Genomic DNA, 57,671 nt, shown 5'->3' with positions numbered 1-57,671 from the left:
TGGCATTTGGTAATTTATTTGGTGTAGGAGGCGGGACTTACATATCACGTTTACTTGGTGCGAAAGACTACACTAAAAGTCATTATGTAAGTAGCTTCTCAATATATAGTAGTTTTGTTTTGGGACTTGTTATTGCTATCATAACGCTACCATTTACGGACCAAATTGCGAGTATACTTGGTGCCAGTGGTGAAACGTTGAACTATACGAGTGACTATTTAAAAATTGAATTTTTAAGTACACCGTTTGTTATTTTATTTTTTGTTTTAGAGCAATTTGCTAGAGCAATCGGTAAACCAATTATTTCGATGATTGGTATGCTTTCAAGTGTTGGCATCAATATCATCTTAGATCCGATTTTGATTTTTGGATTACATTTAGATGTCGTCGGTGCAGCATTAGGTACTGCTATTTCAAACGTGGTCGCAGCAATCTTTTTCATTGTTTACTTTTCTAGAAAAAATGAAACATTATCACTCAATATTAAACATGCCAAACCGACTAAAGCGATGATGCAAGAAATATTTAAAATTGGTATACCTGCATTCTTAATGGTTGTCTTGATGGGCGTAACAGGTTTGGTCGTGAATTTATTCTTGGCAACGTATGGTAACTATGCCATCGCAAGTTACGGTATCTCATTTAGACTCGTTCAATTTCCTGAATTAATTATTATGGGGCTTTCCGAAGGTGTTGTCCCTCTTATCGCGTACAATTTCGTAGCGAATAAAACAAGAATGAAAGATACAATTAAAGTAGTCATCATGTCTATTGCAGTTATATTTGTAGTTTGTATGACTGTCGTTCTTTTAGCTGGTCATACCATCGTTCAATTGTTCAGTACAGACCCACAAATTGTCGTCTTAGCTACATTTATCTTAAAAGTTACTATGACATCATTACTTCTAAATGGTATTGGTTTCTTATTTACAGGTATGTTGCAAGCTACAGGACAGGGTCGCGGTGCTACGATTATGGCTATCGCACAAGGGACAGTTATTATTCCAGTTCTATTTGTTTTAAATAGTATATTTGGATTAGCTGGTGTCATTTGGTCATTATTAATCGCGGAAACAGTTTGTGCTTTGTTAGCAATGTTTATTGTATATGCCTTAAGAAATCGATTAACAGTAGATACAGCATCTTTAATTGAAACTTAATAAAATGACTAAAAGATTAACAATATAAATTCAAGCGCATAAAACGATTTATAATGAAGATTGAGTTTGAAATTTGAGTTAATAGAAGTCTAGTAATAAGGAGGGAGTGGGACAGAATGCTATTAAAATTCGTCGTCCGCTCCCATCTTGCTTTTCTTGTCGAATTTCTTAGTGACATTCTCTTTGCTGGGGCCCACTCGGAAGGATGACTAGAAGTGAGAAAAGCTTGCTTAAAGCGCCTTTTCAGTTCAGTCAGCTACTGCGAATTTCTAAAATAGCATCATCATATTATTTATGTCCGGCCCATTTCCTGTCTTTATTTTGGATAAAAAGTGACAAATTAGAATAATTATTGTTAAATAGCACACATTATTTTATTATAAGTGAATGAGCAAAATTTTATGGGAGGATGGCAATGGTGAATTTACAACGAAGTTCTAAAGTAGCTTTGGCATTGGTAATGATGTTCTTATTATTGTTAATTCCAACACTTCAAAATGTCGCATCTGCGCATGCAACTTTGGAAAAAACAACACTACCACAAAATGGGGTGATATCAAAGCAACCTGATGCTATAGAGTTAACATTTAATGAGCCAGTGAATGCTGAATATTCGGGAATCACATTATACAATGATAAAGGGGATAAAGTAGGCGATATAGATCCTACTACAACGGGACATTCTAAAACGCTCTCATTTCCAACTGATAAAGTACAACATGGTACACAGCAAATAGAATGGCATACCGTATCTGCTGATGGGCATGAGATTAGCGATCGATTTGAATTTTCAGTAGGTGAAAAGACAGCAAGTGGTGTCGATACATCTCCAGCCTTTTATGAAACACCTGATTTCTGGTTTGGTCTATTTAGATACATAGCGGAAGGTGCAACAATTATACTTGTAGGGCTATATTGGTTGAATGGTATTGCACGTCGTAATAATTTATCAACATTTGATGTTTTTCCTAGACATATTGCAGTATCTTTAATCATGATGATGGCCTATTTAATGTCGCTTATACTCTATTTAATGACATTATCTTCAGATGTGCTAGATGACATATTATCACTTCAACCTAGCGTGATAACGCAATTTCCATATATATTAAGTGCCATAGCGTTAATCGTATTAAGTGGCTTATTCGTCTTAAGAAATATGGAGAAATCATGGTATTGGATGATTTCTATTGCTATGATTTTAGCAATGAGTATGTCAGGTCATGCATGGTCACAAAGTGTGCCATTATGGTCAATTATACTTAGAACACTTCATTTAACAGGTATCAGTTTATGGTTAGGCGCACTATGTTATTTATTAATTTCAGTATTTACACGTAAGAAAGACGCTGTAGATTTATTACGTGAAATATTGTTTAAAGTTAATGCTGCAGCAGTAGGGATTATCATTATTTCAGGCGTGTTAATGTCTATTGATCAAACAAAGATTTTATCAATTTGGACAAATATGCAAACGTGGACGGTATTCTTATTAGTTAAAGTCATTGGTACGTTAATTATGATGATACTAGGATTATTGCAAACGACACGTGCACTTAACAAACGTCATAGAGTCAATAAATCTTCACTTATTATAGAAGTTGTCATTGGTATTGTGCTTATTTTGATTGGCGTAATTATGAGCCAAATTAGTATTCCATAAAAAGGAGAAAAAAGATGATTAAAAAATTATTAGCGACAAGTTTCATACTCTTTTTTGCATTAGGTTTCTTTAAAGTAGCAGACGCACACGTCACTTTGAATCCTAAAGCAGTGGATCCTGAATCCTATGAAAAAGTAGATGTAAGAGTGCCAGTAGAACAAAAAGATCATACTGAAAAAGTGGAATTAGAAGTTCCGAAAGAAGTACAAGTTGTTAATATTCAACCAGTGGATGGTTATAAACATAAAATAGATAAAGATAAAAAAGGTAATATCACTAAAATTACTTGGACAGCTAAAGGTAAAGGGATTGGGCCTGATGAATTTATGGATTTCCCAATTGTTGTAGCTAGTCCTAAAGATGAAGGCAAGTATGAATTCAAAGCCATTCAAACCTATGATAATGATGATAAAGTCAAATGGACTGGTAAAGAAGATAGTGAACACCCAGCACCAACGTTAGAAGTTAAAAAGAATGCTAATGCAGTAGAAACGAAAGATGAAAAATCACAAGATACTGCTAGTGCGCAACAATCTTCAGGTGGTTCAATTGCTTTATGGATCGTTTCAATTATTGCCATTATATTATCATTAGTAGCATTATTTAAACATTCAAGAAATAAATAATGTTAAGTGAGTCAAGGACTAAAGGATACTTAGTCAATTTAAAGTAACAAACTAAACACTTAAGCGCGTTACTTTAAAATTTGTCTGTTCTAGTCCCGCTCCCTAAACGCTACTGCACTGACAATGATGTAACGCAATATTGCATATATTGTCACTTTAAAGTTGATGATAATAAATTATAATATTAGTGTGAGGGAGGCATTATTTATGCGACGATTATTATATGCGTTTTTAGTCTACATGATTTTAGGACTCATTAGTGGGTTCTACTATAGAGAGTTGACAAAAGCACATGAATTTACGGGCGATACACAATTATCTATTGTACATACGCATACACTTATTTTAGGTATGTTTATGTTTTTAATTCTTATACCACTAGAGAAGGTATTCAAATTAAGTAGTTATTACTTATTTAACTGGTTCTATTATGTTTATAACATCAGTGTCATTGTAACGATTGGTATGATGGTAACGAAAGGCACTTTCCAAGTATTAGGAAAAAGCTATTCCCCGGAAGCATTTGCTGGGTTTGCCGGTATCGGTCATACAGGTATGCTAGCCGGATTATTATTATTATTTTTCTTAATTCGACAAGCAGCCTTAAAAGAACCAAGAGATTAATTGATAATAGGGAGACTTTTCATATAAATAGCACGTGAGTGTTATGTATGGAAAGTCTTTTTTATAAATAAAGTATAGTTACGATGATTTGAAAATATGATTTTCTTCAATAATATATGCACATATTGTATAATATAGGCAAAATAATGATAATTATTATCATTTGAAAAGGGACACAATCTTGGGAGGATAAATGATGCAAGATGTAACAATTATTGGAGGCGGACCTGCTGGGTTATTTGCAAGTTTCTATGCGGGACTACGAGGTATGTCAGTGCGAATCATTGACGTGCAAGATAAACTAGGTGGTAAAATGCAAATCTATCCAGAAAAGATTATTTGGGATATTGGTGGCGTCGCTCCGAAACCATGCTTTGAGATTATTAAAGATTTGATCGACCAAGGATTACATTTTAACCCTAAAGTGAATTTAAATGAACGTGTTACAGATATACGTAAAATAGCCGAAAGACATTTTGAAGTTGAAACAGATCGTGGACACATCTATGAATCAAAATCTGTCATATTTGCAGTTGGTGGTGGCATAATTAATCCGAAACCCCTTCAAATTAAAGATGCAGAACGGTACCGTTTAACGAATTTACATTATGTTGTTCAATCATTTTCTAAATTTAAAGGTAAAGATATATTGATTTCTGGTGGTGGTAACACGGCTTTAGACTGGGCAAGAGATTTAGCTAATATCGCCAATTCAATTACATTAGTTTATAGAAAGTCGGATATTAAAGGTTATGAAGCGATGATTCAAGTCCTTGAATCATTAAATGTGACATTAATGCCTAAAACACAAATTAAAGCGTTAATTGGTGACAATCAATGTGAATGTATCAAAGAAGTGACACTTGAGAATAGTGAGACTGGTGAAGTAATCACTCGAGCGTTTGACGACGTTATTATTAGTCATGGCTTTGATCATGAGAATCCACTATTAACAGATTGTACATCTAAACTTGATTTATATGATGACTATCGTGTTAAAGGGTTTGGTAATACAACAACGAGTATTCCTGGCATCTTTGCTTGTGGCGATATCGTACACCATGATGCTAAAGTGCATCTTATCGCAAGTGCTTTTAGTGATGCTGGAAATGCAGCGAATCTAGCTAAAACGTATATTGACCCTGATGCATACAAAGAAGGATATGTTTCAAGTCATAATGACGTATTTAAAGAATCCAATAAGGCTGTTATTAAACAATATTTATAAAATTAACCAAGGGGGAAGACGATGATTAGATATTCTCATGAAGCTCCAGAAGCTGAGGCGTATTGTCATTTAAGAGTTAAGGCAGGCATGAGCCCAAAGTCAATAGCTGCAGCGCAAAAAGGATTACCTAATAGTTGTTTTAACATTACCATTTATGATGACCAACAACTGATAGGCATGGGCAGAGTCATTGGTGATGGTGGAACGGCATTTCAAATTGTAGATATAGCCGTCGATCCAGACTATCAAGGCCAAGGCTGTGGCAGAATCATATTAGAGCAAATTATGTCATATTTACATTCCGTCGCTGAAAAGGGGACTTACGTTAGTTTGATTGCGGATTACCCAGCCGATCAACTCTATAAAAAATTTGGATTTACATCCACAGAGCCAAAATCAGGTGGTATGTATATCGTATTTTAATTATAAAAATCACTAGGACGAATCAAATCATACTTGATTGTCCTAGTGTTTGTTTTTTATGCATTAAAAGCGATGATAATACGACCAAAATTGTCATGATTTAATACGGTTTCAATCGCTTCTGGTAATTCTGAAAATGTGATGATTTGCTTAATATCATGTAGTTGATTAGATTTTAAGTCCGTCGCTAAACGTCTCCAAACACGCTCGCGGAGTTTCATAGGTGTAAATACAGAATCAATTCCGACAAGGCTGACACCTCTTAAAATAAATGGATAAACCGTTGCATCAAATGACACACCACCGGTTAACCCAATCAATGCGACACCACCATTATTATTGATACGTTTTGTGACAAAAGGTGTACCATTTCCGCCGATTGGATCAATGGCAGCTTGCCAAGTTCTAGAACCAAGTGGCTTATCATCGTTTTGTGTAATACGATCAATAATCTCATTTGCCCCCAAGGTTTCTAATTTATCTACAGCATGTTTATTACCAGTACTAGCAACAACGTGATATCCTAAATTAGATAACATCAGAACAGCTAATGCACCAACACCACCAGATGCCCCACGTACAAGGACTTTACCGCCTTCTAATGTCATAAAACCAGCTTTTTCTAATTTCTCTATTGCTAATCCTGCTGTATAACCTGCTGTACCATAAATCATAGCCTCTTCTAACGACAGATTGTCAGGTAATTGAACGACCCAATCGGATTTTACACGTGCATATTCACTGAAACCACCATAATGATTGACACCTAAATCATAGCTTGTAACAATCACTTCTTCGCCTTCATCAATCGTTGGATCCTCTGATTTTACTACAACGCCTGCTAAATCGATACCAGGTACCATCGGGTATGATTTTAGAATGTGATTATTATCTGTTGTAGCTAAGGCATCCTTATAATTAATTCCAGAATAATGAACTTTGATTAAGACGTCACCTTCTGGTAAATCATCCATAGTTATTTGAGTAAAGTTAGGTTTCACACTTCCATCTTCATTTTTATCAACTATAAAAGCTTTAAATTGTTCTTTCATATTATGTGACTCCTTTATATTAAACTTTATAAGTATATAATACCCGCATCTCAATTGATCTATACTTTCTCTTAGTCAAATGAGTAAAGATTAATAACTTAAAAAAATAAAAAAATTTTAAGTTAAAATTGTATTTGAATTGTTGTTGACACATCAAAGGGGTAAACCTATAATAAATTTGATAATGATTATCAATTGAAAATTATAAGTGTTTATATGAATATAAAAGACGTTATAACCATGATTGTGAGTTGGTGTTAAATATAGCGTAAGGTTACTAACACGAATCATCTTCAAATGATAATCGCCTAAACTATATTGAGGTGAATACATAATGAAAAAATTACCAACTATTTTACTCGCATCATCGTTACTTTTAGCTGCTTGTGGCAATAATGGTCACAGTGACGACAGTAGCAAAGACAAGCAGTCACAAAGCAGTAAAGGTGAGAACAAAGCTGCTTTACAAAAGGCTACCAAAGAATATGAAAAATATACGGATGGCCAACTTGATAAATTCTTAGAAGGCACAGAAAAATTTGTTGCGGCAATTAAAGCAGATGATATGGATAAAGCTAAAGCATTATATCCTAAAGTGCGTATGTATTATGAAAGATCAGAACCTGTCGCAGAAGCTTTTGGTGATTTAGATCCTAAGATTGATGCGCGTTTAGCAGATATGAAAGAAGAGAAAAAAGAAGATCAATGGACAGGCTATCATAAAATTGAAAAGTCACTTTATCAAGACAATAAAATAGATGAAACAACTAAAAAAGATGCTGATCAATTATTAAAAGATGCTAAAGAATTAGATGCGAAAGCAGATACTTTAGATATTACACCTAAATTAATGCTACAAGGTTCAGTTGATTTATTAAATGAAGTTTCAACTTCTAAAATAACTGGAGAAGAAGAAATTTATTCTCACACCGATTTATATGATTTCAAAGCAAATATTGAAGGTGCACAAAAGATCTATGAATTATTCAAACCAGAATTGGATAAAAAAGATAAAAAATTAAGTTCAGACATTCAAAAGAATTTCGATAAAGTTAATCAACTGCTAGATAAGTATAAAGATGGCGACGGTTATAAAGATTATAGTGCAGTAACCAAAGAAGATAGAAAAGCATTATCAGATGCTGTCAATTCACTTGGTGAACCACTAAGTAAAATGGCTGTGGTTACAGAATGAGTAATGTAGATGATAAACAAAATGACCAAGTTTCCCGCCGTTCATTCTTAAAAATGCTTGGTATAGGTGGCGCCGGTGTTGTGATCGGTGCTAGTGGCGCAGGTAGTATCCTTTCATTTAAATCGATGTTCGATACACCTGAGAATGAAGACAAAGATGCTTTCGAATTTTATGGTCGTGTACAAGCAGGTATCACAACGCCAACACAAAAAAATTGTAACTTTGTCGCATTAGATTTAAAAACAAAAGATAAAAATGCAATTAAAGATATGTTTAAAAAATGGACGCAAATGTCAGTAAACATGACAGATGGTGCGCCAGCTGCTAAAGATAGTCAGAATGAATTATTACCACCCGTAGATACTGGCGAATCAATAGGATTAGGGGCTAGTAAATTAACATTAACGTTTGGTATTAGTAAATCATTTCTAAAGAAAATCGGTATGTCATCTAAAATCCCAGCAGGATTTAAGGACTTACCACATTTTCCAAATAATCAGTTAGATGATGAGTACAGTGATGGCGATATCATGATTCAAGCATGTTCAAACGATCCACAAGTTACATTTCATGCAATTCACAACTTGATTCGACCATTTAGAGATGTAGTTAAAATGAAGTGGTCTCAGAATGGCTTTGTATCTGGAAAGCTTGAAGAAACACCAAGGAATTTAATGGCATTTAAAGATGGTACAGTGAATCCACGCAAAAATGATGAACTTAAAAAGTATGTGTTTATCGATGATGGATGGGCTAAAAATGGTACATATTGTATTATTCGTCGTATTCAAATTCATATTGAAACTTGGGACCGAACGTCATTAGAAGAACAAGAAGCGACATTTGGTCGTAAACGTGCATCAGGTGCACCATTAACTGGGAAAAAAGAATTCGACAATATTGATTTAGATGCGAAAGATAGCAGTGGCCAATATGTTATTGATCCTAATGCGCATGCGCGTCTAGCACGTGAAGTTAAAACATCAATTAAACGTCGTGCCTATAATTATAATGATGGAACTAATGCGAAAACTGGCGCGTTAGAAACAGGTTTAATGTTCATTTGTTTCCAAAAATCAACACAACAGTTTATAGATATTCAAAATAATTTAGGTCATAGTGATAAGCTTAATGAATATATTACACATCGAGGTTCTGCATCCTTCCTTGTATTGCCAGGTGTCAAAAAGGGAGGTTACATCGGTGAAACCTTATTTAATTAAATTAATCGCTGTGTTAATCCTTATTCTTACCGTTATTAGAACGGTTCCACCACATCAAGTTAGTGCTGCAGATGATAGTAAAATCAGTGATGTGTATGTGGCGATAACTGATGCAAAATCAACGATAGAAGATAAAGCTAAAAGCAATCAAGAAAAGCAAAATGCACTCGCTGATATTAAAGAAAAAGTGAAATCTTTAAATATTAAAGATAACAAAGAGGGTAAAGACGTAAAGTCAAAATTAGAAGCGGTAGATAAAGCGTCTTCAACTGAAGCGAAAGCTGACAAACTTTCTGATTTAACAAAATCATTAATCGCTTATGAAGAAGCAGTCTCTACGAAAGATATTAGCGGTGAAATTAAAACACTAAAGCAACAAGTTGATGCTAAAGATGAACCAATCAAGAAGGCCATTAAACATAAAAATGATGCCGAATTACAATCAATTAATAATAGTTTGAATCAAATTTGGACAACGCATGAAACTGCCATCAGAAATTATGACGAAGGTAAATACGGTCAAATTGAAGTTAATTTAATGCAGTTACGTGTTGCCATTCAAAAAGAACCATTAGATACTAAAAAAGTAGACAATGCTTGGACAACATTCAAAACAAGTATTGATACAGTGGATCAAAAACAATCTAGCGCAGATAATGGAAAATATAAAGTAACACAACTTAATGATGAGTTAGATAAAGCAATTAAAGGGATAGAAGATAATCACTTAGATCAAACTGATGCAGCATTATCTAAATTTGTTCAAATTTGGCCGTATGTAGAGGGTAAAATTCAAACTAAAAATGGCACATTATATACGACAATTGAAGATAAAATACCTTATTACCAAAGTATTTTAGATCAAAGCAATAAAGATCACGTTAAAGAAGGCTTACAAGATATTAATAAAGATATTAAAGACACTGTAGGTCAAGAAGGCTATACATTTGTAGATGTCATGATCATCTTCTTACGTGAAGGGTTAGAAGTATTGTTAGTCATTATGACATTAACGACAATGACACGCAATGTTAAGGACAATAAAGGTACGGCTAGTGTTATTGGTGGCGCAATATTGGGATTAATTCTAAGTATTACCTTAGCCGTAGTCTTCATTCAAACGCTTGGAAATAATGGCTTATTACGCGAAGGCATGGAAGCTACACTTGGCATTATCGCAGTTATTTTAATGTATGTGGTTGGTATTTGGATGCATAGACGTTCAAGTGCTAAACGTTGGAATGACATGATTCAAAATATGTACCAAAATGCGATAAGTAATGGCAACCTAGTACTGTTAGGTACAATTGGTTTGATTTCTGTTCTGCGTGAAGGTGTAGAAGTTATCATTTTCTATATGGGTATGATAGGTAGCATTACGACGATGGATTTCGTGATTGGTATTGCATTAGCGATTGTTATATTGATCGTCTTTGCATTACTATTTAGATTCATAGTCAAACTTATACCTATTTATTACATCTTTAGAGTGCTTTCGATTTTAATTTTTGTAATGGCATTCAAAATGCTTGGTGTAAGTATTCAGAAACTTCAATTGTTAGGAACATTACCACAACATGGCATTGAAGGCTTACCTACAATTGGTTTTATAGGATTTTATCCTAATGTTGAGTCAATTGTAGCGCAATTAATCTACATTATATTGATTGTGTTTTTCATTTTCAAAAATCGTCAGCACAAACAAAATATTTCTGAGCATCATTAAGGCATATTAATAATCAAATAAAAACCTCAAGACCTGTATGTAACAAGGGCTTGAGGTTTATTTGTGTTTAGGCACGATGTGATAGTCTGGCGATAAGCATACTAAACTCAAACAGGATGATTAGTGGTAGTGTTAAGAGTAAATTTAAAGTGATGTCTGGTGGTGCGATAATACTCGCTATTACAAAGCAACCAAAATAAATATACTTACGATAGTGCTTAAGTGCTTTAACATCTATTAAATCAAATTTAGCAAGTCCCATAAATAACGTAGGAAGTTGAAATAAAATGCCAAAAATAAGTAGCCATCGTATTAATTCATGTAAGTAAGCCTTAAATCCAATAACTGGTTCAATGCTTAAAATGGCAGATAATGTCAAAGAGAAATTAATAATCAATGGAAAGCCTATAAAAAACGCAAACGCAACGCCAATGATAAATAATAACGCACACCATAAACTGTATTTAATGATAAAGCCACGTTCATACGCATGAAGTCCTGGTGCAATAAACGCCCACAATTGGTAAAACACAATGGGTATGATTAAACATAACGCCACAAAAAAGATAATCATAATGTAAATTTGAATCATTTCTGTAAAAGAAAAGGCATGTAATGTTACGTGTGCGCGTTTAATATAATGTATAAATGGTTTCATCCACCAATGTGATGAAATATATACAATGATTGTTGCAACAATAAAGGCGATAAACACTTTGACGAGACGAGCGCGTAATTCATCAAAGTGTCCTAATAGCGTATTGCTATTTTGTATGTTCTCGTTGTTGTTTAGATTCTTTACTGGGCGTATCGTGACTTTCATCTGTATCTATATTTTCTGCAGCGGACTTAAATTCTTTCAAAGTACTACCAATTGCTCGGCCGAATTGTGGTAACTTTTTAGGGCCAAATATAATCAAAGCAATGATGCTAATCACAACTAAACTGGTTGGTCCTGTAATTCCTAATACAAACATGTTTATAACCTCACTCATCATATATAATAATATCATCTTTACTTTATACTCATTGATAAATATTATCAATAGGAATTTTCGCCGTTCACAAATTAAACGAATTTATTGAATAGCGAGACGATTATAGGGAATAATTTATACAATAAAAATACGTAATTCATGATGAATGAGGGGGATTGAATGATGACAGAACAAATAACGATGATTCAAGGTACAGATGTTAGTGATTTAAGACAAATTGCAGAAACTACGTTTTACGATACATTTGAGGGTGAATACACAGAGAATGATTTCGAACAATTTTTTAAGAAAAGTTATAACGAAACAGTATTATTAAATGAATTGAATAATCCTAATTCGTTTCATTATTTTTATAAAGTAGATAATCAAATTGCCGGATATTTGAAGCTTAATATTGGTGACGCGCAAACAGAAACAATGGGTGAGGACTATTTAGAAATTCAAAGGATTTACTTCTATAAAAACTATCAAGGTGGAGGAAGAGGGCACACATTTATCCAACTGGCACTCGATAAAGCTCGAGAACTAGGGAAAAGTAAAGTTTGGTTAGGTGTGTGGGAACACAATCAACAAGCATTGTCATTTTATAAGAAACATGGATTCAAAGTGACTGGGCAACATGAATTTATAACTGGTGATGTCGTTGATATAGATTTAATCATGGAAAGACAGGTTTAGCATAGAATATATTGAAACTAGATAAGGGAGTGGGACAGAATTCTTTTAAATTCGTCGTCCCACCCCCGCAAGGATGACTAGAACTGAGAAAAGTTTGATTTAAGCGCCTTCTCAGTTCAGTCAGCTACTGCGAATTTGCAAAATAGCTTCATTATATTATTTTTGTCCCGGACTCTTTTCATACTTATTTATGATTAATGATATCTCGCATCAATTGCGTTAATTTTTTTAACGACATATTATTATCGTTTACAAGTGGATGGTTAGAAATATCAGTTAATGAATGATGTATTAAATTATTGTGCAATAATTCCTCATCCGTATACCAAACTTTAGCTAAACTATTCATAACATCATCATATACACCACGTTCTTGTTGATAAGCCGCATGATTTGGTGTGTAAAGACATACCTTTTTGCCAATCGTTAAAGCATCAAAGATAATTGAAGAATAATCGGTAATTACAACATCCGATATTAATATTAAATCTTGAGTTTCAATATGACTTGGTGCTTCAATTGCACCTTCAGGAAGGGTCATATCATCTTCAATATGACCTTTGAAAATAACATGGTATGCTTCCAATATTTCTGGAGAGATGGTCATTAAATCTGTAGCATCTTTATCCGCATGCCACGTAGGTGCATATAATAAAATTGGCTTTGTTCGATCCACATTTAAGGCATCTTTAATTTTCTTCTGATGATTTTTATCATTTTGATAGTGGCATAAATAACTTATTCTTGGATAACCATATGAAATCAGTTCCGTATGTTGATTTGGAAATGCCGTTTCAAATAAGCCTGTAGCAGCCTCGGAATCTGTTAAAAGGTAGTCTTGTTTTAGCCATTTATTATATTTACGTGCCTTATAATTGTAGATATTTTTATTTTGGTCTGGTTCTTTGCTATCTAAGAAGAGCTTTTTGATTGGTGTTCCATGCCATAATTGAATCACAGTGCCATTTGGTTTAAATTCATCGGGCATATAACTTTCAATAACGACAATTTTGGCAGTTTCTATTAATTCTTTATTATTTTCTGCATCAGTAGGTAAAAAGTATGGTCCACGTCGATCATTTGTGATGAAATAAGCTTCAGTAGTAGGGTTTCTCTTCACAAAATAATTGAATAAATATTTAGAGTTACCTCTATAACCATAATCAAATCCTAAAAACACAACATGATTTTTAACTTTTGAAGGATCTTTATCATATACATAGCTTAGATTACGATGCTTTTTTAATGCATGATTTTGCATCTTTCTATAAAGCCATTTGGGTAATTTAAATTTAGTAGTGATAAGCCAACTATCTACAAAGCGCATTTCATCTTCTTTACCCGGATATTTAAATTTAGAATATGGAATAGGATGTCCATGAATATAAGCTAATTTATTTAAATCAAAGTGATTAATTTTTTTAATATCAAATGTATCTAAGGAGTTCCAAAATGCATTGCTTGTCGGACATTCATGAATAAAATTAAAAACGACATGATTATCAATATCGATTTCATCTTTCAAAACAGTAACGACGGCTAAATCCATAATAGAATGGATATCATATTTAGATAAATGGAATAAAGCACGTTCAATATTGAAAATGATATTAGGATAATGATTGATATTTTTCATCCATGATAAAAAAGTTAATGTATCATCGCCAAAATAGCGACAGTCATTTAAATATAAGTCATTTAACGTATAGTCTACTGCGATTGAATTATGTGTTGCAGCGACAGCTTCCAACATATCATGATTGATTTTAATATCATTTGAATAAGGAATGAAATGTGAATAACCAGCTGATTTCGCTTTGTTTAGTTGTAATGCAAGATGGCGCATATTTGAAATATTTATTTGTTTAATCATCATACATTGTCCTTTAACTCTTAAATTTCTTAAATATATTTTACCATGTGACTAAGAAAAATTCATATTTACAAAAATGGCATCATTGATTAATTAAAAAGTTTGGGAAATTTTGTTGAAAAAAGAGGATTTTTAATTTGTTAAAAATTTAACAAAAATTTTATAAAAAGTACTATATAGTATTGTCATTTAAGTGGAAAGATGGTATATTTTTATTGTGAAAAAGTTCACAAGACTTAAATTTGTGAAATCTAGCATGATTAACTTGTCGACAAACTAATTAACCTTATAACAGTTAGAAATATGCTCACATTTCAATTGTTAAATCGCTAGAATGTTCATTAATACAAACTAAAGGAAAGAAGAGTCAAAATTATGTTAGTTCAAACATTTGATCCATTTGATAATTTGGTATTATCTAGCTTAATCGCAGCAGTACCTATTATTCTATTCTTATTATGCTTAACTGTATTTAAAATGAAAGGTATTTACGCTGCAATCACAACTTTGGTTGTTACATTGCTTATTGCCATCCCGTTCTTTAAATTACCACTTGGTATTGCAACAGGTGGCGTTGTAGAAGGTTTCTATCAAGGTATTATACCTATTGGTTATATTGTCATGATGGCAGTATTACTTTACAAAATCACTCAAGAATCTGGACAATTTAATACGATTCAAGATAGTATTACAAGTATTTCACAAGACCAACGTATCCAATTATTATTAATCGGTTTTGCGTTCAATGCGTTTTTAGAAGGTGCAGCTGGATTTGGTGTACCAATCGCAATTTGTGCGTTATTACTTGCTCAACTAGGATTTAGACCATTACAAGCTGCAATGTTATGTTTAGTAGCGAATGCTGCTTCAGGTGCTTTTGGTGCCATCGGAATTCCAGTCGGTGTGGTAGATACACTTCACTTACCAGGTGGCGTTCATGCAATAGGTGTATCACAAACATCTACATTAACATTAGCAATTATTAACTTCTTTATACCATTCTTACTTATCTTTATCATTGATGGTTTAAAAGGTGTTAAAGAAACATTACCAGCTATCTTAGTTGTATCAGTAACTTATACATTATTGCAAGGATTATTAACAGTGTTCAACGGACCTGAATTAGCTGATATCATCCCACCATTAGTAACAATGGGTGCTTTAGCTTTATTCTCAAGAAAATTCCAACCAAAACATATTTTCAGAGTGCAAAAAGATGTGGAACCTGAGCCGGCGAAACACCATAATGCAAAAGAAATTATGTATGCATGGAGTCCATTCGTTATCTTAACAATTGTAGTTATGATTTGGAGTGCACCATTCTTTAAAAACTTATTCTTACCAAATGGTAAATTATCAGCATTAGTGCTTAACTTCACTTTACCAGGTACATTCAGTGAAGTGGCTAATAAATCAATCATGTTAAGTTTCAATTTCATTGGACAAACAGGTACAGCGATTTTAATCACAATCATTATCACAGTATTAATGGCTAAGAAAGTAAGTTTCGGAGATGCAGGACGTTTATTTGGTGTCACATTTAAAGAATTATGGTTGCCAGTATTAACAATTTGCTTCATTCTTGCTATCTCTAAAATCACTACATATGGTGGTTTAAGTGCAGCAATGGGTCAAGGTATTGCTAAAACTGGAAATGTCTTCCCAGTATTATCTCCTATCTTAGGATGGATTGGTGTATTTATGACTGGGTCAGTGGTTAATAACAACTCATTATTCGCACCAATTCAAGCATCAGTTGCACAACAAATTGGTACAAGCGGTTCATTACTCGTAGCTTCAAATACAGTGGGTGGTGTAGCAGCGAAATTAATTTCACCTCAATCAATAGCAATCGCGACTGCTGCTGTTAAAGAAGTAGGTAAAGAATCAGAATTACTTAAAATGACATTACGTTACAGTGTTGGATTATTAATCTTCATCTGTATTTGGACATTTATCTTATCTCTAATTCTGTAATCAATATAAATGAGTGCTTATAAATAGAGTTCTCATGAAGATGAGAGCGGCACATAATTCCTAGAAAAATAGCCAGTAAATGAGTTTTTTATAAATTCATTTACTGGCTTATTTATTGTATAAAAAACAGTCTGGGACAAAAATAATATAATAATGCTATTTAGCAAATTCGCAGTAGCTGACTGAACTGAGAAGGCGCTTAAATCAAGCTTTTCTCAGTTCTAGTCACCCTTGCGGGCGGGGCCCCAACAAAGAGAATTTCATCAAGAAATTCTACAAGCAAAGCAAGTTGGGGTTTGGGGTCCGAACACAAAAAATCACGAAAGTGATTTTACAGGCTAAGCAAGTTGGGGCCATTCATATAGTGCAGTTTCTAAAGTAGCACTTATTTGGCTTCTCATTTCACTTAAGTTGAGATGCTTACCAAGGCGAAGTAGCGCTTTAAGTTTAAATACTATTTATAGCGGACATAAATGTTTCATAAACAGTGGTAGGTGTATAGTGTTTCAACGTAACATGTCCTTCATGAACCATCTGGTCGGCATCATCAATATGATTCATAGCGATGTCGATGTATTTTGCTAATGAACCAGCATCACCATAATGTGCTAAATAACCATTAACCTGATGTGTGATGATACTTGCAGGCCCAAGTGTATCTTTAAAACTTATAACAATATTATCCTGCGCCATTGCTTCTAGTACAACCATACCAAACCCTTCATTTCTTGACGGTACGACGGTGATTTTACTTTTAGCTAATTTAGTATTAAGTTGTTGCGTTGCGGCATAAAGTGTAATTAAATCATTTAAATGATGTTGATCAATCAGTTGTTGCAAAGACTCGCGTTCTTGGCCATCTCCATATATTTCTACTTTAAAATTAAGGCGCTTAAGATCATCTTGAATTCGACGAATGCTCTCTATTAAAATATCAAACCCTTTTTCAAATTCTAATCTACCTGCACTCATGATGATATTCTCTTTGTGAGTATCATTTTTAATTGGTCTGATGATATTCGGAATAGTATAAACAGGTGTGTTGATATGTTGCGCATAATTTAACTGATCTTGTTTCGTTAACGTTGTAATAAGATCTAATTTACGACACGCATCAAGTATATCTTGTTGATAGTGTTCTGGATATGCTTGCAAATTCATATGTTCCATTCCAATCGTCATCACATTATTAGGGTGATACTTTGATATTAAAATATTAAAACTCGCTCTAGTACCTACAAGCACATCTGTATCTACTTTTTTAATCGCTTTAATCATTTTATTTTCTACGTATTTTGAAAATTGATTTAATCCAGGTTCATGATGGTTTATTTCGGTTGGTTTCAATAAGGAAGTATACTTATTAATACGATTCATAATGATTGCTTTAATGTTCTGAGGTTTTAAACGATAGTCGATTAGTGTTTTTATTTTTATATTGTTATTTATTTTAAAATAAGGTTCGTCTTGCGCACGAAAAACAGAAATAATTTCTACGTGATGCCCCTTGTCGGAAAGTGTATTAGCTAATTCAGAAACAGCTTTCACAGTTCCACCTAAAGCATAGACATTATGCATAAAAAATGTGAATGATTTCATAGTTACACCTCTAATGATTCATAATAGTGAATTATAGCATTTCTTATGTATCTCTAATAGTAATAGCATTATCATTCGAATCGACTATCGACCTTGCTTTATCTAATAAAAGATGAAAACTTTATGTAAACACTTTTTTCATGGGGGGATTATGTATATAATTAAACTAGTTCATAAAAAGTCGATTTTACGTATAGCGTAAAGTTAATATTAAAAATTTTAATAAATAAAGAAAGCGTTTTAATTTATTAAGCCAAGGTCAATATCCTATCGACTAAAGATGTGAAAAAAAGGGGGACTGTATTGTTATGAGTTCAGTACATAGCAAAACAGATGTCATCTTAATAGGTGGCGGTATAATGAGCGCAACACTCGGAACGTTATTAAAAGAATTATCTCCAGACAAAGAAATTAAAATATTTGAAAAATTAGAACAATCTGGTGAAGAAAGTTCAAATGTTTGGAACAATGCTGGGACAGGGCACTCTGCACTGTGTGAATTAAATTACACTAAAGAAGGTAAGGAAGGTTCCGTTGACATTACGAAAGCAATTAAAATCAACGAACAATTCCAAGTCTCTAAGCAGTTTTGGACACATTTAGTTAGAACAGGTCAATTAGAGAATCCTGCTAACTTTATTCAATCTGTGCCACATATGAGTTTTGTTAAAGGTATCTTTAATGTGAAATTTCTTAAAAACAGAGTCGCAGCATTAAAAGAAAATATTCTATTTGAAAAAATGGATATTACTGAAGATCGTGACAAAATTAAAGAATGGGTTCCGTTAATGGTTGAAGGAAGAACATCACATGTGCCTATAGCATTATCTCGTGATGAGAGTGGTACAGATGTAAACTTCGGAGCATTAACAAAGAAACTTATTTCTAATTTAAAGGATAGAAATGTAGAAGTATCTTATAAACAAGAAGTTGAAAATATTGAGAAACTTGATAATGGAAACTGGAAAGTGACAGTTAAAGATTTAAATTCTGGTCAAAGCAAGGCGTATGAATCAGAATTTGTATTTATTGGGGCTGGCGGTGCAAGTTTACCACTTCTACAAAAAACAGGTATTAAGCAATCAAAACATATCGGTGGTTTCCCAGTAAGTGGTTTATTCTTGCGTTGTACGAATAAAGACGTGATTGAGAAACATCATGCGAAAGTTTATGGTAAAGCAAGTGTCAGTGCACCACCAATGTCAGTGCCTCACTTAGATACGCGATTTGTAAATGGTGAACGTGCTTTATTATTTGGACCGTTTGCAGGATTTTCACCTAAATTCTTAAAAACAGGTTCAAATTTAGATTTAATACGTTCAGTAAAACCAAATAATGTATTAACTATGCTTTCAGCAGGTATCAAAGAAATGGATTTAACGAAGTACCTTATTTCACAACTTATGTTAAAGCATGAGGATCGTATGAATGATTTACGTGTATTTGTGCCTAATGCGAAAGATGAAGATTGGGAAGTTATTGTTGCAGGACAACGTGTACAAGTGATCAAAGATACCGAAGATAGCAAAGGAAACTTACAATTTGGTACAGAAGTCATCACATCGGATGATGGTTCACTTGCTGCCTTATTAGGCGCTTCTCCAGGTGCATCTACTGCAGTAGATATTATGCTTGATTTATTACAACGTTGTTATGGTAATGAGTTTAAAAACTGGATTCCTAAGATTAAAGAAATGGTACCTTCATTCGGTCTTAAATTAACTGAACATGAAGACGTTTATCGTGCAGTAAATAAAGAAATTCAAAAATATTTAAATGTTAAATAATCGCACTAGTTTGTATAGATAACGCATTATTGGCTAGCTACTCTAATTCAATTCCATGAGTAACTAGCCAATTTTTATTTCTCCCTTTTATTTAGTTGTCGATTAATTTCTGTAACGTACTTTTTGTTTGTAAAGTGAGATTTTATCCAAATCATCAAATATATAATGATGAAATAAAATGTGAATATCAATAAATTTGAAATTTTAATTGAAAACCATCCAGCTAAAATACCAATGGGCAGTAAACCAATATAGCTAAATATGAAATGTAATAGCGTAGCACGTGTGATACTCCAATCTGTATGCGTAAAAATAAAACTTGTCAGATAAAAAAGCAAGCCAATTAATAACCATAATATTATAGATATAAGCATGACTGTTGGTTCAGTAAAATGAGCGTAATAAAATTTTCCTAAAGTAGATATAGGAGATAAAGGATAATATTCACCTTCGGCATGAATATAACTAAAAATGATAGATAGCGTTAGTCCAATTAACAAAGGGATACTTAGAAATTTGTATAATTTTGTCATAACGATAATCGCTCCTTTATCGATTTTAAATATCTTCTGGAGGAGTAAGTGAAATCGGCATCTTTCAAATACATTCTAATGAGCCCATTTGGTTCCATATGAAGTTTTTCAATTTTATCACTATTAACTATTTCAGATTTAGAAATTCTAATAAAAGAAGTAGGCAATTTAGCTTCTAATTCATACAATCGTTCTTTTATTTTGGATTGTTTCATACCTTTAATCGCCACAACCTGATTATGATACGTTCGAAAACTGATAATCGATTTAATGTCTAGTACATAGATTGCATCCTCATATTTACCATATATTTGAGTGGCACGATCTAAATCTTCAATACAAGATATAATTTGTTGAACATCTTCATCTAACGATGGTGCATGGATGGCAACAAGTTTTTCTTTTTCATCAGGTGATATATGCAGTCTCAATTTCATATTTTAACCTCCTCCATAATTTAATTTAATCATGTTAGGGTGCTTTTTATAGTAAAAAATAAGTATCCGGTCGTTCTCACTGTGTAAGTGGTTTAAATGATTATATAAATGGCATATATCTATAAGTTTGATGTCAGTCTAATCGTAAAGGTAGTACCTCGTTGTACGTCACTAGACACACTAATTTCGCCCTGGTGTAATTTAATAATTGATTGCGTAATGGCTAGACCTAAGCCATTACTATTATCTTGCTCGTTCAGTTTATAAAATCGCTCAAAAATATGTGGTTGAGTTTCTGATGGAATCGTATTTCCTTCATTATTGACACTAAATAAAATTGAATCATTATGCTCATGAGAAAGCCTAACTTCAACTGTACCACCAATTGAAGCGTACTTAATCGCATTTTGAATAAGATTAGAGAATGCTTGGTGTAATAAACGACTATTTCCTTGGAAATAAACGTCACTTAAATCAGACAACAACATTAAATCTTTATTATCTAGTTCGAATTGCTCATGACGTATAATTTCTTTAATCATCGTAGTAATGTGTATATGATCATCAAAGCGTAAATGATTGGCATTATCTAATTCTGATAGGAGAAGTAATTCCTTTGTGAGATTACTTAATCGAGTTACTTCGTCGTGAATTTCATCAATGTATGTCTGCCTTTTTTCTTGCGTCGCTGTAAATTGTAATTCTGTAAGTAAACGTTGAATATGTGTTAATGGTGTTTTGATTTCATGTGAAACATTTTGAACGAAGTGTTGTCGCATATCATCGACTTGTTTTAATGCTTGACGCATAGCGTCGAATCGATATTGTAGTGTGCCGATTTCGTCATGACGACTTTGATAAATGGGTGTATCGAAATCCCCGTGTATTAAACGCTCTGTTGCTTGCTTTAGCGTTTTTATAGGTTTAATGATTGAATAAGTTGATGCAATAACTAGGGTGATTGAAATACTTAATAAACAAATTAATAATACTGAAAGGAAAGTACGAAACTCACTAAAGGTTTCGCCTATATCTGGGCGCATAAACACGGCAAGCGGTTGATGATTTTGGGTAAAGCGGACGCCTACAGTATTATCTGTTTCATTATCAAAAAATCCAGTTACAAATAATTCGAATGGCTTATTTTTGATACCGTGATAGTCCTCGCCTTGTAGAACTTGGTTGATCGCGGCGTTTGAAATCGTGTCTTGGCGAAATGGTTCACCATAAAATGTTTTATGATGTGCACGATCTACAATCATAATTTGATAGTTCATATCGCCTAGGTGTTTGAAATAGGCTTGACTATCAGATTGATTTGAAGAGGCATGAAATTGTCGTGCTTCTTTTAAAGTACGCATTATCTTAGTATCATTATGTGCTTTTAAATTGAAATGGTAATATATATTAGCGAATAGAAAGCTTACTAAAGCACTAAATAGAATAACGGTAATTGTATAGATTGCAATACGTGTATAAAGAGATTTAAACATGGGTAATCACCTTGTATCCTTGTCCACGAACCGTTTGTATCTCAATCGTGGCATTTAATTGATTTAGACGATGACGTAGTCGTTTGATATGTACGTCTATCGTTCTTTCATCTCCCTCATAATCAAACCCCCAAATGCGCTCTATTAATGTGTTGCGCGTAAAAATATGTTTTGGCTGACCACATAATAAAAATAATAATTGAAACTCTTTAGTAGGTAAATTTACATTTTTGGATCCAACAATGACTTCCATATATTCTTGAATTAACGTCACATTGCCTAATTTTATAATATCTTGAGAATTAATTTGATAACGTCTTAGCACAGCTTTAATTCTAAATAGTAATTCTTTCACTTCAAATGGTTTCGTAACGTAATCATCTGTTCCACTCACAAATGCACGTTCTTTATCGCTTAGCGCATCTCGTGCTGTTAGCATAATAACAGGTATGTCGTAGTCGTTTTTTAGCACTTGGCACAGTTCAAATCCATCCATACCAGTCATCATAATATCGACAACAGCAATATCAACTTGGTTATTTGTAAGGTATTGTAATGCGTTTTCTCCACTGGCATGTGTAACGGTTTGAATTTGAGCCGCTTCGAGATGCTGAGAAACGTAATGTAATATTTTATAGTCATCATCCACTATTAAACACTTCACCATCATTATTACTCCTTTAATATATTTAACATGATTATATGAATAACTATATCAAAAAACAAATTCCATTAAAGTTCATATTCAGTTCATATTGTGTCATTAAACTGTGTATTGAAATAGCAGTGGGAGGTAGTAAGTATGAATTTAGCATGGAAAGAAATAAAATTTTATAAATTTCGTTACACATTAATCATGTTAATCATCTTTTTATTAGGAAGTATGGTTCTATTTATTAGCGGATTAGCTCAAGGATTAGCACGAGAAAATATATCATATTTAAACAATATGCCGGCAGAACATTATATTGTTGAAGATAATAAAGAGCCTAAGTTAGAAAGTTCACAGATGAACCAGTCTCAGAAAGATAAAATAGAAGATATCATTCATCAAGATGCCACACAAATAGGCACACAAACACTTAAAATCAATCAAGATGAGCAAGATGTTATTACATTTAATACACCAAAACATCTTAAGCCAAAACTTATAACTGGTAGCTATCCAACTCAACAAGATGAAATCGCTATAAGTGAAAAATTAACTGGAAATGATTTGAAAGTTGGAGATTACGTTTCATTTAAAGGGCATGACACGCGTTATAAAATAAGCGGGATAATGAACGAAACCATGTATTCCCATAGTTCAATGATATTAATGAATAAAGAAGCGTTTGAATCAATAAATAAGCAAGTATCAACATTCTACCCTGTTGAAAATATAAATAAAGATGACAAAGCGTCACTTAATCAAATAGACGGCATAAAAGTAGTGGACGAAAAGACGTTAACAGATAACATTGCTAGTTACCAGGCAGAGCAAATGCCACTTAATTTAATGATTATTAGCTTATTTGTTATTACAGCTATCGTATTAAGTGCATTCTTTTATGTGATGACGATTCAAAAGATCCCTCAAATAGGTATTCTAAAAGCTATTGGTATTAAGACCAAACATTTATTAACTGCACTTTTACTACAAATTGTTTTAACAACAATGGTTGGTGTTATTTTAGCATTTATTGTCATACTTATTTTGAATACGGTTATGCCAGTGACAATGCCATTTTATTTAAATTATAGTCAGGTATTATTAATGATTGCCGTATTTCTAATCGTAGGATTAATAGGTGCATTACTATCCTTTATAAAAGTACTAAGAGTAGATCCGATAGAGGCAATTGGAGGTATGGAATAATGACATTACAACTTAATCAAATTACTAAAACATTTGGTAGTGGAGATGCTCAAACAGAAGTGTTAAAAGGGATTAACTTTGAGGTCAATCAAGGCGAGTTTATTATTCTCAGTGGCGCATCTGGTTCAGGTAAATCAACACTTCTAAATATTTTAGGGGGATTATTAAGTCCTTCAAGTGGAGATATTTTATATAATGATAAGCAATTATTCTCTAATGATGTAGATCAAACCAGTCTAAGACTAAATGATATTGGATTTATCTTTCAATCATCGCATCTCGTACCTTATTTAACTGTGGAGGAACAATTAACGATTGTAGCTAAAGAAGCGGGAAGTAAACGTAAAGAGGCTAAAGAGAAAGCGCAGAGACTACTCAATGAAATAGGCTTGAGTCATCGTCAAGCTGTTTATCCACATTTGTTATCTGGAGGAGAAAAACAACGTGTGGCGATTATGAGGGCCTTTATGAATGAACCTAAAATTATATTAGCGGATGAACCGACAGCAAGTTTAGATGCAGATAGAGCGACATCTGTTGTTCAAATGATTAAATCTCAAGTTCAAACCAAAGATATGATTGGTATTATGATTACGCATGATAAAAGATTATTTGAATATGCAGATAGAGTGATTAAAATAGAAGATGGTAAAATAGAGTTGTAAAAAGTACAAATATTGTAGAAGTTAATCGTTGTGTAAAGTAAATCGTATGATAATAGTTAGATAAGAAGCGAGCACGACTAACGTATGTCATCAAACGATGTTGCAAGCATAACCAATTGGGAGTTGGATGATGAATTCATATAGAATTCTATCCAACTCCCATCTTTATGTTTTAAAATAAGATATAAATTGATGCAAAAAATAAAATTGCAAAGTAAATGGTTAAGAGTAGTTTATATTGATACATAAGCGCTAAGAAATCTCTAATTAATGCGATATTAAAGAAATGATAGGGTGTATGACTTCCGATACCATCGACTTTCATTTGATTTATTTGTGCAAATCTCATGCCACGTAAAATATGAAATTGGCTTGTGACACAAAGTATACTAGGACGATGTTTATATAGATTACGTATGATTCTTTTAGAATAATAAAAGTTTTCAAAGGTATTGGTTGATTGATCCTCTAGGATAATATTAGACTCAGGAACCCCGTGGTCAATTAAATAATGTTTCATCGCCAATGCTTCAGATATTGGTTCATCAGGTCCTTGGCCACCGCTCACAAGCACGTTGCATGTCCCTTTTTGTTGATGATAAACACTTAGTGCACGATTTAATCTATCAGCTAACATCGGTGTAACGTTCTTTGTGAATATACCAGCACCCAATACCATAATTAACGCGTATTGATTTTGCGTGGTTATACGACCTAAAGCCGAAGACCAAGCCATATAGAGTAAGAATGCATAACATGTGCTTATAGCAATCATCGTAAGCCATAGGAAGATGCCATTGATGATTGGAATAGGCATCGTGCTAAGGTATGCAAGAATCGCCGTGAATAGTACACCTAATATGAAATGTTTCATCATTTTATTTAAAAATGTTTTTCCTTTTTTAAATGTAAAAAGATGATAATGTTTCAGTAGTAAACCAAGCGTAGTAATAATCATAAGTAGTATGAGTGTAGTAGGTAATGTCATTGTTAATACATTTATGACGGTAATCATCATGCACAATATGACAGTTATTATAAATGTTGTTAAATTTAAAAGTTGTTTAACATTGAATAATACACCTACTACAATACATAACACAATGAGAGCTAAAATAATTGCGAACATAGGAAGTACCTCGAATTTCTTTATATATATAAATGTAATCGAACCACTTACCATTTAGCAACTATTAACCACGGAATGAGGTTTTCAAGAGAATTGTTTATTGATATGATTTAACAGAGTATGTATAAACGTAATGGATGACTAATTAACAAGGAGTAAAGCAATGAGCAGAATTTCTAGAAACCACATCGAATTTATGAAACAATTCATCGATGATACCAATACTTTAACCGCCAAGCTATTAAAAAGATCAACAAAGTAAGTATGGCATTTCAATGGAACAATCCAATGTACTCAGATTACTAAGCCATCATCATGCATTATCAATTACAGAAATAACTGAGAAGCAAGGTGTTAATAAAGCAGCGGTGAGTAGACGTATCAAGAAACTCATTGACAGTGGCTTCGTAGCATTACAAAAATCTAATACCAATATTGATCAACGCCTGAAATATGTTGTTTTAACAGACAAAGGTCGTCAATATACTGAAGAAAATAATGAAATTGTTAGTGACATTGTCAGTGATATGGTGGCAGACTTATCAAGTAAAGATATTGAGAAAGCGTTAAGTGTATTATATATAATAGATGAAAGAGTAAAAAAATTTAATTCAAAAGTTTAAATTAGTATGAAGCTTTAGACCGATTATTATATAATAGATATCATATTCTTAACTTGAACGTACAATATCAATCGTTAAATTTAATATAGTAGTGGGGAAGTTGGTGACTAAATGAGTACATGTCCGAAATGTGGACAGAAAATTGACAATAATAGCCTGAACAAGTGTCCTAATTGTGGGAAGAAATATAAAAAATCAGACAGCAAAGACAAGCAAATCCATACCCCTCAAACCAACACATCAAATATTAAGATTAGAAAGTTTATTCCGTGGGCAATCGTTGCATTTATTGTTATATTGCTCGTCATTGTATTTTTATTGGTAAGGAATTATAACACGCCTGACGCGCAAACTAAAATTTTAGTTAATGCTATTGATAATAATGATTCACAAAAGGTCGCAACGTTATTAAGTTCTAAAAATTCTCATATCGATTCGGATGAAGCGAGCGTCTATATTGACTACATTAGAAGTGAAGTCGGTATGAAAAAATTTGCACATGATATTAGATCAACTGTTGAAACATTAAATAAAAGTGATTCCAAAGAGGCAATTAATTTAAAAACACGTGCGGGTAATAATTACTTACGTGTGAGTAAAAACGGAACTCGATTACTCATATTTGATAATATGAGTTACACCGCACCAACAAAACAAGCAATTGTTAAACCTAAGCTTGATACGAAATATGAGTTCAAAGATGGCGGTAAAAAGAAAACTGTTATTGCTGATGCCAATAAAACAACGTCACTTGGTAGATATATTCCAGGCATATATTCTATTGATGCTAAAAAGGAAACAGAGTATGGCACATTTAGCGGTCAGCTTAAATTTGATTTTAGATATGGTAAAGGAAACACAGTTGAAGTAAATGAAAATTTCAATGAGGCACTATTAACCGTAAAATTAAAAGGAAAAAGTGACTTAGATAAAAACTCACTAAAAGTTGAAATTAATGATAAACAAATGAAATACAGTCGATCTAGAGAGTATGGACCGTATCCTCAAACGAAAGATGTGACCGTATCTGCCTTAGGAAAGGCTAAAGGAAAAACATTCCGTACAGAGACTAAAACAATTAAAGCAAGAGACTTAGGTAATATTAATAGTGCAGTATTAGAGTTTGATGATGAAGAGATTAGTGATTATATTGAAGAAAAAGAAGCCGAAGAAAATAGCTTGAAAACAAAATTGAGTCATTTCTTTAACAATTATTCTTTAACACTAAATAGCGCTATTTCTCAAGGTAACTTTAATTTAGTAAGCACATTTTTAAAAGATAAATCCAGCATCTATAAAATGATAGAAAATAATTTAAATCATTCAGCTGCTTTCATAAATCCTCAAATTATTAGTGCCAGTCAACAAGGTAACACGATTAACACTAAAGTGCAGCATCTGAATAGTAATGGTCAATATGAAATTACGGATTATGAATTAACTGAGGATCATCATACCGGGAATCTTCAACTCGTTGATTCAAAATAAATTGAACGATACCAAGTGTTACTGACTAAACTGAGAAAATGCTTCAATCAAGCTTTTCTCAGTTTTAATCATAGTTGCATGCGGGGATTACTAAAAAGCATGTCATTAAGAAATGCTATAAGCAACGCAAGCTGGGGTGGGACAACGAATTGAATAAATCATTCCGTCCTACGCCCGCTCGTTCTTTTTTTAATACATAGAAAATATGAAACCTACAAAGGTGGGATACGTTAATGGATATAGAGCAAAACCAAAGAAAACATTCACCCTTATTTATTATTATATTAGGTGCTTTAACTGCCATAGGTGCCTTATCGATAGATATGTTTTTACCAGGACTACCTGAATTAAAGAATGATTTTAATACGACGACAGCTAATGCACAACTTACACTATCGTTATTTATGATAGGTTTAGGATTAGGTAACTTATTTGTAGGTCCTATATCTGATAGTATGGGACGTAAGAAACCATTAGTTATTTCTATGGTTGTATTCGCTTTAGCAAGTTTGGGTATAGTATTCGTTGAGAATATTTGGGTTATGGTATTTCTAAGATTTGTTCAAGGATTTACAGGTGGTGCTGGCGCGGTTATATCAAGAGCCGTTGCGAGTGACATGTATCGTGGGAACGAACTGACGAAGTTTTTAGCGTTACTCATGCTTGTTAATGGTGTCGCACCTGTAATAGCACCGGCTTTAGGAGGATTAATCTTAAGTTTTGCTGTTTGGCGAATGGTATTTGTCATTTTAACGATATTTGGTGTGTTAATGGTACTAGGCTCAGTATTTAAAGTCCCTGAATCTTTATCAGTAGCCCAGCGTGATAGTAGTGGAGTTAAAGTCATTTTTAGTAATTTTAAAAGTTTACTTACGACACCTCGATTTGTGTTACCAATGTTAATACAAGGTGTTACATTTATTATGTTATTTAGTTATATATCAGCGTCGCCATTTTTAGTTCAAAAAATATATGGTGTTTCACCATTACATTTCAGTTGGATGTTTGCTGGCATAGGCATTACACTCATCATTGCAAGTCAAATTGCAGGTAAACTGGTAGACTATTTTCATCCACAAGCATTGTTACGTGCATTTACAGCTGTTCAAATTTTAGGCGTCGTTATCGTGTCACTAACATTGTTGAATCACTGGCATTTTGCATTGTTAGTTATAGGGTTTATTGTATTAGTTGCCCCAGTAACCGGTGTAGCAACTTTAGGATTTTCAATTGCAATGGAAGAGCGTACGACTGGAAGCGGAAGTGCATCAAGTTTATTAGGATTATTGCAATCGTTATTAGGCGGACTTGTCACACCGCTTGTTAATTTAAAAGGTGAATATAATAGTATGCCGTACATTATTATAATTAGCCTCACAGCCATTTTACTTATCATTTTACAATTATTAAATGTTAAAGTGTTTAAACATGATAAAGCATAAACAAAGTAGCCAATAAATGAATGAACCTTTCATTTATTGGCTACTTTGTTTGATATTGACTTTTAAACTTCAATATGACTATCTTTGAACTTTTAACGTGTTAGCAAGTAACGCACTTGCGACTTCATCAGGACTTTCTTGACACCCTAATCGTAACCAATTTAATATTACACCGATTTGCCCACTCATTGTGTATGTAATAAAGAAGGGGACATTTTGAATGGTTGTATGATTTTCTCCTAAAATGTTTGTGTAATATTGTTTCGTAATCTCAATATATTCCATTACTAATGCTTTGTTTGGATGAGAAATAAAAATGGCATGGTAAAATGCTTTCTTTCTATAAATATATTTTAAAATAATATGAAAGAATTTATAAACTTTCTCAGGGTTCTTTTTAATGTTATCGAAGTTAAAAGAAAATGCGTTTAGTAGATGTTCATATTTATTTAAATGATAATTTTGAATTTTAGATAGCAAATCATATTTATCTTGAAAGTGATCATAGAAAGTTGAGCGATTGACATTACTATTTGCACAAATCATCTTGATGGATATATCTTCAATGGGATGAATTTCTAATAAATCGATTAAGCTTTTGATTATTTTATATTTAGCATTTTGTTTCATCGTGTCACCTAATTTATCTATAACTTCACATAGCCGACAATTTAGCGATAATTGTTGGTGTTATTTTTATGTATATGTCTTTATAATATTAAAAGTGATTTTGAAAAGCAAATAGGAGGAAATGTTCAATGAAAAAAATGGTGTTAATTAATATCATCACTATCGTTGTTCTTGTTGTAGTCGGTATCGTAGGTTTCTACTTATATCATAATGCTACAAGTTATGTAACAACTGATAATGCCAAAGTTGATGGAGATCAAATTCAAATCTCTAGTCCAACTTCAGGTCAAATTAAATCTCTTGATGCAAAACAAGGGGACAAACTTAAAAAAGGTGACAAAGTAGCAGAAGTGAGTGGTCAAAGCCAAAGTGGTGAGTCACAAACTATGGATATCAAAATGCCACAAAACGGTACAATCGTTAAAACAAGTGGTATGGAAGGTTCAGTTGCACAAGCAGGTTCACCAATTGCTTATGCTTACAATTTAGATGATTTATATATTACAGCAAATATTGACGAAAAAGATGTTAGCAGTGTAGAAAAAGGCGACAAAGTTGATGTAACTATTGACGGTCAAGATTCTGATATTGACGGTAAAGTTGAAGAAGTAGGCCAAGCGACTGCAGCTAGCTTCTCATTAATGCCATCATCTAACACTGACGGTAACTACACTAAAGTATCACAAGTAGTACCAGTTAAAATTTCTTTAGATTCTGCACCATCTAAAAATGTTGTTCCTGGAATGAACGCTGAAGTTAAAATTCATAAAAACTAAGGGGGTCATAGAATGACAACGACCTTCATTGTTGGATATATTGTTTTAGCGGTCATTTTAGTTGGTTTAGTTAACGTTCTTGTGTTGAAATCACGCAAGAAACGTAAGAACCAAACTAAGGGACAACACGTAAATGAAGAATCTAAAAGTCAAAGTAATCCATCTAAATTTAAAATCAGTGACTTAGACCGAGATCAAGCGTCAGAACGTACGCAAGATGCTCACCATGATGATCATCAACTCCGTCACTTAAACACAGAAGATCGACACATTGAAAATGATAAACGCAAAGATCATTTCGAGAATGAACAAGATCATGCCTCAGAGCAAATACATCCTGAGCAAAAGCAAGCATCACATTCCTTACATTATTCTGATGATGCTACTGAGGATGATAAACAAGATGATGATGTAAATAATCAACATCTACCAAAAGATTCAATTTATGAACCGATTAATCCCGCTTCTCAAGAAGGACGCGTCAACGAACGCATCAAAAAACAAAAAGAAGATTTTGTGTTTGGAAAAGGGATTACAAGAAATAAAATTTTAGCTGCAATGTTGTTTGGTATGTTTATTGCCATCTTAAACCAAACATTACTTAACGTTGCATTGCCTAAAATCAATACAGAATTTAATATTTCGGCATCAACTGGACAATGGTTGATGACAGGTTTCATGTTAGTTAATGGTATTTTAATCCCGATTAGTGCATTCTTATTTAATAAATATTCGTATCGTAAGTTATTTATTATTGCACTTTTATTATTCACGATTGGGTCTTTAGTCTGTGCACTTTCGAATAACTTCCCAATGATGATGGGTGGACGTGTACTTCAAGCCATTGGTGCTGGTGTATTAATGCCATTAGGTTCTAACGTCATCGTTACAATCTTCCCACCAGAAAAACGTGGGGTTGCAATGGGAACAATGGGTATAGCAATGATATTGGCACCAGCAATTGGACCTACGTTATCAGGTTATATCGTACAAAACTATCATTGGAATGTTATGTTCTATGGTATGTTCTTCCTAGGTATTGCAGCAATGATTTTTGGTTACTTCTGGTTCAGACTGTACCAAAAAACAACAAATCCAAGAGCCGACTATCAAGGTATTGTTTATAGTACGATTGGATTTGGTGCATTATTATATGGTTTCAGTGAAGCCGGAAATAAAGGCTGGGGTTCAACTGAAATTGTAATTATGTTTATTATTGGTGTAATATTTATTGTTGCATTCGTTATTCGTGAATTAACAATGAGAGCACCAATGTTAAACCTTGAAGTTTTGAAATCATCAACATTTACACTTACAACTATTATTAATATGGTTGTAATGATGAGTTTATTCGGTGGTATGATTTTATTACCAATTTACTTACAAAACTTACGTGGCTTCTCAGCACTAGATTCAGGATTATTATTACTTCCTGGTTCGTTAGTAATGGGTATCTTAGGCCCAATTACTGGTAAGCTACTTGATACAATCGGTTTAAAACCATTAGCATTATTCGGTATAGCAGTAATGACTTATGGAACATGGGAACTTACTAAATTAAATATGGATACACCATATCTTCATATTATGAGTATTTATGTTATTCGATCATTTGGTATGGCATTCGTTATGATGCCACTTATGACAGCAGCGATTAACGCACTGCCACCAAGACTAATCTCTCACGGTAACGCATTCCTTAATACAATGAGACAATTAGCAGGTTCAATTGGTACGGCGATTCTTGTTACTGTTATGACAACGCAAACAACAAATCATGTTGGTGCGTTTGCAGATGAATTAGATAAAACAAACCCTGTGATTCAAGATCATGTACGTCAAATGGCGGCACAATATGGCGGTCAATCTGAAGCATTACAAGCTATCTTGAAATATGTTAACCAGCTTGCATATATCGAAGGCATTAACGATGCATTCTGGATTGCGACTGGATTAGCTTTCTTAGCATTTGTTTTAAGTTTATTCTTAAAAGGCAAAAAAGGCGCTGATGCAGAACATGAAAGAATGATGCATGCGGAAAGTAAAAAATTTAAATAAAATGATGTTGGGGGACATTATTTTTAAAGTATCGGTACACTTTGATAAGTGTGATCGATACTTTTTTTATTACAACAATAAAAGCCATTGTGACTTGAGTTTAACGTCGACAATGGCATAAGAGAGATTATTTAATAGTGTAATGATTTGTTTTACGATTTCTAAAAAAGAAACTAATTATTAATAATGCTAAACTACATACTAATAAAATAAGCGCATTATGAATGGCGTCAGCTTCATTAATAATTTGGTTTGCTGAAACATTCAAAGAAAAACTTTGTAATTTATCTGCAATACGTTGACCAATTACTTGTATGGCATAACCAAAATAAATGGACATTATGAGCATAATAGAAATAATAATAAAATTAAAAATCTTTAGTAAAGTTCGATTAAAGATTATCGTTAAAGCAGTGATGATCAAACTTACAATTGCTAAAATAAAAAATACATTAAATACTAATACAAGGCGATTGGCTATGTCTTCTAAATTGGTTAATTGACTTAAATTAATGTTAAGTGCGCCTATTTGTGTAACCGTATTTTGAAAATCTTTGATTTGAGCATAACTAATAGGTTGGTTGGCAAAGGCTAAATTGAAGATAGGCTGTTTATACATACTATAACCAGTGATAGCTACTAATACGAAAATAATCATTTGAATCATCAAACTCACCCAAGATCTTCTTTTTCGATTGTGACGATGAGAACGAGGATAATATTGATTATGAATAGGTGGTCTATCATTATATTGGATTGTTTTTCTTTCTGACACTTTTCTAACTCCTTTACTATAATTCATTGTTTTCTAAGTTTGACTAATTTATACTGAATTTAATATGCAAATAACAATATTATATTAAATAATTAATCGAGAATTTTTAGAACATAATTTCAATTATATCGTTTTTTGAGCTTAATGTAATAACGTTTAAGTAATTTATTATTAATTAAGGAAGGTAGAATTTTATGAGATCACACATGGTTAATCGAATCATCAATCGATACTTACTGCACAACCGCTCAATATTGTTTGATAATGATTCGGATTTTGATACGTTTATGGACAAGAGAAAAGACATTAATCAAGCTAAACATAAACAACCTTCAAGTTTAAATGTTAAGTCTAATTTAGATAAGTTGTCACTCGATGAGATGCAAGTATTTAGATTCAACTTCCGCCATGAAACAAAAAAGAAAATACTTTATATTCATGGTGGTTATAATACACTACAACCCTCTCCATTTCATTGGAGATTTATGGATAAACTTACACTAAGTACATTGTATGAAGTCGTACTGCCTATTTATCCTAAAACGCCAGAACACCATATGGATGACACATTTAATGCGATAGATGCTGTGTATCAGTCTTTATTAGAAGAAGTAGATGCAAAACACATTGTCATTATGGGCGATGGTACAGGAGGCGCTTTAGCTTTAAGCTACGTTCAACAACTTGTAGCTAAAAAGCAACCACTACCTAATAAAGTATATCTACTGTCGCCAATGTTAGATGCGACACTAACTAACCCAGAAATTACTGAGGATTTAATGAATAAAGATCGATTCGTAAATAGAGATGGTTTACATCGCATATTCAATGTATGGACGCAAGGGGAAGCCTTGGCTAATCCATTAATTTCACCTATTTATGGACAACTTCAAGATTTACCACCAGTTGTGCTATTTGGTGGTGGCAGAGAAATTTATTATCCAGATATGAAACGTTTTGTCTATAATATGGAGGACAATGGCCAATCTGTTCAATTCTTTGAATATCCTAAAATGTTCCATGATTTCCCATTATTTCCTATACATGAATCTCACAAAGTAATTAAACAAATCGCTAAAACGATTGACGTATAATGGGTATTAAATTAAATAACGTTTAGCGTTTGAAATCCTCAACATCATATGGGCAACGTAGCAAATGCGTCGTCATCGACTGAATTAATAAGGCAAGCAAATTCAGTATGCGTTTACACTGGTATGCTTTGCATGAGGGACTCCAGCAAAGAGCGTTTCACCAAGCAATTTTACAAACAAAGCAGAATGGGAGTGGACGACGAATTTAAAAAGAATGTTGTCCTATGCGCTACTCTATTTCTATATCATAAATTATTCGTATCTATGTACATTAATACTGTTTAAACAAGTGCTGTACTTGAGTCATGATTTGTTTTTGGCCTAAGTGATGATAATGGTTATCTATCACTTGGGCTAAATCTGTTTGTGATGCCAGTTGTTGTTCCGATAATGCATTTAAATTTAAAGAAGCATCAGTGAATTCATTGATATAACGATGCACAAAATGTTGTAAGTGTTGATCATCATTTTCCGCTTCAGTGATATTTCGTAGAGCTTCAATTGCTTGCTTTTGTCCTTGATGATAACTTATATTAAATGCTCTTTTCAGTAATTCTTGACTTGGACCGTTCATAAATAATTGTTTTGTCGTATTGAGTGTGATTAAATTTACTTTTAAATCATCGTTTAAATCATATAATAATTCTAATAGTTGATTGCGGAATGTTTGTCCCATATTTTAGTTCTCCTTTTTAGGTATGCCAATTTGATGACCCAATTGTTTAGGCCAATCGATCGTACCTTGTTGTTGATAATAACGCGCAATATTTTGGTGATAGTCGGTTGGAAACGGTGCTGACTTGCGTTTGTTAGTATCAATCCCCATCATAATGACTTCGTTCGTTGCAGCTAACTCATCCTTATTGTTATAAAGCATTAAAAAGAAATGCACACGTTTATAGTCATAGTCATAAATATAAACTTCGATTCGATAAGTGGAATCAAGGGACAACTCTACAAGATACGTCGTATGTTCTTCTAATGTAAACATCGTGTAATGAAGGATTTCACGTTCTTCTAAAGAGAGTCCATGTGTGTAATTAAATTCGTTTATAGCTGCACTAAATGTTTTATTATATTCTGAATCATGCATATGATTGTTATGATCAATTTGAGATGCATGTACAACATTGTTAATAACTAATGGATTGCTCATCTTATCAGACCTCACTCATATATGGATGCTTCTATTTTACTAAATAAAATTAACACATACACATGATTTAATTCATGGTAGAATGAAAGACGTATGGTCATGCAGGAGGTAAATGTAACAATGACAATGACGATTCGATATCAAACTAAAAATCAATCACTTACACAAGTTGACAGTGTTGACGATATTCCTGAAGCAGCAACAATTGTTTGGTTCGATTTTGAAAATGCAACACAAGCAGAGAATGATTACTTAGTCAGTCAATTTGAATTTAACTATCTAGAGTTAGAGGATGCCATTACTGGTGTACCACGTGTAAAATATAAATCCTATGAATCATATCAATATTTAGTCTTTCATAGCATGTACAGAGATGATTTTTCTCCAATCTCTTTGAATGTATTTCTAAATGAGAAAGTACTGGTTACGTATCATCATAAACATTTCGAATCATTAAATGAAGTGGCAAAGATGAACGCACATCACCATGATCCTGACTTAGATTGTGCAGATATAGTGATACATATATTAGATATGATGGTAGATAAATATTTTGAGTTCGTATATACAATTGAAGATAAAACGTATAACTTTGAAGACGCGCATGTAGATGACACTCAAAGTAAAAAGATTATGGATAATGTCTTTCAAATTAAATCCGATTTAATCAAGATTAAGAGGGTATTGTTCCCTATGCAAGAATTGGTAAATACCATTAAAACAGAAGGTAATTTAATTGTAGATAGTAAGCATTCAATGTATATTCAACATATCGACGACCATCTTATTAAACAGAATAATATCATCAGAACATCACAAGAGATGGCTAATGAAATAAGAGAGAACTTCGAATCTTATTCATCATTTAGAATGAACAGTATTATGCAAGTACTTACGTTAGTGTCAGTTATTTTCTCTCCTTTAACATTTATTGCAGGTGTATATGGCATGAATTTCGAGTACATGCCAGAACTTAAATGGCACTATAGTTATCCTATTTGTATGGTGGTCATGTTAATTATAGCTATCGCATTGATTATCTTTTTCAAAAGAAAAAAATGGTTCTAATATAATTTGAAATTTTATTATTTAAAGTAAAGGTAGGTACAAAGATGAGTGATTTTCAAAGAGAACAGAGGAAAAATGAACATGTCGAAATAGCAATGGCTCAAAGTGATGCACCGCAATCAGACTTTGATCGAGTGCGATTTGTACATCATTCAATCCCTAGTATTAATGTAAATGATGTGGACTTAACAAGTCACACGACGGATTTTGATATGACGTATCCAATTTATATTAATGCGATGACTGGTGGTAGTGAATGGACGAAACAAATTAATGAGAAACTTGCAATCGTGGCTCGAGAAACTGGATTAGCGATGGCAGTAGGGTCAACACATGCTGCGTTAAGAAATCCTAAAATGGCTGAATCGTTTAGTATTGCACGTCAAACCAACCCAGAAGGTACTATTTTTAGTAATGTTGGTGCAGATGTTCCTGTAGATAAAGCAGTTGAAGCGGTGAAATTATTAGATGCTCAAGCGCTACAAATACATGTTAATGCACCGCAAGAACTCGTTATGCCTGAAGGAAACCGAGAATTTTCAACATGGTTAGATAATGTAGCCTCTATCGTTCAACGTGTAGATGTGCCGGTCATTATTAAAGAAGTTGGCTTCGGAATGAGTAAAGAATTATACAAAGACTTAATTGATGTAGGTGTGACTTATGTTGATGTAAGTGGTAAAGGTGGAACGAACTTTGTCACAATCGAAAATGAACGTCGCACAAACAAAGATATGGACTATCTTGCAAATTGGGGACAGTCAACCGTTGAGTCTTTACTAGAAAGTTCGGCTTATCAAGATTCACTCAATATCTTTGCTAGTGGTGGTGTACGAACACCATTAGATGTCGTTAAGAGTTTGGCTTTAGGTGCGAAAGCAGTAGGGATGTCTCGACCATTTTTAAACCAAGTTGAAAATGGCGGCATTACGACAACGATTGAATATGTTGAATCATTTATTGCACATACGAAATCAATAATGACGATGTTAGATGCAAGAGATATTAGCGAATTAAAACAAAGTAAGTTAGTATTCGATCAGAAGTTAATGTCATGGATAGACCAACGTGGTTTAGACATTCATCGAGGATAATCTAAAATAATTAATATCAGATAATACAAAAAAGCAAGTTGAGCGTACAAATGCTCAACTTGCTTTTTAGATAGTGTAAACATCAATTTTAATTTCCAAAAATATTGATAAAGCCCATGACGATTGGTACGCCAGCTAGGTCAATTAAGAAGGCCCCAACAATTGGCACGACTAAATAGGATTTAGGTGAACTACCATATTTCTTAGTGATCACATCTAGGTTCGCCATTGCATTTGGTGTGGCACCTAAACCATGACCAATAAAACCACCGGCCATGACTGCAGCATCATAGTCTTTACCAAGCACTCTAAATAAAATAAAGAATGCAAATAACGAAATAAATACCACTTGGACTAAGACGATGGCGATAAGTGGTAATGCGAGAGAATATACTTGCGTAAGTTGAATACTCATCAATGCTAATGATAAGAATAATCCTAATGCCACATCACCAATTTGGTCATTGAGTTTTAAATCAATGAGTTGTAGGTTCGCATATTCTGATATGTTACGAATTGCTACGGCTACAAACATAGAACCGACATACATAGGTAAACTTTGACCAGTTAAATTTGAAAATTGATCGCCTATCCAAGTTCCTACAGACATACATACTGCAATAATGGTTAATTGAATAAAGAATACTTGCGTTGGTTCGTATTTGCCGTGCAGGACTTCATTTGATTCAACTTTACTATAATCTTTAAACGTATCGTCACTATTTTCTGGTTTTAAATTATAGCGTTTAATGAGTGCTTTTACTAAAGGTCCACCCACTAATCCGCCAAATACTAAACCTAAAGTTGCTGCAGCAAGTGCTGCTGTAACAGCTGAATCGATATTAAAACTTTCTTCTAATGTTTTACCATAAGCGGCAGCATTACCATGCCCACCTTCCATTGACATTGAACCTGCAGTTAAACCTAATAATGGTTTAATATGTAATACTTTAGCTAATGAGATACCAATGAAGTTTTGGCATATTGCTAGAAAAGCACAGCATACAAAATATAATATTAATACCTTTCCACCAATTTTAAATAATTTGAATGATGCACCTAAGCCAATGGTAGTAAAGAACACCATCATGAAGAAATCTTGAATAAAGCTAGCATCTAATTTAATTTGAATAATATTGAATGTATCTAAGATCGCAACTAGAATTGCAAATAATAAGCCTCCTATTACGGGAGGTGGTATACAAATTCTTTGTAAAAATGAAACGTGTTTGACGATAAATTCACCTAATAAAAATAACAGACAGGCGAGACATAATGTTGTGACTGCATCTAATTCCATTTTTATAGCCCCCTTAAGAAACGATTTAAAAAATAAATAGCACTTGATGTAAGCGCTATAAATCCCCATATATAACATTATACATATAAAAAATATAGATTTCTAGGATAGTAATTATGATTTTTGTATAATAAGAACTTTTAATAAGTTTAAAAAAGTATAAAAAAATAATCCTAATATTAATTTTTAAAGTGATTACAATTAATATTATTTTGTAAAAAATGCTCTAGAATCTGACGTACAAGTCACATTTCTAGAGCAAAAATAATGCGTATTAGCTTTATTTATTTCCAAGTTTCATCGGGGTTGGAACAGTCTGATTTACGCATATGTGAAACGAAAGGGTTGCCTTTGACGGTGTATCGTAACGGTTTAGTTGTCCAATCGCCTTTATTGGGTATGCCAATTCGAGCACTTTCCACAATGTCTCTTGGGTATTTACGATGTTTCGTATCTATAGATAAACGACAATCATTCAATGTGGCACCATCAATTGCCCTAGGGATATTAAAGGCCTTTGTCCATTTACCTGGACCATTCGTTAAGTCATATCCTGATTTATTACGATTCTGCTTCATCGCTTCAATGCCGTCTAAAGGTTCAATAGCACGAATCAATACACCTTCAGGGACACCTTCATTTCGTGTTACGAAGTTTATCAATAAGTGCGTATGCATCACATGTCCATAAATGGTACCACCTTTTTTGTAGAGTGACGTTACTTTCGGTGTTTGTCTCCCGCCAAACCCGTGAGCAGCACGATCTGAAAATCCTAAATAAGCCTCAGTTTCGACTATATAGCCACTATACATTTGAAATTCGTCTTGATAGATGACTTTGACACCGAGTAACGCTTTAGCAGTTTCTATCGTCGGTTTTGATACAAAATCCACAAATTCACCTTCTTTCTTGTAATAACGAATGCATGTATATCATAAATCTAAAGTTTTGACTGGTATAACACAATGACAATATATTATGATAGCCATTATAATTGAAGTGAACGAATAATGAAATGACTTAATATATATGTCATATATAATTGACTATTAGCCTGTTAAATCGTTATGATGATGAATATGGGATGTTGAAAGAAGTGTGGAACAATGAATAAAGTGAAAGTATATCGAGGTGTAAAGAAAATCTCTCAACTAGAACTTGCACGTTCGGTTGGTGTATCACGTCAAACCATCAATATGATAGAGAATGACAAATATAATCCGTCATTAAAATTATGTATTAATATCGCTAAAACACTAGAAGTGACTTTAAATGATTTATTCTGGGAGGGTGAGGAAGATTAAAGATAATGACGCTTTGAAAGAACAAATCATAACATTGAAAGCAAAACTTGGCATTGTAAGTTTAAATTTCTTATGCGCTATTGCTATATTCGCAATGTTTAATGATTTGCAACGTGAGTTTCTTTCACCATTTTTTTATTGGTAGTGTATTTCTTTTAATCGTTATCGTGTGTAAATTAACGATTCATTCAGAAACCGTAGATGACATTCATATTTATGTACATGATTTTAGTGACAAATCAAAACTGAATCATTATTCCAAATTAAAAAGAATTATTTATCTCACCGTATGGATAATATATTTAATTGTTGTCGCTAATATTTTAACGCCGAACCTTAATCATACGAATCATTATGAGTGGGTATTTAAACCAAGTTGGCTAATCATTGGTGTCGGTGTCATAGTTGCATTATGTATGTTTGATGATAAACGTATTAAATATACAGATATGAACACACCAAACTTAGAGAATCGTGGCGCTACACCAAGAGGCATATTGAATTTAATCCCCAATTATAGATATGCTGATGAACAACAAAAATTTGTCATATTAAATGTCCATGCGACAAATTTTAATTGGATAATGATAGGATTAAGCATTGTGAGTGTGATTGATGTCATTATTGAATTCGCCATGCATCGTTTCCCTTTAGTCGCTATCATAGCACTCATATATAGTGTCATTCTATTGTTTATTGTCAAAGTTAAGACGAAGCACTTATGTAAGTTGCATGATGAATAAAATAGCCATTAAACGCTATCTATTAAATTTCTAATAGATAGCGTTTTCATTTTTTAATTTATATAAAATCTATGGAATATTAATAAAAAAAGTGTAACAATATGTATGTGGAAAAGTCAGTGCTTAAAATTTAAATAGATAAAGGTATGATTTGATTGATACAATGAGGCTAACTTTAGTAATCGTTGGAGGTCATTTCTATGCTTTATTCAATCTTTATCTTTTTATTAGCAGGTCTCTGTGAAATTGGTGGTGGCTATCTAATTTGGTTGTGGTTAAGGGAAGGACAATCAAGTTGGTTGGGATTTATTGGTGGCGTTATATTAATGATGTATGGTGTCATTGCAACATTCCAGTCGTTTCCAACTTTCGGTCGTGTTTATGCTGCTTATGGTGGCGTGTTTATTGTAATGAGCTTAATATGGGCATACATTGTCGATAAACAAGCACCTGATAAGTATGATCTAATTGGGGCATGCATCTGTATAATCGGTGTATGCGTTATGATATTACCGAACAGAACCTGATTAAGCGTGTTTAAGAGGGAGACGTAAGTAATGATAGTTGAAGTAGAAAAGCAAAGACATGGTATTGACTTAATCAAAATTGATAACGATGAAACGAATATTGTATTCACCAACTTTGGTGCGCGTGTCGTTTCGTGGAAATACCATGATAACAACATCGTTTTAGGCAATAAAGTTGAAGCGGATGAATTTTATCCATCTAATCCTTTTCATTTTGGTGCCACAATTGGTCGCTATGCAGGTCGTATTGGTAATGCCAGTTTTAATTTAAATGGTGAAACATATCAACTTGAAGCTAATAATCACCTGCATCACCTTCATGGTGGCAGTAATGGTTTAGATCAAAGACTTTTTAATTACGACATCCAAGATAACATTACAAATATAAAGATTACCTTTACTGTTCAACATAAGTCTATGGAAGATGGGTACCCAGGAGATATGTTTATTAAAGTGATTCACACATATGATGTAGAACACCGATGGACAGTAGAATATGAGGCACAATCGAATCAAGATACACTATTTAATCCAACGAATCACGTCTATTTCAATTTAAATAGAGATAACAATGTTATAGATAATCACAAGATTAAGAGTGAACAATTAAATATGTATCCAGTTGACAGTCATAATTTAATTACAAGCACAAGTCCAATTGATTTAGTAACAATATTTAAATCAAATTGCATTTCGTTTAGTGATATTTTTAACTCAGACAATGCCCAATTGAAAGAACAGGTTGATGCAAGAAATGGGTTGGATCATCCATTCGATGTTGGAAACAAGCAATTTTTCATTGAGAATGATGAGTTCTTATTAGATGTTACTACAACAATGCCGAATGTCGTCATCTTTACGTTTAATGATACGACAAGTTGGGATAGTGATTTTAATATTTATAAAGCGCACTCAGGTGTATCTCTAGAAACACAATTTTTACCTAATGATATTAATGTGTATGGTAATAAAGCACAATCTATTTTAAAAGCGAATGACACATTTTACGCTAAGACAATGTATCACGTAGCAGAAAAATAATATAAAAATAGTAAGGGACAGAGGAAGAAATAAATTTTGTGAAAATCGTATTTCTTCCTCTGTCCCTTACTAGTCGTTTATGAAGTTGTTTTAAGCGCATGATGATATAACTTTTGCAATTTAGCTATACGAGTTTCACTTAAATATGGATTTTGTAACGCATAACGCAATCGATTGACGTTTTTGCGGTCGTTATAATAAATTTCATTCAGTTCTTGTACAGAGAGTCGTGTTGTTTCATCTGCTAAATGGATTAATTTTAAATCATCATCTTGGTCTACATAGCCTTCTTGTATGACTCGAAAGTAAAAGCCAGTTTTACCACTCAAAGTCATTCGTTTAACCAAATCTGTAATGCCATACTTAGTTTGAATCTTCCAACACGGTTCTCTAATTTCGGATACCTCAATCACTGCTTCACCTAATTGATATTGATTTCCAAAATAGACATCTGCTTCATCTAAGTCTTCTACTGTTAAATTTTCACCAAACATTGCATAATCTGGAACTGTGTCCAACGCATATTTGTACATGTTATAATGCGATTTGCTAAAGCAACATACTGCTTTATGAGGCCCACCATGGTCTTTGTACGCTTGTTCATCTTCTGCAAAGCCAGTTTTGGATAACCACATCTTTCCTGAAAAAGGTGACTTGTTTAAAGCTGATCGCATTTCTCTTTTTTGTCCGTAATCTAATTGTTCAATTTTGCCTACTGAAATTGCATAGACTGAAATCATTGTCTTCTCCCCCAGATAAAGTTAATAAGCAAAATTTTACTATACTCACAATTAAAAGATAAGAAAAATGATAAAAGAATTTCTCATATTGAACTAGGTATTTGTTTCAACGTCATGTAAAATAATAGTTGAGTATAATTGAAAAGGGGTCACAGTTAAGATGAAAGATGCTAAAGAACTTAAATTCATGACAGTAGATGATGCTGTAGCTCAAATTAAAGACAATATGATACTAGGCATTGGTACGGGGAGCACAATAGAATTGCTTATCCCAAAGATTGCTGAAAGAATTCATAATGAACAATTAAATATTACTGGTGTGTGTACCTCTAATAAAAGTGCATTAATTGCGAAGAAGTTAGATATCCATATTGTTGATATCAATGATGTTAATCACGTTGACTTGGCTATAGATGGCGCTGATGAAGTTGATCCTAACCTTAATTTAATTAAAGGTGGCGGCGGTGCCTTATTTCGTGAAAAAGTAATTGATGAAATGGCGCATCGATTTGTAGTTTTAGCGGATGAAAGCAAACTCGTTAATTATTTGGGTGAAGGTTTTAAACTACCAGTCGAAGTAGATAAATTTAATTGGTTACATATTGCTAAAAAAATTGAAATGTATGAAGATGTCGTGACAGAGCGTCGTATGAGTGATGATGTACCATTTATTACTGATAATGGGAATTATATTTTAGACTGTCAATTAAATAAACAGATTGATCCATTTACATTTCATGATTATTTAATTCATTTAACTGGTGTCTTGGAAACAGGATATTTTTTAAATATTACTGATCAAGTGATTGTTGGTACACAAGATGGGGTTAAAATTATAAATAAAGGGAGTGGGACAGAATTCTTTTAAAATTCGTCGTCCCACCCCCGCAAGGATGACTAGAACTGAAAAAAGCTTGATTTAATTGCATTTTCAGTTCAGTCAGCTACTGCGAATTTGCAAAATAGCACCATCATATTAATTATGTCCTAGGCTTTTTAAATATCTTGTGAGTCTTTATAAGAAATCACAAGGTGTATAAGCTTTACTTATCCGTTTTATGATTCGCTGTGTCATTTACATGGTCGATTTCATCTTTGGCATCATCAACAACAGATGAACGTCTTTCTTCTTTATAAGCCGTATTCTCTTTAAGTTCTACATCTGAAATACTTGAAGATGTCTCAGACTGTGATGCGTGACTTACACTGTCATCGTTGTTAAGATGAGTGGTCTTGTTGTCTTCTTTGTCAGCACTTGTGTCATCAGTTACATCTTCACTATCTGAGTCTGTAATGTCGTCATCATTCACATGATCTAAATAATTGTTAGGTTCGACTTCATCTAGTGAACGATTTGTTGTTTTATATACAATAAATCTAATGATTAAACTTAAAATGATAAAGATAATACCCACTAATGTTGTACTCAAAGCAATAACTTTCATTGAGAACAAGTCACCAGTTTCTTCACTAAATAAGAATACTTGCGCAAATGTCATTGCGGCATGGAATACAACTGCAATATAGATTGTACGTCCTTTTGTTGCACGAATTAATTCACCGATAATCATTGAGAACATGAATGTATATAAGAAGTGATATCCTGCATATTCCATTCCGTAAGTTGTATTTGCTGCCCAAATAGAATAAATTAAACCAACAATGATTGAAGCAAAAAATGTATTCACTTTATTTTCAACAATATTTTGTAAATATGAACGGAATCCAAATTCCGCAAAAAATGCCATTAAAAGATGACCGATAATGATTGTTGTCACTGATACAGATAAATCAGTTGCTTGTAATAAAATAAAACTATCAGCAAAAGTATTAAAACTAAACATGCCAATCATGAAAATCACTAGCGGTAAAATCAGTGCTAGTAATATACGTTCAATAACTCTGATATCAACTGAAAATTTTAATCCAGCTAATTGAGCACGTTTATCTTTAAATGCAATAATACAAACAACTGCTGCGATAAACGGTGCAAGGTCAGTAAGATCAAATACAAAACGTTTGATACCTACTGTTGCTTGGAAATCTCGTAGGATTAATGATAGCGCCATCGTAACTACGAAGAATACGAATATTGTTAACGCCCATTGAAATCCTGATATACGATTCGTCTTCATTTATGTAACCTCCATTAGGGTAACCGTAAAAACTCTTTCTTTAATATTATACATATTACAAGGGTATAAATAAATTGTCCATTTTAAATATCATTAAAATGTAATAGTCTTGAATTATTTTTATATGATTGAAAACAATTTTTAATGTCTTAAATTAATTTGAAAAGGGTAAGCAAAAGTATAACGTAACATTAACGATGCATTACATTGTGGTGTAAGATAATGGTATAGAGTAAATCAATAGGGGGCAATGAAATGTATACACAAGGTAATCCGCAACTTTGGACAGGTCGTTTAGATAGCGACACAGATCCCAAACAGTTTAGACATTTTCAGACAGTACAATTTGCTAATTTAGAAAAAATGGAAAATGTAGGAGAGAAGACAGGCGTTGGTTTCTTAGGATATGCGGTTGATAAAGGTGTAGAGAACAATAAGGGTAGAGTAGGAGCAAGAAAAGGACCAGACGCTATTAAACGTGAGTTTGCGAAACTTCCAGATTTAAGTGAGTGTGATATGCTTGTTGACTACGGCAATGTCTCACATACGAATGACTGTCTAAGAGAGACGCAACAGGAGATGGCACAGTTATCCGCTAAAGTTATTCAACAACATCAGCAAGCCTTTCTCATTGGTGGTGGACATGATATTGCCTATGCCCAATATTTAGCGACAAGAGATGTCTATCCAGATGCTTCAATTGGCATTATAAATATTGATGCGCATTTCGATACACGACCTGATGAACCACCTACATCTGGCACGATGTTTCGAGAAATACTAGATAATGATGATAAGGCTGATTATTTAGTACTAGGATTAGCTCAAGGTGGCAATACGCGCGCATTGTATGATTATGCGAAAGACAACGATGTTATCTATGTGTATGCGGATGAACTCTTACATCAAGTATCACCTACCATTAAAGATAAAGTAGAACGATTTATTCACGATCATGATACGATTATGTTTACGATATGTATGGATGTGATTGATAGTGCGTTTGCGCCAGGCGTTAGTGCATCAAGTGTGTTGGGATTATATCCGCATTCAGTATTTGAAATTAGTAAACGAATCATATTAAGTGAAAAAGTATCTTCCATTAGTATTGCAGAGACCAATCCTGACTATGATGTAGATGATCGTACATCTAAATTAGCAGCAAATTTAATTCATCATTTCTTAGTATAAGTATCAATAATTAACGTGAATGATAAGACTATACCGTTAACGATGACGTATTAATTGCTTATAAATCATGTATTCATATATGTAAGAGCGGGATGTGAGGCTGGGACAAAAATAATATAATGAAGCTATTTTGCAAATTCGCAGTAGCTGACTGAACTGAGAAGGCGCTTAATTCAAGCTTTTCTCAGTTCTAGTCACCCTTACGGGGGTGGGACAACGAATTTAAAAAGAATTCTGTCCCACTCCCGTTCCGCTCTTTTTCTAATTTAAATTGATAGAAAAGTTTGACAATTATGTTACGATATAAACTAATAGGGGAGTGACTGGTAATGGAACGATTAAGCTATAAGCAACAATGGCGTGGTGATGTTGCACAAAATATCTTGGCTGGTATCTTAATGGGGTTAGCATTACTCCCAGTATCTATAGCTTTCTCGTTTATCGTGCATATTAGTCCTACTGTAGGGTTGATGAGTTGTGGATTAATGATGTTGTTTATAAGTTTGCTAGGAGAACGGATTAGTATGGTATCTGGTCCGAGTAGTGGTATTTCTATTGTAGGTGCACCACTTGTTGAACAATACAATGTTCATTATTTAATTATGTCAACAATTGTTATGGGCATCATTTTGATTATCTTTGGGTTATGTCGTATAGATAAGATACTCCATCATATTCCCGATACTGTCGTTATAGGATTTATGAATGCCCTGGGTATTTTACTACTTACGACACAAATAAAATATATCTTTGGCATTACAACTGCAACGTATTATGTAGCAATTGCAACATTTCTTATCATTTATCTATCCTCGAAATTGATACGATTGATACCGGCGCCACTAATCGCCATCATCGTATTAACAGTAGTAAGTTATTTAATTAAACCCAATGTTCAATTGGTACATGATTTAGCACAAATTCGACTTACTCTCCCTAAGCCTTCTGTTTATACAGAATTACTAAATGCACATGCACTTAGTATTATCATGTTATATGCATTAACCATGGCTATCATTTCTGTCGTTCAAACCAATCTTACTAACGATATGATGGACACCATAACGCAAAGTGAATCGAATAAAGATCGTGAAGTGATGGGTCAAGGGTTAGCTAATGTGTTAGTTGGACTTCTAGGTGGCTATGGTTCAAGCGCTTTAGTAGGTCAGTCAAAGTTTAATTTTAAAATGGGCGCCACAACACGGTTAGCGACATTGATTACTGGAATGTTTCTTTTATCTTGTGTTGTCATTTTGGGCCCAATTGTAGGATTAATTCCTATGGCAGTTTTGGCATCGGTACTCATTACGATATCCTTAAATACGTTTGATAGACGTACATTTAAACATTTGAGAGAAGCGCCAATTACACATGGCATCGTTATGATGATAACGATGATATTAATTTTAATGTCTCACAATTTAGCTATTGGTGTCGTTATAGGGACATTGATTTATTATGGCATTCACTTTATTTTCAAAAAGAAAGGACGACAATCGATATGACAACATTTAATGACTATGTCAATTGGAGACGAATATTTCATCAATTTCCTGAAGTATCTCAGAAAGAATACGAAACGACGAAACGTATAAAACGTATATTACAAGCATATGATATTAAAATCATTGACCTTCCTTTAGAAACAGGTCTCATAGCTGAAATTGGTCAAGGAGAACCATGTATTGCTGTACGTACAGATATAGATGCGTTACCGATTACAGAGCAAGTTGACCATGAATTCACTTCAACTAATGAAGGCGTGATGCATGCGTGTGGTCACGATATTCATATGGCTAGCATCTTAGCTATTGCCACTAAATTAAAAGAACAAGAGCAAACACTTAAAGGTCGTGTGAAATTGATATTCCAACCTGCAGAGGAAACGGGTTATGGTGCTAAAGCAATTGCAGAGACAGACGTCTTGGATGATGTCAAAGCTATTCTTGGATTCCATAACTATCCAACATTAGATATTGGAGAATTTGCAATTAAGGCTGGGCCTATTACGTCCGCTGTTGATCGTTTTGAATTTAAAATTCACGGTAAAGGTGCGCATGCTGCAAAACCTGAACAAGGTAATGATCCAGTTATGGTACTCGGTCAATTAATTACAAGTCTACAAACGATTGTAAGTCGGAATATATCGGCTTTTGATAGCGCGGTAGTGACGATTGGAGAAGTATCATCTGGTAATACATGGAATGTAATTGCTGATCAAGCTTATGCCCAAGGCACAGTGCGTTCGTTTAAACCTGAGATTCAAAATTATATAGAACAGCGATTTCATGAGATAGCTCAAGGGTTAGAGCAATTATTTAATGTAGAAATTGAAGTTGTTTATACCAGACTTCCAGGAACGGTAGTCAATGATGCGTACTTAACGCAACATGCTAAAGAAGCCGCTAAAAAGGTCGGTTATAACATCATTGAATTAGAAAATCCATATACGATTGGTGAAGATTTTTCTGGTTTATTAGCTAATCATCCTGGTGTGTTTGCATTTATTGGTTCAAATAGTAAATACGATCTACATCATCCGAAATTTGATCCAGATGAACGTATACTTGAGAAAGTCTCAGAATATTTTATAACGCTCATTGATCAGTTGTTTGAAGCGCTTTAATTTAATTCATCGCCAATGATGAAATTAAAATATGGTGTGTGTGACTGTATGATATTTTTCAATAATTGATTTAATAATCAATAAGAATGGGTAAACAAACACTAAACATGCTTTAGGAGTTGAATAAAATGGGCGCACAAGATCCAAGAACTAAATTTAAGTCATCTGATTATGAAAAACAAGAACAAGATTTACCAGGACTTCAATCCAATTTAACACCACAACCTGATTGTGGGGAAACTTCCTATGAGGGGCATCATCGTTTATTGGATTATAAAATGTTGGTAACGGGAGGTGATTCAGCAATTGGACGTGCGGCTGCTATCGCTTATGCGAAAGAAGGCGCCGATGTTGCCATTAACTACCTTCCAAGTGAAGAACAAGATGCGCAAGAAGTTAAAGACGTTATTGAAAAGGCAGGACGTAAAGCTGTCTTAATACCTGGGGATGTTCGTGATGAACAATTTAATTATGATTTAGTTGAACAAGCGTATAATGAACTAGGTGGTTTAGATAATGTGACATTAGTAGCAGGTCATCAACAGTATCATGACACATTACAAGGATTTGATACGCAATCGTTTAAAGAAACATTTGAAACCAATGTATATCCAGTATTTTGGACCGTGCAAAAGGCATTGGATTATTTACAACCTGGTGGATCTATAACAACAACATCATCTGTTCAAGGGTATAATCCAAATCCACTTATTCACGACTATGCAGCATCAAAAGCAGCCATCATTTCACTCACGAAAAGCTTCTCTGAACAATTAGGAGAGAAGGGGATTCGAGTGAATTGCGTTGCACCTGGTCCATTCTGGTCTCCATTACAAATCACTGGAGGTCAACCACAGTCTGCGATACCACAATTTGGTCAAGATACACCACTAGGTAGAGCAGGACAACCTGTAGAACTCGCTGGCACATACGTCTTACTTGCTTCTGAGGACTCAAGTTATACAACTGGTCAAGTCTTCGGTGTAACTGGTGGTATTCAAATTAATTAAATATAAAATTGTAAATCCAACGCAAGGGTTTGAATAAGACTCTTGCGTTTTTATAATGAAATGAGTAGGAGTGATAGAGCGTGAAGCACATTGATCCTAAGCAATTAACAGATGTTCAAAATTATAAATTATTAAGTGGCTCGATTATTCCAAGGCCGATCGCATTTGTTACATCTTCAGATAGCGAAGGGCGTTTAAATGCCGCACCATTTAGCTTTTTCAATATCGTTAATAATGCGCCACCTATGATTGCTATTTCCGCACAAAGAAAAGCAGGAAAACGCAAAGATACCGCAATCAATATTGAAAACGTTAAATCATTTGTTGTTCATATTACGGATGAAGATAATGTTGAAGAAATTAATAAAACTGCAGCGCCAATCCAACCTGAAGACAATGAACTTGATTTGACTGAACTCCATATGATGACTTCTGATATTATTGATGTACCAGCAATCAAAGAAGCCAAAATTAGATTTGAGTGTCAACTTGAACAAATGATTTTATTAGGCTCTGAAGATGAGGGCGCTGATTTAATTATTGGAACAATTGTTAAGTATCATATACAGGACGATGTATATTTTGGAGACAGTAAAATTAATGCAAATCAACTCAAACCTGTTGCACGTTTAGCAGGTAATGATTACGCTAAATTAGGAGAGCGATTTACAATTGAACGACCCAATCGTTAATGTCATGTCACAAACGATGATTTTAAATATGCAATTTCCATAAAACTTTATTGACGTTATGACAGTATTCTTGTAACTTTAATAATAAAATTATTTTTATAAGGAAAGTAGGTTAAGTATGGAAGAACAAAGAAAAGGCAATGCATGGGCATTACTGCCACTAGTATTATTTATTGCCTTGTTTTTAGGTGTTGGTGCAGTTACAGGTGATTTTACAAATATGCCCCTTAATGTAGCAATCACAATTACTGTTATCGTTGCCTTAATTATGAATAGAAAAGAAACATTCGCAAATAAAGTTGAGGTATTTACAAGAGGTGCAGGTCATTCAAACATTATTTTGATGGTCTTTATCTTTATATTGGCCGGTGCCTTTTCAACCACAACTGAAAAAATGGGTGGCGTTGAATCAACTGTAAATTTAGGTTTATCATTAATACCGCAGAATTTAATTATCGTTGGTTTATTTGTAATATGTATGTTTGTTTCTATTTCAATGGGTACTTCAGTAGGAACCGTTGCGGCATTAGCACCTGTTGGCTTTGGGTTTGCTCAAGCAACGGATATTCCAGCAGCGTTAGCAATGGGTACGGTTGTAGGTGGTGCCATGTTCGGCGATAATTTATCGATGATTTCTGATACAACGATAGCTGCCGTTCGAACGCAAAAGACACGAATGAAAGATAAATTTAAAGTGAATTTTTGGATTGTATTACCAGGAGCACTATTAACAATTGTTGTCTTATTCTTCCTTACTAATGGTATTTCAATAGATCACTCTAAAAGCTATGATTACAATTTAATTAAAGTCATTCCTTACGTATTGGTATTAGCCTTAGCACTGATTGGTGTGAATGTAATCATCGTTTTAATCGGTGGTACATTATTATCTGGTTTGATTGGCTTGTTTGATGGTTCTTTTGGTTGGAAGGGATTATTACAAGCAGTATCAGAAGGAATTATTGGTATGGAGGATATTGCAATCATTGCAGTGCTTATTGGTGGTTTAGTTGGAATCATTCAACACAATGGTGGCATTGAATGGTTACTGAATTTTGTTCGTTCTAAAGTTAAAACGAAACGTGGCGCAGAATTTGGTATTGCTGGATTAGTGAGTGCTGCAGATATTGCAACAGCTAATAATACAATTTCAATTATCATGTCGGGGCCACTTGCGAAAAATATTGCTGATGAATATGATGTTGATCCGCGTAAATCAGCAAGTTTGTTAGATATATTTGCGGGATGTTTCCAAGGCTTTTTACCTTATAGTCCACAAGTCATTGCAGCAGCTGGCGTGGCAAGTATATCTCCGTTTAGTGTTATGCCGTATTGTATTTATTCCTTTTTACTAGGAATTTGTGGCATTTTAGCTATTATATTAAGATATCCACGTGTTAAAGCTAAGCCGAACAGCAATCCTAAGTAATCAGCTCAGTTGTGTAGGTTGTTTTTTTTAAGAAATTTAAAATAATTAAACATTTTAATAGTTCAAAGTTTGGAACTGTATTGAAATACGTTAAAATAGAAGTAAGAGTGAAAGTAGGTGAAACAAGTGGCAAAATATAATGTAGAGAATGAACATGTTGAAATTCATATCGAACGCTTATTGAAATACTCACCAGAATTAGTATATCAAGCTTGGACAGACGAAGATTTATTAAAACAATGGTTTATGACTTCTCAACGTACAAATAAATCTATTGATGTAGATATGAAAGAAGGCGGTTCATATCGAATTGTAGATTCACGTAATGGGCGTCAAAATATAATTCAAGGTACATATCAAGAACTCGTTAATAACGAGTATATTAAAATGACAATTGGTATGCCTGAATTAAGTGATCAAGAAGATATTATTGAAGTCGAATTTGAAGAACGTGAAAGTGGCGGTACACAAATGTTCTTCTATTATCAGTCATTAGTCGAACGTGAAAGACGTTTAACAACATTAGAATATAAACAAAAGAAAAAAGAATATCATGACTCAACTGTTCATGGTCTAGAATTGATGTTCGATAAAATGCATCAAATACTTGAACAATATGTAGAAGATAATCAATTATTATAATCAATGACTGAAACGACTACAAACATTGACAGTAGTTGGTTGATTTCAGTTAACAATGGTCTCATGATATCTCAATATAAGTCAGTCATAAAAGTAGGGGTGGTACACTACATTCATTACGAATGGTGTACCACCCCTAGTTTGTTAATCGCGCTTAACTGAGTTCACCGCTATCTTTTCGTTCGTTATATTTTCGTAGTAATGTTTCGAAGAAAATATGATAACTAATAAAACTTGAGTAATCTGTACCATCATATAAATAGAACGTATTACTTGATACATAAACGTTGTAGCTAGCCTTTTGCGCTAGTGTATTATCTTTCATTGTTGTCACTGAGATAAAATATTTTTGACGTAATTGAAGTAGATTAGTTACATCTGAAAGTTGATGACTTTCACCAGAAAGAGAAATAATGAAAAATAAATCTTCAGCTACTGAACGGTTCAGTACCATCTTTAATTCGTGTACGTCATGTAAGACAATGATATTTTTATGCATTGTTAACAATATTCGTTGCGCTTCTTCCGCAACGTTCTTTTGCGCGCGACCGGTGCCATATAAATAAACAGTAGATGCATGATTCAGTTTATCTGTAATCAAATTATAATCGATGCGATCTAAATAGCTAAATGTTGTTTCTATTTCTTGTTTAAAAGCATCCATTGAATCTTTTGGCAGTTGACTTAAATGTTCACTTTCAAATTTAAGATAGGATTTAAAGTCACTATAACCATCAAATCCTAACTTTCGTGTGAAACGATGAATCGTAGCATTAGATGCATGAGTGAATTGCGAGAGTTCATGTATTTTTAAAGTTTTACATTGATTGACATGCGTATTTACAAAATGTGCAATTTGAAGGTCGTTATCATTTAACTTGTCGAAATTAGCATTTACTTTTTCATCTAATAGCACAAAGACACCTCTCATTCTTTCCTGAAAATATTTTCATGTATAGAAAACATAAACTGATTATACAAAATTATTTCAAAATCGGTCAACGTCATTGTATATGTGTAAGCGTTTACTATAATAGATATTAAGAAAACGCTTTTATATGTACGATGGACTTAAGTACAACATAGAAAGATTTGGGGGTTAAATTATGAACGCTATTAAACGATTTGGGAGTGCTATGATCGTTCCCGTATTAATGTTTGCATTCTTTGGGATTGTATTAGGTTTTGCGACATTATTCAAAAATCCAACTATCATGGGCGGATTAGCAAATGATCATACATTTTGGTTTAAATTTTGGTCTGTGATTGAATCAGGTGGTTGGGTAATCTTCAATCATATGGAAATCGTATTCGTGGTTGGATTGCCTTTATCATTAGCTAAGAAAGCACCTGGTCATGCTGCTTTAGCTGCATTAATGGGCTATTTAATGTTTAATACATTTATCAACGCGATTTTAACGCAATGGCCACATACATTTGGTGCCAACTTAGAAAAAGGTGTTGAAAATGTAACTGGCTTAAAAGCAATTGCTGGTATCGAAACATTAGATACAAATATTCTTGGTGGTATCATTATTTCTGCCATCGTGACATGGATACATAACCGATTCTATAGCAAGAAATTACCAGAAATGTTAGGTGTATTCCAAGGTTTAACATTTGTTGTAACAATATCATTCTTTGTTATGTTACCAATTGCAGCAATCACATGTGTTGTATGGCCAACAATACAAAGTGGTATTGAATCAATGCAACATTTCATTATCGCATCTGGTTATATTGGTGTTTGGTTGTATCATTTCTTAGAACGTGTGTTAATTCCAACTGGTTTACATCACTTCATTTATGCACCAATTGAAGTAGGTCCAGTTGTAGCAAAAGATGGACTTAAAGCAGAATGGTTTAGACATTTAAATGAGTTTGCTGAAAGTAGTAAACCTTTAAAAGAACAATTCCATTATGGTTTCATGTTACAAGGTAACGGTAAAGTGTTTGGTGCGATTGGTATTGCATTAGCAATGTATTCTACAACGCCTAAAGCAAACCGTAAAAAGGTTGCAGCATTGTTAGTACCAGCTACTTTAACTGCGGTAGTTGTTGGTATTACTGAACCTTTAGAATTTACATTCTTATTTATCGCACCTTACTTATTTGTAATTCATGCATTATTAGCAGCGACAATGGATACAATTATGTATGGTTTCGGCGTTGTTGGTAACATGGGCGGCGGTTTACTTGATTTCATCGCGACGAACTGGATTCCATTAGGACAAAATCATTGGTTAACTTATGTAGCTCAAGTTGTGATAGGCTTTATTTTCTCAGGTATCTATTTCGTTGTATTCAGATACTTAATCTTGAAATTTGATATTCCATTACCAGGACGTCGAGCTGAAGAAGAAGTTAAATTATTCTCTAAGAAAGATTACAAAGAGAAAAAAGGCGATGGAAATACGGATAATTCAGGCTTTGAACCTAGCAATGAATATGAAGCGAAAGCACATTATTATTTAGAAGGATTAGGCGGAAAAGAAAATATTAAAGACGTTACAAATTGTACAACGCGTTTACGCTTAACAGTTAATGATGAAACAAAAGTTGAAGATAGTGCTTATTTCACTCATGAACAAATGGCTCATGGCCTCGTGAAAAGTGGTAAAAACGTTCAGGTGGTAGTTGGAATGACTGTCCCACAAGTACGTGAAGCATTTGAACATTTAGTTTATGATGACAATGATAAAAAATAATGTATTTAAGTAAAAGGCCAGCAGAAAATCTGGAATAAGATTTTCTACTGGTCATTTTTTGTATACAATCCTATTTTGGTAAAACGTTTCTATCACTTGCTCACCATAAACAGAGCGTCACTTGGATTTAAACCCATTGTTATCATAAAAAGAAAATACATAAGGAGTAGGACAGAATGCTATTTAAATTCTTTGTCCCACTCCTAACTAGTTTGGTTATTCTACGTATTATAGATTTACTATGATGATAGTTAATTAAGAAATGTTTGCTTTATGTAGTACACGTGTTTTATAAGATGCAGAAAGAATATCAATATTTCTGCATGCAATCGTTTGTAGTAATTTGCTGAATGTTTCAGGTGCACAACATATGCTTGCACAGTTGTTATTTAATGTGTATTTGATATCAAAGTTATTTGAGAAATAAGTCATAATATCAATAACTTTATCTTTAATGAATGCATCTTGGAGGCCGTCTATTGCTAAATCGAAACGTTTAGATGATTGATAAGGTTGTTCCGTATCTAGTAACGTATTTACTCGTTTAGGAGATAAAATCTGATAAATTGAGAATTGATAAAAACTTAAAAAGCTAATAAAATATGGCAGTTGCTGCTTAGGTAAGCTAACTTCTAAAACGGGTATATCATCGTATTTGATTATTGAATATTGAAATGAATCGCAAAATTTAACGTCTTTGCAGACTTTAATTAAATGTTTTCGAGTTGATCTAGATTTTAAACCTACAATGTTGATAATGTAAGTTTCAAATTTGTCTAACAACATGCAATGACCTCCTATATTTATTTAACGTATGTAAAAAGCATTTAGCCTGTAAATTCCCTTAAGTCGTACACCGTTCTTTTATACACACTGATTGTATCACTCTTTATTAATATTAGCACTAGGACTTTTGAATGAAGTTCGATTTAATTATTTTGTAATCCAATCGTAACGCGATTTAACATGGAATTAAATTGACGCATTCAAATAGTGTTTCCTTTTAAACGTGTTAGTACGTATTCGGCGAAGTATGAAATTCATATGTCATATGATAAACTTAGCAATAATTGGAGTAATTAAAGGAGCAATCTTATGTATAAAGCTGTAGTATTTGATTTCGACGGTACCATTATAGATACTGAGAAACACTTATATGAAATAATTAACAAACATCTTTCATTTCATGGCGTGAAACCTGTGACACTTGAGTTTTACAGAAGTCACATTGGGGGACATGCGCAAGGGTTACATGACTATCTTGAACAACAAATTGGTATTGAGAAGAAACAAAAAATATATGATGAACATAATAATACGAGTCATGAATTAGATATTATCGACACAGTGTCTTCATTAATGAAATATTTAAAACAACGACACATACCTATGGCGATTGCGACAAGTAGTTATAGGGAAGAAATTATGCCTA

Annotated in this window: 55 protein-coding genes and 1 pseudogene (2 of these 56 running past the window's edge); 36 read left to right on the top strand and 20 right to left on the bottom strand. The window is 33.4% G+C overall.

What is annotated here, in order from left to right; translation table 11 throughout:
* From AK212_RS00925 to AK212_RS00900, 6 genes are all read left to right on the top strand, one after another.
* A protein-coding gene (locus AK212_RS00925; protein WP_053028666.1) for an MATE family efflux transporter crosses the window boundary here: on the top strand, window positions 1-1,160 show its 3' portion. Its footprint begins 196 nt before the window's first position; the window shows 1,160 of its 1,356 coding nt (coding positions 197-1,356); the start codon falls outside the window, past its left edge; its stop codon occupies window positions 1,158-1,160.
* Window positions 1,161-1,575: 415 nt separating this feature from the next.
* The gene (locus AK212_RS00920; RefSeq protein ID WP_053028665.1) at window positions 1,576-2,823 is read left to right on the top strand and encodes a copper resistance protein CopC; all 1,248 of its coding nucleotides are present in this window, start codon (window positions 1,576-1,578) and stop codon (window positions 2,821-2,823) included.
* A 14-nt stretch (window positions 2,824-2,837) separates the two neighbouring features.
* Complete coding sequence (locus AK212_RS00915) at window positions 2,838-3,449, top strand: YcnI family protein (protein WP_053028664.1); 612 nt, start codon at window positions 2,838-2,840, stop codon at window positions 3,447-3,449.
* A 207-nt stretch (window positions 3,450-3,656) separates the two neighbouring features.
* Window positions 3,657-4,073 (top strand): DUF2871 domain-containing protein, encoded by a 417-nt coding sequence (locus tag AK212_RS00910; RefSeq protein WP_053028663.1) that lies wholly within the window; start codon window positions 3,657-3,659, stop codon window positions 4,071-4,073.
* A gap of 196 nt (window positions 4,074-4,269) precedes the next feature.
* On the top strand, window positions 4,270-5,301 hold the full coding sequence (locus AK212_RS00905) for an NAD(P)/FAD-dependent oxidoreductase (protein WP_053028662.1): 1,032 nt from the start codon (window positions 4,270-4,272) through the stop codon (window positions 5,299-5,301).
* Window positions 5,302-5,322: 21 nt separating this feature from the next.
* A complete protein-coding gene (locus AK212_RS00900) occupies window positions 5,323-5,724 on the top strand; it encodes a GNAT family N-acetyltransferase (protein ID WP_053028661.1) in 402 nt (133 codons plus the stop codon).
* 56 nt (window positions 5,725-5,780) lie between these two features.
* Here AK212_RS00900 and AK212_RS00895 read toward each other — a convergent pair whose 3' ends face one another.
* Entirely contained in the window at window positions 5,781-6,776 is a 996-nt protein-coding gene (locus AK212_RS00895; protein ID WP_053028660.1) for an acrylyl-CoA reductase family protein, read from the bottom strand.
* A 334-nt stretch (window positions 6,777-7,110) separates the two neighbouring features.
* Here AK212_RS00895 and efeO point away from each other — a divergent pair, with 334 nt between their 5' ends.
* Genes efeO through AK212_RS00880 form a run of 3 tightly spaced genes read left to right on the top strand, consistent with a single transcriptional unit; the run spans window position 7,111 to window position 10,920 of the window.
* On the top strand, window positions 7,111-7,971 hold the full coding sequence (efeO, locus tag AK212_RS00890) for an iron uptake system protein EfeO (protein ID WP_053028659.1): 861 nt from the start codon (window positions 7,111-7,113) through the stop codon (window positions 7,969-7,971).
* Window positions 7,968-9,194: an iron uptake transporter deferrochelatase/peroxidase subunit gene (gene efeB / locus AK212_RS00885; protein WP_053028658.1), complete on the top strand. Its 1,227-nt coding sequence runs from the start codon at window positions 7,968-7,970 to the stop codon at window positions 9,192-9,194. The genes efeO and efeB overlap by 4 nt, the downstream gene beginning before the upstream one ends.
* Window positions 9,175-10,920, top strand: a complete 1,746-nt coding sequence (locus AK212_RS00880; protein WP_053028657.1) for an FTR1 family iron permease — start codon at window positions 9,175-9,177, stop codon at window positions 10,918-10,920. Before efeB ends, AK212_RS00880 begins: the two co-directional genes overlap by 20 nt.
* 67 nt (window positions 10,921-10,987) lie before the next feature.
* Here the strand turns inward: AK212_RS00880 and tatC are convergent, their stop codons facing one another.
* Together tatC and AK212_RS00870 are read right to left on the bottom strand one after the other, a co-directional pair.
* Window positions 10,988-11,743, bottom strand: a complete 756-nt coding sequence (tatC, locus tag AK212_RS00875; protein ID WP_053028656.1) for a twin-arginine translocase subunit TatC — start codon at window positions 11,741-11,743, stop codon at window positions 10,988-10,990.
* Complete coding sequence (locus AK212_RS00870; protein WP_107629235.1) at window positions 11,685-11,918, bottom strand: twin-arginine translocase TatA/TatE family subunit; 234 nt, start codon at window positions 11,916-11,918, stop codon at window positions 11,685-11,687. Before AK212_RS00870 ends, tatC begins: the two co-directional genes overlap by 59 nt.
* A 162-nt stretch (window positions 11,919-12,080) precedes the next feature.
* Between AK212_RS00870 and AK212_RS00865 the strand changes: the two genes are divergently transcribed.
* Complete coding sequence (locus AK212_RS00865; protein WP_053028654.1) at window positions 12,081-12,596, top strand: GNAT family N-acetyltransferase; 516 nt, start codon at window positions 12,081-12,083, stop codon at window positions 12,594-12,596.
* A gap of 184 nt (window positions 12,597-12,780) precedes the next feature.
* Here the strand turns inward: AK212_RS00865 and AK212_RS00860 are convergent, their stop codons facing one another.
* Window positions 12,781-14,469: a CDP-glycerol glycerophosphotransferase family protein gene (locus tag AK212_RS00860; RefSeq protein ID WP_053028653.1), complete on the bottom strand. Its 1,689-nt coding sequence runs from the start codon at window positions 14,467-14,469 to the stop codon at window positions 12,781-12,783.
* 375 nt (window positions 14,470-14,844) lie between these two features.
* Here AK212_RS00860 and AK212_RS00855 point away from each other — a divergent pair, with 375 nt between their 5' ends.
* Window positions 14,845-16,446 carry an L-lactate permease gene (locus tag AK212_RS00855; protein WP_053028652.1) on the top strand — a complete coding sequence of 534 codons (1,602 nt, stop codon included), beginning with the start codon at window positions 14,845-14,847 and terminating at the stop codon, window positions 16,444-16,446.
* 447 nt (window positions 16,447-16,893) lie between these two features.
* On the opposite strand, the gene AK212_RS00850 is transcribed toward AK212_RS00855, so the two are convergent.
* Entirely contained in the window at window positions 16,894-18,045 is a 1,152-nt protein-coding gene (locus tag AK212_RS00850; RefSeq protein WP_053028651.1) for a glycosyltransferase family 4 protein, read from the bottom strand.
* 308 nt (window positions 18,046-18,353) lie between these two features.
* Here AK212_RS00850 and mqo point away from each other — a divergent pair, with 308 nt between their 5' ends.
* Window positions 18,354-19,832 carry a malate dehydrogenase (quinone) gene (gene mqo, locus AK212_RS00845; protein WP_053028650.1) on the top strand — a complete coding sequence of 493 codons (1,479 nt, stop codon included), beginning with the start codon at window positions 18,354-18,356 and terminating at the stop codon, window positions 19,830-19,832.
* A gap of 74 nt (window positions 19,833-19,906) precedes the next feature.
* Here the strand turns inward: mqo and AK212_RS00840 are convergent, their stop codons facing one another.
* From AK212_RS00840 to AK212_RS00825, 4 genes are all read right to left on the bottom strand, one after another.
* Window positions 19,907-20,365, bottom strand: a complete 459-nt coding sequence (locus AK212_RS00840; protein WP_053028649.1) for a DUF3021 domain-containing protein — start codon at window positions 20,363-20,365, stop codon at window positions 19,907-19,909.
* Window positions 20,362-20,802 (bottom strand): LytTR family DNA-binding domain-containing protein, encoded by a 441-nt coding sequence (locus AK212_RS00835; protein ID WP_053028648.1) that lies wholly within the window; start codon window positions 20,800-20,802, stop codon window positions 20,362-20,364. The genes AK212_RS00840 and AK212_RS00835 overlap by 4 nt, the downstream gene beginning before the upstream one ends.
* A 119-nt stretch (window positions 20,803-20,921) precedes the next feature.
* Window positions 20,922-22,295: a sensor histidine kinase gene (locus AK212_RS00830; protein WP_053028647.1), complete on the bottom strand. Its 1,374-nt coding sequence runs from the start codon at window positions 22,293-22,295 to the stop codon at window positions 20,922-20,924.
* The gene (locus AK212_RS00825) at window positions 22,288-22,962 is read right to left on the bottom strand and encodes a response regulator transcription factor (RefSeq protein WP_053028646.1); all 675 of its coding nucleotides are present in this window, start codon (window positions 22,960-22,962) and stop codon (window positions 22,288-22,290) included. Before AK212_RS00825 ends, AK212_RS00830 begins: the two co-directional genes overlap by 8 nt.
* Before the next feature lie 135 nt (window positions 22,963-23,097).
* Between AK212_RS00825 and AK212_RS00820 the strand changes: the two genes are divergently transcribed.
* Window positions 23,098-24,153, top strand: a complete 1,056-nt coding sequence (locus AK212_RS00820) for an ABC transporter permease (protein ID WP_053028645.1) — start codon at window positions 23,098-23,100, stop codon at window positions 24,151-24,153.
* Window positions 24,153-24,818, top strand: a complete 666-nt coding sequence (locus AK212_RS00815; RefSeq protein WP_053028644.1) for an ABC transporter ATP-binding protein — start codon at window positions 24,153-24,155, stop codon at window positions 24,816-24,818. Before AK212_RS00820 ends, AK212_RS00815 begins: the two co-directional genes overlap by 1 nt.
* A 172-nt stretch (window positions 24,819-24,990) precedes the next feature.
* Here AK212_RS00815 and AK212_RS00810 read toward each other — a convergent pair whose 3' ends face one another.
* Window positions 24,991-25,947, bottom strand: a complete 957-nt coding sequence (locus AK212_RS00810) for a YdcF family protein (RefSeq protein WP_053028643.1) — start codon at window positions 25,945-25,947, stop codon at window positions 24,991-24,993.
* Window positions 25,948-26,110: 163 nt separating this feature from the next.
* Between AK212_RS00810 and tcaR the strand changes: the two are divergent.
* The 3 genes and pseudogenes from tcaR to tcaB all read left to right on the top strand — a co-directional run bounded on the left by tcaR (window position 26,111) and on the right by tcaB (window position 29,500).
* A pseudogene (tcaR, locus tag AK212_RS00805) lies at window positions 26,111-26,570 on the top strand (MarR family transcriptional regulator TcaR).
* A 111-nt stretch (window positions 26,571-26,681) separates the two neighbouring features.
* On the top strand, window positions 26,682-28,058 hold the full coding sequence (gene tcaA / locus AK212_RS00800; RefSeq protein ID WP_053028642.1) for a membrane-associated protein TcaA: 1,377 nt from the start codon (window positions 26,682-26,684) through the stop codon (window positions 28,056-28,058).
* A 233-nt stretch (window positions 28,059-28,291) separates the two neighbouring features.
* Window positions 28,292-29,500, top strand: coding sequence for a putative multidrug effflux MFS transporter TcaB (gene tcaB, locus AK212_RS00795; protein ID WP_053028641.1), 1,209 nt, complete (start codon window positions 28,292-28,294; stop codon window positions 29,498-29,500).
* Window positions 29,501-29,578: 78 nt separating this feature from the next.
* On the opposite strand, the gene AK212_RS00790 is transcribed toward tcaB, so the two are convergent.
* Window positions 29,579-30,130, bottom strand: a complete 552-nt coding sequence (locus tag AK212_RS00790; protein WP_053028640.1) for a TetR/AcrR family transcriptional regulator — start codon at window positions 30,128-30,130, stop codon at window positions 29,579-29,581.
* Window positions 30,131-30,258: 128 nt separating this feature from the next.
* On the opposite strand from AK212_RS00790, the gene AK212_RS00785 reads away from it, so the two are divergent.
* Window positions 30,259-30,906, top strand: coding sequence for an HlyD family secretion protein (locus tag AK212_RS00785; RefSeq protein ID WP_053028639.1), 648 nt, complete (start codon window positions 30,259-30,261; stop codon window positions 30,904-30,906).
* A gap of 12 nt (window positions 30,907-30,918) precedes the next feature.
* Window positions 30,919-32,964: a DHA2 family efflux MFS transporter permease subunit gene (locus AK212_RS00780; protein WP_053028638.1), complete on the top strand. Its 2,046-nt coding sequence runs from the start codon at window positions 30,919-30,921 to the stop codon at window positions 32,962-32,964.
* A 127-nt stretch (window positions 32,965-33,091) separates the two neighbouring features.
* Here the strand turns inward: AK212_RS00780 and AK212_RS00775 are convergent, their stop codons facing one another.
* Window positions 33,092-33,739 (bottom strand): hypothetical protein, encoded by a 648-nt coding sequence (locus AK212_RS00775; RefSeq protein ID WP_053028637.1) that lies wholly within the window; start codon window positions 33,737-33,739, stop codon window positions 33,092-33,094.
* A 194-nt stretch (window positions 33,740-33,933) separates the two neighbouring features.
* Here AK212_RS00775 and AK212_RS00770 point away from each other — a divergent pair, with 194 nt between their 5' ends.
* Window positions 33,934-34,833, top strand: a complete 900-nt coding sequence (locus tag AK212_RS00770; RefSeq protein WP_053028636.1) for an alpha/beta hydrolase fold domain-containing protein — start codon at window positions 33,934-33,936, stop codon at window positions 34,831-34,833.
* Between the two features lie 271 nt (window positions 34,834-35,104).
* Here AK212_RS00770 and AK212_RS00765 read toward each other — a convergent pair whose 3' ends face one another.
* The gene (locus AK212_RS00765) at window positions 35,105-35,509 is read right to left on the bottom strand and encodes a hypothetical protein (RefSeq protein WP_053028635.1); all 405 of its coding nucleotides are present in this window, start codon (window positions 35,507-35,509) and stop codon (window positions 35,105-35,107) included.
* 3 nt (window positions 35,510-35,512) lie between these two features.
* Window positions 35,513-35,989, bottom strand: coding sequence for a thioesterase family protein (locus AK212_RS00760; RefSeq protein ID WP_053028634.1), 477 nt, complete (start codon window positions 35,987-35,989; stop codon window positions 35,513-35,515).
* 120 nt (window positions 35,990-36,109) lie between these two features.
* On the opposite strand from AK212_RS00760, the gene corA reads away from it, so the two are divergent.
* Complete coding sequence (gene corA, locus AK212_RS00755; RefSeq protein ID WP_053028633.1) at window positions 36,110-37,057, top strand: magnesium/cobalt transporter CorA; 948 nt, start codon at window positions 36,110-36,112, stop codon at window positions 37,055-37,057.
* 44 nt (window positions 37,058-37,101) lie between these two features.
* Window positions 37,102-38,151 carry a type 2 isopentenyl-diphosphate Delta-isomerase gene (fni, locus tag AK212_RS00750; protein WP_053028632.1) on the top strand — a complete coding sequence of 350 codons (1,050 nt, stop codon included), beginning with the start codon at window positions 37,102-37,104 and terminating at the stop codon, window positions 38,149-38,151.
* An 88-nt stretch (window positions 38,152-38,239) separates the two neighbouring features.
* Here the strand turns inward: fni and gltS are convergent, their stop codons facing one another.
* Window positions 38,240-39,451: a sodium/glutamate symporter gene (gene gltS, locus AK212_RS00745; protein WP_053028631.1), complete on the bottom strand. Its 1,212-nt coding sequence runs from the start codon at window positions 39,449-39,451 to the stop codon at window positions 38,240-38,242.
* A 284-nt stretch (window positions 39,452-39,735) separates the two neighbouring features.
* The gene (locus AK212_RS00740) at window positions 39,736-40,344 is read right to left on the bottom strand and encodes a DNA-3-methyladenine glycosylase (protein WP_053028630.1); all 609 of its coding nucleotides are present in this window, start codon (window positions 40,342-40,344) and stop codon (window positions 39,736-39,738) included.
* 213 nt (window positions 40,345-40,557) lie between these two features.
* Here AK212_RS00740 and AK212_RS00735 point away from each other — a divergent pair, with 213 nt between their 5' ends.
* From AK212_RS00735 to AK212_RS00720, 4 genes are all read left to right on the top strand, one after another.
* A complete protein-coding gene (locus AK212_RS00735) occupies window positions 40,558-40,755 on the top strand; it encodes a helix-turn-helix transcriptional regulator (RefSeq protein WP_053028629.1) in 198 nt (65 codons plus the stop codon).
* Between the two features lie 113 nt (window positions 40,756-40,868).
* The gene (locus AK212_RS00730; protein ID WP_244881395.1) at window positions 40,869-41,498 is read left to right on the top strand and encodes a hypothetical protein; all 630 of its coding nucleotides are present in this window, start codon (window positions 40,869-40,871) and stop codon (window positions 41,496-41,498) included.
* A gap of 200 nt (window positions 41,499-41,698) precedes the next feature.
* Complete coding sequence (locus AK212_RS00725) at window positions 41,699-42,025, top strand: YnfA family protein (protein WP_053028628.1); 327 nt, start codon at window positions 41,699-41,701, stop codon at window positions 42,023-42,025.
* Between the two features lie 30 nt (window positions 42,026-42,055).
* A complete protein-coding gene (locus AK212_RS00720; protein ID WP_053028627.1) occupies window positions 42,056-43,066 on the top strand; it encodes an aldose epimerase family protein in 1,011 nt (336 codons plus the stop codon).
* Window positions 43,067-43,143: 77 nt separating this feature from the next.
* Here the strand turns inward: AK212_RS00720 and AK212_RS00715 are convergent, their stop codons facing one another.
* Window positions 43,144-43,806: an MOSC domain-containing protein gene (locus AK212_RS00715; RefSeq protein ID WP_053028626.1), complete on the bottom strand. Its 663-nt coding sequence runs from the start codon at window positions 43,804-43,806 to the stop codon at window positions 43,144-43,146.
* A 160-nt stretch (window positions 43,807-43,966) separates the two neighbouring features.
* Here AK212_RS00715 and AK212_RS00710 point away from each other — a divergent pair, with 160 nt between their 5' ends.
* A complete protein-coding gene (locus AK212_RS00710) occupies window positions 43,967-44,674 on the top strand; it encodes a ribose 5-phosphate isomerase A (protein ID WP_053028625.1) in 708 nt (235 codons plus the stop codon).
* A 175-nt stretch (window positions 44,675-44,849) separates the two neighbouring features.
* On the opposite strand, the gene sdpC is transcribed toward AK212_RS00710, so the two are convergent.
* A complete protein-coding gene (sdpC, locus tag AK212_RS00705) occupies window positions 44,850-45,941 on the bottom strand; it encodes a peptidoglycan release complex CPBP-like subunit SdpC (protein ID WP_053028624.1) in 1,092 nt (363 codons plus the stop codon).
* A gap of 255 nt (window positions 45,942-46,196) precedes the next feature.
* Here sdpC and hutG point away from each other — a divergent pair, with 255 nt between their 5' ends.
* From hutG to AK212_RS00670, 7 genes are all read left to right on the top strand, one after another.
* Window positions 46,197-47,132 (top strand): formimidoylglutamase, encoded by a 936-nt coding sequence (gene hutG / locus AK212_RS00700; RefSeq protein ID WP_053028623.1) that lies wholly within the window; start codon window positions 46,197-46,199, stop codon window positions 47,130-47,132.
* Between the two features lie 329 nt (window positions 47,133-47,461).
* Window positions 47,462-48,637, top strand: coding sequence for a SulP family inorganic anion transporter (locus tag AK212_RS00695; protein ID WP_053028622.1), 1,176 nt, complete (start codon window positions 47,462-47,464; stop codon window positions 48,635-48,637).
* Complete coding sequence (locus AK212_RS00690; RefSeq protein WP_053028621.1) at window positions 48,634-49,758, top strand: amidohydrolase; 1,125 nt, start codon at window positions 48,634-48,636, stop codon at window positions 49,756-49,758. The genes AK212_RS00695 and AK212_RS00690 overlap by 4 nt, the downstream gene beginning before the upstream one ends.
* Window positions 49,759-49,886: 128 nt before the next feature.
* The gene (locus AK212_RS00685; RefSeq protein ID WP_053028620.1) at window positions 49,887-50,768 is read left to right on the top strand and encodes an SDR family oxidoreductase; all 882 of its coding nucleotides are present in this window, start codon (window positions 49,887-49,889) and stop codon (window positions 50,766-50,768) included.
* A gap of 80 nt (window positions 50,769-50,848) precedes the next feature.
* Entirely contained in the window at window positions 50,849-51,460 is a 612-nt protein-coding gene (locus AK212_RS00680; RefSeq protein ID WP_053028619.1) for a flavin reductase family protein, read from the top strand.
* Between the two features lie 118 nt (window positions 51,461-51,578).
* Window positions 51,579-52,889: a Na+/H+ antiporter NhaC family protein gene (locus tag AK212_RS00675; protein WP_053028618.1), complete on the top strand. Its 1,311-nt coding sequence runs from the start codon at window positions 51,579-51,581 to the stop codon at window positions 52,887-52,889.
* A gap of 126 nt (window positions 52,890-53,015) precedes the next feature.
* Window positions 53,016-53,531: an SRPBCC family protein gene (locus AK212_RS00670; protein ID WP_053029049.1), complete on the top strand. Its 516-nt coding sequence runs from the start codon at window positions 53,016-53,018 to the stop codon at window positions 53,529-53,531.
* A gap of 154 nt (window positions 53,532-53,685) precedes the next feature.
* Here the strand turns inward: AK212_RS00670 and AK212_RS00665 are convergent, their stop codons facing one another.
* Window positions 53,686-54,447, bottom strand: coding sequence for a MurR/RpiR family transcriptional regulator (locus tag AK212_RS00665; RefSeq protein ID WP_053028617.1), 762 nt, complete (start codon window positions 54,445-54,447; stop codon window positions 53,686-53,688).
* A 190-nt stretch (window positions 54,448-54,637) separates the two neighbouring features.
* Here AK212_RS00665 and AK212_RS00660 point away from each other — a divergent pair, with 190 nt between their 5' ends.
* A complete protein-coding gene (locus AK212_RS00660; RefSeq protein WP_053028616.1) occupies window positions 54,638-56,239 on the top strand; it encodes an alpha-glucoside-specific PTS transporter subunit IIBC in 1,602 nt (533 codons plus the stop codon).
* A gap of 255 nt (window positions 56,240-56,494) precedes the next feature.
* On the opposite strand, the gene AK212_RS00655 is transcribed toward AK212_RS00660, so the two are convergent.
* Window positions 56,495-57,025 carry a hypothetical protein gene (locus AK212_RS00655; protein ID WP_053028615.1) on the bottom strand — a complete coding sequence of 177 codons (531 nt, stop codon included), beginning with the start codon at window positions 57,023-57,025 and terminating at the stop codon, window positions 56,495-56,497.
* Window positions 57,026-57,334: 309 nt separating this feature from the next.
* Here AK212_RS00655 and AK212_RS00650 point away from each other — a divergent pair, with 309 nt between their 5' ends.
* Window positions 57,335-57,671, top strand: the 5' portion of a protein-coding gene (locus tag AK212_RS00650; RefSeq protein ID WP_053028614.1) for an HAD family hydrolase. It continues 308 nt past the right edge of the window; 337 of the gene's 645 nt are visible here — the first part of the coding sequence; its start codon is at window positions 57,335-57,337; its stop codon lies off the right edge, out of view.

This window comes from Staphylococcus borealis (genome assembly GCF_001224225.1).
Lineage (GTDB): Bacteria > Bacillota > Bacilli > Staphylococcales > Staphylococcaceae > Staphylococcus > Staphylococcus borealis.
Note: the sequence above shows the minus strand (reverse complement) of the source record. Positions and strands in the feature narration are given on the sequence as shown.

What these genes read in the sequence shown, in the direction of transcription:
- AK212_RS00920 (WP_053028665.1), top strand. Translation starts at nt 1,576, where the DNA reads ATGGTGAATTTACAACGAAGTTCTAAAGTAGCTTTGGCATTGGTAATG.
- AK212_RS00915 (WP_053028664.1), top strand. Translation starts at nt 2,838, where the DNA reads ATGATTAAAAAATTATTAGCGACAAGTTTCATACTCTTTTTTGCATTA.
- AK212_RS00910 (WP_053028663.1), top strand. Translation starts at nt 3,657, where the DNA reads ATGCGACGATTATTATATGCGTTTTTAGTCTACATGATTTTAGGACTC.
- AK212_RS00905 (WP_053028662.1), top strand. Translation starts at nt 4,270, where the DNA reads ATGCAAGATGTAACAATTATTGGAGGCGGACCTGCTGGGTTATTTGCA.
- AK212_RS00900 (WP_053028661.1), top strand. Translation starts at nt 5,323, where the DNA reads ATGATTAGATATTCTCATGAAGCTCCAGAAGCTGAGGCGTATTGTCAT.
- AK212_RS00895 (WP_053028660.1), bottom strand. Translation starts at nt 6,776, where the DNA reads ATGAAAGAACAATTTAAAGCTTTTATAGTTGATAAAAATGAAGATGGA.
- efeO (WP_053028659.1), top strand. Translation starts at nt 7,111, where the DNA reads ATGAAAAAATTACCAACTATTTTACTCGCATCATCGTTACTTTTAGCT.
- efeB (WP_053028658.1), top strand. Translation starts at nt 7,968, where the DNA reads ATGAGTAATGTAGATGATAAACAAAATGACCAAGTTTCCCGCCGTTCA.
- tatC (WP_053028656.1), bottom strand. Translation starts at nt 11,743, where the DNA reads ATGAAAGTCACGATACGCCCAGTAAAGAATCTAAACAACAACGAGAAC.
- AK212_RS00870 (WP_107629235.1), bottom strand. Translation starts at nt 11,918, where the DNA reads ATGATGAGTGAGGTTATAAACATGTTTGTATTAGGAATTACAGGACCA.
- AK212_RS00865 (WP_053028654.1), top strand. Translation starts at nt 12,081, where the DNA reads ATGACAGAACAAATAACGATGATTCAAGGTACAGATGTTAGTGATTTA.
- AK212_RS00860 (WP_053028653.1), bottom strand. Translation starts at nt 14,469, where the DNA reads ATGATTAAACAAATAAATATTTCAAATATGCGCCATCTTGCATTACAA.
- AK212_RS00855 (WP_053028652.1), top strand. Translation starts at nt 14,845, where the DNA reads ATGTTAGTTCAAACATTTGATCCATTTGATAATTTGGTATTATCTAGC.
- AK212_RS00850 (WP_053028651.1), bottom strand. Translation starts at nt 18,045, where the DNA reads ATGAAATCATTCACATTTTTTATGCATAATGTCTATGCTTTAGGTGGA.
- mqo (WP_053028650.1), top strand. Translation starts at nt 18,354, where the DNA reads ATGAGTTCAGTACATAGCAAAACAGATGTCATCTTAATAGGTGGCGGT.
- AK212_RS00840 (WP_053028649.1), bottom strand. Translation starts at nt 20,365, where the DNA reads ATGACAAAATTATACAAATTTCTAAGTATCCCTTTGTTAATTGGACTA.
- AK212_RS00835 (WP_053028648.1), bottom strand. Translation starts at nt 20,802, where the DNA reads ATGAAATTGAGACTGCATATATCACCTGATGAAAAAGAAAAACTTGTT.
- AK212_RS00830 (WP_053028647.1), bottom strand. Translation starts at nt 22,295, where the DNA reads ATGTTTAAATCTCTTTATACACGTATTGCAATCTATACAATTACCGTT.
- AK212_RS00825 (WP_053028646.1), bottom strand. Translation starts at nt 22,962, where the DNA reads ATGGTGAAGTGTTTAATAGTGGATGATGACTATAAAATATTACATTAC.
- AK212_RS00820 (WP_053028645.1), top strand. Translation starts at nt 23,098, where the DNA reads ATGAATTTAGCATGGAAAGAAATAAAATTTTATAAATTTCGTTACACA.
- AK212_RS00815 (WP_053028644.1), top strand. Translation starts at nt 24,153, where the DNA reads ATGACATTACAACTTAATCAAATTACTAAAACATTTGGTAGTGGAGAT.
- AK212_RS00810 (WP_053028643.1), bottom strand. Translation starts at nt 25,947, where the DNA reads ATGTTCGCAATTATTTTAGCTCTCATTGTGTTATGTATTGTAGTAGGT.
- tcaA (WP_053028642.1), top strand. Translation starts at nt 26,682, where the DNA reads ATGAGTACATGTCCGAAATGTGGACAGAAAATTGACAATAATAGCCTG.
- tcaB (WP_053028641.1), top strand. Translation starts at nt 28,292, where the DNA reads ATGGATATAGAGCAAAACCAAAGAAAACATTCACCCTTATTTATTATT.
- AK212_RS00790 (WP_053028640.1), bottom strand. Translation starts at nt 30,130, where the DNA reads ATGAAACAAAATGCTAAATATAAAATAATCAAAAGCTTAATCGATTTA.
- AK212_RS00785 (WP_053028639.1), top strand. Translation starts at nt 30,259, where the DNA reads ATGAAAAAAATGGTGTTAATTAATATCATCACTATCGTTGTTCTTGTT.
- AK212_RS00780 (WP_053028638.1), top strand. Translation starts at nt 30,919, where the DNA reads ATGACAACGACCTTCATTGTTGGATATATTGTTTTAGCGGTCATTTTA.
- AK212_RS00770 (WP_053028636.1), top strand. Translation starts at nt 33,934, where the DNA reads ATGAGATCACACATGGTTAATCGAATCATCAATCGATACTTACTGCAC.
- AK212_RS00765 (WP_053028635.1), bottom strand. Translation starts at nt 35,509, where the DNA reads ATGGGACAAACATTCCGCAATCAACTATTAGAATTATTATATGATTTA.
- AK212_RS00760 (WP_053028634.1), bottom strand. Translation starts at nt 35,989, where the DNA reads ATGAGCAATCCATTAGTTATTAACAATGTTGTACATGCATCTCAAATT.
- corA (WP_053028633.1), top strand. Translation starts at nt 36,110, where the DNA reads ATGACAATGACGATTCGATATCAAACTAAAAATCAATCACTTACACAA.
- fni (WP_053028632.1), top strand. Translation starts at nt 37,102, where the DNA reads ATGAGTGATTTTCAAAGAGAACAGAGGAAAAATGAACATGTCGAAATA.
- gltS (WP_053028631.1), bottom strand. Translation starts at nt 39,451, where the DNA reads ATGGAATTAGATGCAGTCACAACATTATGTCTCGCCTGTCTGTTATTT.
- AK212_RS00735 (WP_053028629.1), top strand. Translation starts at nt 40,558, where the DNA reads ATGAATAAAGTGAAAGTATATCGAGGTGTAAAGAAAATCTCTCAACTA.
- AK212_RS00725 (WP_053028628.1), top strand. Translation starts at nt 41,699, where the DNA reads ATGCTTTATTCAATCTTTATCTTTTTATTAGCAGGTCTCTGTGAAATT.
- AK212_RS00720 (WP_053028627.1), top strand. Translation starts at nt 42,056, where the DNA reads ATGATAGTTGAAGTAGAAAAGCAAAGACATGGTATTGACTTAATCAAA.
- AK212_RS00715 (WP_053028626.1), bottom strand. Translation starts at nt 43,806, where the DNA reads ATGATTTCAGTCTATGCAATTTCAGTAGGCAAAATTGAACAATTAGAT.
- AK212_RS00710 (WP_053028625.1), top strand. Translation starts at nt 43,967, where the DNA reads ATGAAAGATGCTAAAGAACTTAAATTCATGACAGTAGATGATGCTGTA.
- sdpC (WP_053028624.1), bottom strand. Translation starts at nt 45,941, where the DNA reads ATGAAGACGAATCGTATATCAGGATTTCAATGGGCGTTAACAATATTC.
- hutG (WP_053028623.1), top strand. Translation starts at nt 46,197, where the DNA reads ATGTATACACAAGGTAATCCGCAACTTTGGACAGGTCGTTTAGATAGC.
- AK212_RS00695 (WP_053028622.1), top strand. Translation starts at nt 47,462, where the DNA reads ATGGAACGATTAAGCTATAAGCAACAATGGCGTGGTGATGTTGCACAA.
- AK212_RS00690 (WP_053028621.1), top strand. Translation starts at nt 48,634, where the DNA reads ATGACAACATTTAATGACTATGTCAATTGGAGACGAATATTTCATCAA.
- AK212_RS00685 (WP_053028620.1), top strand. Translation starts at nt 49,887, where the DNA reads ATGGGCGCACAAGATCCAAGAACTAAATTTAAGTCATCTGATTATGAA.
- AK212_RS00675 (WP_053028618.1), top strand. Translation starts at nt 51,579, where the DNA reads ATGGAAGAACAAAGAAAAGGCAATGCATGGGCATTACTGCCACTAGTA.
- AK212_RS00660 (WP_053028616.1), top strand. Translation starts at nt 54,638, where the DNA reads ATGAACGCTATTAAACGATTTGGGAGTGCTATGATCGTTCCCGTATTA.
- AK212_RS00655 (WP_053028615.1), bottom strand. Translation starts at nt 57,025, where the DNA reads ATGTTGTTAGACAAATTTGAAACTTACATTATCAACATTGTAGGTTTA.